Source organism: Halorubrum saccharovorum DSM 1137, assembly GCF_000337915.1.
Classification (GTDB): domain Archaea; phylum Halobacteriota; class Halobacteria; order Halobacteriales; family Haloferacaceae; genus Halorubrum; species Halorubrum saccharovorum.
In genome coordinates this window covers 173,015-228,517 of record NZ_AOJE01000070.1, presented here as the reverse complement: position 1 = coordinate 228,517, position 55,503 = coordinate 173,015, and the positions used below count along the sequence as shown (strand labels likewise).

The window sequence follows — 55,503 nt, the reverse complement described above, 5'->3', positions numbered from 1 at the left end:
CGGACGTGTTCGGCCATCCGGAGGACCACGCCTGAGATGGCCGTATGGAACGGCCGCGGAGTTCCGAGCGATCTGGCGGTGATCGCTCGGGACATCGGATCGCTCCTCCTGATGGAGGCCGGACTGATGACCGTCTCGGTCGCCGTCGCCCTCGCGTTCGGCGAGCTTCACGCGGCCCTCGGCTTCCTCGTCGCGGGCGGCGTGACGTCCCTCGTCGGCGGCCTCGCCAACCGACGGTTCGCCGACGCCCCGGAGCCGAAGATGAAACACGGCATGGTGATCGCCGCCGGGGGCTGGCTCATGGTCGCCGTCTTCGGCGCCCTCCCGCTGTTCCTCACGGCGTGGGTGACGCCGGCGGCGGTCATGGACGCCTTCGTCCCCGCCGCGGTGGACACGTCGTCGTGGGAACCGATCGGCGTCGGCGGGACCACGACCCTCTCCAGTCTTGCCTACTTCCGCGATCCGCTCCACGCCTTCTTCGAGAGCATGAGCGGCTGGACCGGGAGCGGGCTGACGATGGCGATCCACGAGCCGTCGCTGCCGCGGGCGGTGCAGTGGTGGCGGTCGTTCATTCAGTGGGTCGGCGGCGTCGGCGTCATCGTTCTCACCGTCTCCATCCTCTCGCGTCCGGGGAGCGGGAGCTACGCGCTCTACCGGAGCGAGGCCCGCGAGCGGAAGATCCACCCGAGCGTCGTCTCCACCGTTCGGACGGTCTGGAAGCTCGTCGTCGCGTACACTCTGTTGGCGTTCGCATTGCTGTTCGCTGCGATCCGCGCGAGTGAGAGCGCGTACGCCGAGTCGCTGTCGGTCGGCGAGACCGCGTGGCAGGCCCTCAACCACGCGATGACGGGGCTCACGACCGGCGGGTTCTCGGTCACGGACAACTCGATCGCGACGTACGGCTCGCCGCTGGTCGAGGCCGCGCTGCTGCCGATCATGATCCTCGGCGCGATCGCGTTCCCGATCCACTACGTGGTCCTTCGAGATCGGAACGTCCGCGAACTGATCGCGGACCTCCAGACCCGGTGGCTGTTCGCGCTGCTCGGGGCCGGCGTCCTCGTGCTCTCGGTACAGAACGTCGCGTCCGTCTCGACGACCGCCGACGCGTTTGCGACGGAATCGTTTCTCTCTGTTCCCGTGCCGCTGCTCGACGGCGCGCAGCTCGACGCGGTTCGTGACTCGACGTTCCAGTGGATCAGCGCCCTGACCTGTACCGGCTTCCAGTCGGCGCCGATCGGCCGCTGGCTCGCCGGTGCCAAGGTGCTAGTCGTCGGCGCGATGGTGCTCGGCGGCGCGGCCGGGTCCACCGTCGGCGGGATCAAGATCGTTCGCGGATACACCGTCGCGCGCGGCATCGCGTGGCAGTTCTCCCGGGTGTTCCTTCCAAAGAGCGCGGTCGTCACCGCGCGCATCGGCGACCGCACGCTGGACCGCGAGACGATGGAGCGGGAGTTCGGCGAGGCCGCGATCGTCACCCTGCTGTGGCTGGTCGCGCTCGTGGTCGGGAGTCTCGTCCTGGTCAACGTCGCCGGCCCGGAGTTCGGCTACGCCGACGCGCTGTTCGAGGTCGCGAGCGCACAGGGGAACGTCGGGCTCTCGTCGGGGATCACCGGGCCGTCGATGTCGCCGTTGGCCGAAGGGATGTTCGTCCTCAACATGTGGATCGGCCGGTTGGAGATCATCCCAGTCCTCGTGTTCGCTCGGGCCGCGCTGTACGGTCTGAACCCGTGAGACGGTGACCGCGTGCTGGGCTCAGTCGTCGCCTTCGGCGTCGGTGTTCACCCGACCGATAAACGACCAGTGGGTCTCGTGAGTCCCGTCGGGAAGGGTTTCGTCGGTGACGTGGTAGAGATACGGACCGTGGGGACAGTCGTCACAGCCCTCTTCACAGAAGTGCTGCTTCACGACTTCCGTGTACCCCTCGTGTTCGGTGACCCGGAGAATATCGTCACCGGGTTCCGGCTCGACCGGAAACTCGGTCGCCTCGTGTGACTGAAGCAGCTCTCGTGCGAAGACGAGCGCCTTGCGGAGTTGCTTCGGCGATAGGCCCTCCAAGTCGGCAACGACTCGATCGGACAGCCCCTCCGGCGGTTCCGGGCTCCGCGAAGAGTCGGTCATAGCCGCGCCTTCACTCCGAGAGTACTTAACAAGTCCGCGGATGATGGTTTCCCGGAAAAAACGGCTGTGGATCCGGACCTTTTAAAATGTAATGAATATTTATACGCGACCGACGGGTAGCGGACGGTATGTACGACGACGAGGAGCTCTCCGAGATCCGCGAGGCCCACGCCGAGTGGGAGGCGGAGACGCTCGATCCGACCCTCGACAGGCACGGCGAGCGACAGGATCGGTTCGCGACGGTGTCGAACCGCGAGGTCGATCGGCTGTACACTCCCGCTGACGTGGCCGATCTCGACTACGAGGACGACCTCGGCTTCCCGGGCGAGGAGCCGTACACGCGCGGCGTCTATCCGACGATGCATCGCGGGCGGACGTGGACGATGCGGCAGTTCGCGGGGTTCGGCACCGCCGAGGAGACGAACGAGCGGTTCCGCTACCTGATCGACGAGGGCCAGACCGGGCTCTCGACCGCCTTCGACATGCCCTCGCTGATGGGGCTCGACTCCGACGATCCGATGTCGCTCGGCGAGGTCGGCAAGGAGGGCGTCGCCGTCGACACGCTCCGCGACATGGAGGTGCTGTTCGACGGCATCGACGTTGGCGAGGTGTCCACCTCCTTCACGATCAACCCGAGCGCGCCCGTGATCTACGCGATGTACGTCGCCATCGCCGACCAGCAGGGCGTCCCCCGCGATGAGCTCCGGGGGACCCTCCAGAACGACATGCTCAAGGAGTTCATCGCGCAGAAGGAGTGGGTGATCCCGCCGGAGCCCTCCCTCGATCTCGTGACCGACACCATCGAGTTCGCGGTCGGGGAGACGCCGAAATTCAAGCCCATCTCGGTGTCGGGGTACCACATTCGCGAGGCCGGCTCGACGGCGGTCCAAGAACTCGCGTTCACCCTCGCCGACGGGTTCGCGTACGTCGAGGACTGCCTCGACCGCGGGCTCGCGGTCGACGACTTCGCCCCCCAGCTCTCCTTCTTCTTCAACTCGCACAACGCCATCTTCGAGGAGGTGGCGAAGTTCCGCGCCGCCCGTCGGATCTACGCGCGGATCATGGGCGAGTGGTACGGCGCCGAGGCCGACGCCTCGAAGCGGCTCAAGTTCCACACCCAGACCGCGGGGCAGTCGCTGACGGCCCAGCAACCCCTCAACAACGCCGTTCGGGTCACGATCCAGGCGCTGGCGGGCGTGCTCGGCGGCACCCAGAGCCTCCACACCAACTCCTTCGATGAGGCGCTCGCGCTCCCATCGGAGCGCGCCGTGCGGGTCGCGCTCCGCACCCAGCAGATCATCGCCGAGGAGTCGGGCGCCGCCGACATCGTCGACCCCCTCGGCGGCTCGTTCGCGGTGGAGGCGCTCACCGACGAGGTCGAGGCGGAGGCGACCGCGTACATCGAGGAGATCCGAGACATGGGCGACGGCTCGGTCCGCGACGGCGTCCTCCGCGGGATCGAGGAGGGGTACTTCCACCGCGAGATCCAGGAGGCCTCCTACGAGTACCAGGAGCGGGTCGACTCGGGCGAGGAGACCGTGGTCGGCGTCAACGCGTACCGAGTCGAGGAAGACGCGGAGACCGACCTGCTCCGCGTCGACGAGACGACCCGGGAGCGCCAGCTCGACCGGCTCGAATCGGTGAAGGCGGAGCGCGACGACGACGCGGTCGAGGCGGCGCTCGACGAGGTTCGCGCGGCGGTCGACGGCGACGAGAACGCCATGCCGGCGATCGTCGCGGCGGTGAAGGAGTACGCGACGATGGGCGAGATCATGGCGGTGTTCGAGGCGGAGCACGGGACCTACCGCGAGCGGATCGGGGTGGCCTGAGGAACCGGGAACGGAGGGACGACGAAACGGGCGGTCACGGGCGGACTCTCCGTACCCCGCGTCACGCCGAGTCGACCGCGCGAGCGGACTCCGCGCACCACGCGTTGCCCCGGCGACCCGCCCGCCGGAGATCGAGTTCGACGACCGACCCGGCGTCGAGCGACGACAGCTCGGCCTCCACGTCGGGGTCGTCGTACTCGACGACGTACAGCGTCCCGTTCCGCGGGTACTCACGGAGCGTGATCGCCCCGTGGTCGTTACACGCTTTCACGACCGTGTACTTGCCAGTCCGTTCCATCACGTGCGACGCTACGTAGTGACCCATGTTAACACTTGTGTGGGTGAGTGCCGAAGCTGCACACGGAACCCGCGAACGGTTCACTTTAATCGGCGCGTCGCCTCGCTCGGGTATGACGGAGACGGAGATTCCCGAGGACCACCCGCGTTACGCGTCGCTCGTGACGCGCCACCGGATCGAGGCGGGCGTCGAGAAGGGGATCACCTCGAAGCAGGGGCTCATCGCGCAGGGGCGCGGCGAGGCGTTCGACTACCTCCTCGGCGAACGGACGCTCCCGAGCGCGGACGCCGCCGCCCGCGCGGCGGCGGCGACGCTTCTCGACGCCGACCGCCCGGTGCTCTCGGTGAACGGCAACGTCGCGGCGCTCGCGCCCGCGGAGACGGTCGAACTCGCCGAGGCTGTCGACGCCGACGTGGAAGTGAACCTCTTCAACCACACCGACGAGCGCGTCCGCCGGATCGCCGACCACCTGCGCGAGCACGGCGCCGACGAGGTGAAGGGGCTCGCGGGCGACGGCGAGATCCCCGGACTGGACCACGCCCGCGGCGTCGTCGACGCCGACGGGATCGAGGCGGCCGACGTGGTTGTCGTCCCGCTGGAGGACGGCGACCGCGCCGAGGCGCTCGACGCGATGGGAAAAACGGAGATCGTGATCGACCTGANGACGGGATCGAGGCGGCCGACGTGGTTGTCGTCCCGCTGGAGGACGGCGACCGCGCCGAGGCGCTCGACGCGATGGGAAAAACGGAGATCGTGATCGACCTGAACCCCGGGAGCCGGTCGCCGCGCACCGCCGACGTACCGATCATCGACAACCTGATCCGGGCGGTGCCGAACGTCACGGCCCACGCCCGGGAGCTGGCCGACGCACCGCCGGCGTCGCGCCGAGACGCGATCGAGTCGTTCGACGCCGCCGAGGCGCTCGCCGAGGCGGAGGCCGCCATCCGCGAGGGATCGTTCCAGATGTCCGACGACACGTCCGCTCGCTGACGAATTTCGGGCAGTCGCCGTCGGAAGTTCAAAGGTCTCTGGCACCGTATCGCATGCATGGAACTCGACGAGACGGACCGGTCGATCCTCCGAATCCTACAGGAGGACGCTCGGACACCGTTCTCGGAGGTCGCGCGCCGCATCGATATGTCCAGCGCGACCGTCCACGACCGGGTGAACCGCATGGAAGAGGCGGGCGTCATCGAGGGGTATCACGCGTCGATCGACCCGAAGGCGGTGGGGTACGGCGTCAGCGCCTTCGTCGGTCTCCGCGTCGAACAGGGCCGCGAGGAGGACGCCTTGGAGCGGCTCCGCGAGATCGACGGCGTCCGCGAGATCCACCTGACCACCGGCGATTGGGACGTGATCCTCAAGGTCGTCGCGGCGGACACGGACAGCCTCCGCGACCTGATGTTCGAGCGCGTCGCGGAGATGGAGGGATTCTCTCGGTCGCAGACGATGATCATCCTCGGCACCGACTACGAGGCGGACGGGCCGGCGGTCTGAGCGTCCCTCCAAAACGGCGACGCGGCGACGCGGGACCGGAACCCTCAATTCGGGGACGACCCCAACGGGGAGCATGAGCACACGGGTCGAGGAGCGGTTCGGGCTGTCGCCGGAGCGCGCGTGGGCGGCGGTCGTCGGCGCCGTCGCGGTACTTCTCGCGGTCGGATCCGCGGTCTTCCCGCGGATCGTGTACGATCGGTTCCTCTGGCAGTACTTCTGGGGGCCGGTCGCGGCCGACGGACAAGGCGCGCAGTGCGCGGTCCGCGACGCGGGCGGGACCGAACTGCTCGGGAGCTCGTCGGCGTGTTCGGCGGCCGTCGAGGCCGGCGAGGTCGTCGCGTTCCCCGGCTACACCACGGTCTCGACCGTGAGCTACGTCGTCATCCTGCTGGCGATGCTGATCGGCGTGGTCTTCCTCCTCCGCCGGCTGGAGATCGGCACCGAACTGCGCTTCTTCTACGCGCTGTTCCCGTTCATGCTTCTCGGCGGCGCCCTCCGCACCGTCGAGGACTCGGGGGTCGCCGCGATGCGGGCGGGCGTAGAGCCGCTAATCCCGTTTCCGGTGAGCGCGGTGTTGATCAGTCCGTTCATCTACTTCACCGTCTTCGGCGTCACGCTCGCGTGCGTCCTCGCGGCGTACTCGCTCGCCGGCCGGGGCGTGGTCGACGACTACGCCAGGCCCCTGTTCGCGATGGGAGCCGTCGGGCTCGCGGTCGCGTTCGGCTACCTCTCGTACCTCTCGGCGGCGACCGACTACGTCCAGTTCTACCCGATCATCCTCGTGTTGACGCTGGGGATCGCGACCGTGGCGACCGCGGTCACGTGGAAGCTCGCGACCGCGTACGTACCCGAGGTCCGGCAGGGGACCGGCGTCGCGGGCATCGTCATCATCTGGGGGCACGCGGTCGACGGCGTCGCCAACGTGATCGGGCTCAACTGGATGCCGGCGCTGACGGGCACGGGGAATCTCGTCCCGAAACACGTCGTCAACGAGCTGATCGTCGACTGGACGGCGCGGCTGCTCCCGCAGTCGATCGTCTCGGTCACCGGCGACGCGTGGCCGTTCCTGCTGGTGAAGCTCGTCGCGGCGACGTTCGTCGTCTGGGTGTTCAACGGCGAGATGTTCGACGAGTCGCCGCGCTACACCCTGCTGTTGCTCATCACGGTGCTCGCGGTCGGCCTCGGCCCCGGAAGCCGGGACATGCTGCGCGCGACGTTCGGGATCTGAGGTGCGTCACATGCCCGGAGAGGTCACATTCCCGGAGAGGTCACATCCCCATGTCGGCGGCGGCCTCGGGGACGGGGAGGTCGGCGACGGCGACGCCCAGCAGTTCGGCGGCGTGATCGAGCGCCATGTCGAAGCCGTAGTACCGCTCTAACTCGTCGCCGGTCGGCCCCGGTCTGACCTTCAACATCGCGTAGCCGTCGACGTTCTGGGCGACCGTCGCTTCCTCCCCGCCGACCGCGAAGGTGAGGCGTCGCTCGCCGTCCGTCTCCTCGTAGCGCGCCGCGATCCCGTCCCCCTCGTCGCCCGTCGTGTCGCTCATGCGCACGGTACGCTCCGATCCCTGTCGTATCTGTCGGTCGGCTGTGCCGGGTCCGCCCGTCCGGATGGTAAGGTTAAGGGACGACACGGCCCTATCGACGACAATGAGTACCGAAGTGTCGCGGCGGCGGGCGTGGGTGATCGCCGCGCGGCCGCAGACGCTCCCCGCGGCGGCGGCGCCGGTGATCGTCGGCGTCGGGCTCGCGGTCCACGACGGGGCGTTCGCCCCGCTGCCCGCGCTCGCCGCGTTCGTCGGCGCGGCGCTGATCCAGGTCGGCACCAACTTCGCGAACGACTACTACGACGCCATTCAGGGCGCGGACACCGACGCCCGCGAGGGGTTCACCCGCGTGGTCGCCAGCGGCCTCATCGAGCCCGCAGAGGTGAAGCGGGCGATGTGGCTCACCTTCGCGGCCGCGATCCTCGTGGGGACGTACCTCGTGTACGTGGGCGGCGTCCCGATCCTCGCGATCGGACTCGCCTCGGTGGCCGCCGGGATCGCGTACACGGGCGGCCCCTACCCGCTCGGCTACCACGGGCTCGGGGACCTGTTCGTGTTCGTCTTCTTCGGCGTGATCGCCGTCGCTGGTACCTACTACGTGCAGGCCGCCGCGCTCGCGGGCGAGGCGTTCCCCCTGTGGCTCCCCGAGGGGACCGTCACTCTCGCGGCCGTCGTCGCGAGCCTCCCGATCGCAGCGCTGTCGACGAACATCCTCGTCGTCAACAACGTCCGCGACCTGGAGGAGGACGCGCAGACGGGCAAACGCACCCTCGCGGTCCGGTTCGGCTACCGGTTCTCCCGGGTCCAGTTCCTCGCGCTGCTCGCGCTCGCGTACCTCACGCCCCTGTGGTTCCTGGCCGAGGGGTACGGGCTCGCCGTACTCTTCCCCCTGCTCACCCTCCCGCTCGCGGTCGGCGTGGCCCGCACCGTGCTGACCGAGACCGCCGGCGACGCGCTCAACCCGGCCCTCGAATCGACCGGGAAGCTCCTCGCGGCGTACGCGGTCGCCTTCGCCGTCGGGCTCGCGGTCTGACCCGATGCAGCTCCGCCCCTTCTCGCTCGGACTGGCGACTCCACTCCGAACCGCGCGCGGCTCCATCGATCGGCGCGAGGGGTTCCTCGTCGCCGTCGACCCGGAATCCGACGGCGAGTCGGTCCCCGCGCCCGGACTCGGCGAGGCGACGCCGCTGCCCGGGTGGACCGAGTCGCGGTCAGCCTGCGAGGCGGCGCTCCGGGAGGTCGGAGACGGGAACGGCGGGAAAGAGCCCGCGACGCGGGCGCTCTCTCGGCTCGATCCCACCGAGACGCCGGCCGCGCGCCACGGCCTCGCGCTCGCGCTCGCCGACGCGACCGCCCGCGACGCCGACCGATCCCTTTCAGAGCACCTCGCCCGGACCGAGGGCCTCCCCGCGCCCGCCGAGGCGGTCCCGGTCAACGCGACGATCGGAGACGGCGATCCGGGAGCCACCGTCGACGCGGCCGAGACCGCGGTCGAGGCGGGGTTCGACTGCCTGAAGGTGAAGGTCGGCGCCCGCGGCCTCGACGCCGACGTCGAGCGCCTCCGGGCCGTTCGACGGGCGGTCGGCGACGACGTCTCGCTCCGGGCCGACGCCAACGGCGCGTGGGACCGGGAGACCGCCCGAGAGGCGGTCGAGCGACTCGCACCGCTCGGTCTCGCGTACCTCGAACAGCCGCTGCCGGCCGACGACCTCGACGGAGCGGCCGCGCTCCGGAGCGCCGCCGCCGACGCCGACAGCGGTCCGCGGGTCCCGATCGCCCTCGACGAGTCGCTCGCGAGCCGCGGGCTCGACGCGGTCCTCGACGCCGGCGCGGCCGACGCCGTCGTCCTGAAGCCGATGGCGATCGGCGGGCCGGACCGAACGCTGGCGGCGGCGAGGCGTGCGCGGGAGACCGGCGTCGAGCCGGTCGTCACCACCACGGTCGACGCGGTCGTCGCGCGCACCGCCGCGGTCCACGTCGCCGCGGCGATCCCAGACGTGGCCCCCTGCGGGCTCGCCACCGGGCCGCTGCTCGACGCGGACCTGGCACCGGACCCCTGCCCGGTCTCGGACGGCGCCGCGGCGGTGCCGAGCGGTCCCGGTCTCGCTGGCGACGCCTTCGACGGGCTGCCGTAGCTCGACGGGACGGGAGTGAGAACCCCTCCGCCCGACTCACTCGACGACCTCGACGACCTCGACCGTCCCCTCCATCCCGCGCGTCTGGTGCGGCGTGCAGACGTACTCGAAGACGCCGGGATCGGCGAACGCGTGCTCGAAGGTGTGTCCCCCCTCGCTGGTGAGTTCGGACTCGAAGGCGCCCCCTCTGTCGATCACGTTGTGAACGCCGCCCGCGCCCGTCCACTCCCAGACGACCGTCGTTCCGGCGTCGACGACGAGGTTCGCGGGCGCGAAGGCGAACCCGGCGTCGGCGCCGACGGCGACGGTCACTCGCCCCTCGCCCGTTCGGTCGATCGGCTTCGGATCGCCCTCCTCGTCGCCGCCCGGAACGACGGCACCGATACAGCCCGCGAGCGCCGCGGCGGCGACGGCGCCGGCCCCCGCAAGCGCCCCTCGCCGCGTTCGGTCGGTCATACCTGACCGACGTGGCGAGCGGTATAAACGCCCTCGCGAACGCCGACCGTAGCGAGGGAAGGGGCTTTTACCGCCACCGCCGAAGGAGGGTGTATGAGCGAGTGGACAGACGCGATCGTCGGCGAGCGCATGACCGTCGACAACCAGTTCAACGACCGGGTGTCGGCCTCGCGGTTCTCCAGCCAGGAGTGGGGGCTGATCATGACCGCGACCGAGTTCGAGATCGAGGACGCCGGCGATCCCGAAGACGCCCGGATCGTCGCCGACACCTCCAGCCTCCCCGCGATCATGCCGGAGCTGGAGAACGTCAGATCGCAGGTCGCGGCGATGGGCGGCGCCCCGGGCGGCGACGCCGGCGGCTCCAGCGGCTCCGGCGGCGGACTCGTCGACTCGATCAAGGGCGCGCTCGGACTCGGGGGCGGAGGCGGCGACAGCGGCCCCTCAGACGAGGAGATCGACGCCGCCGAGCGGCTCGTTCAGGAGTACGCGGACGAACTGCAGGCGCACTTGGAGGAGACCGGCAAGTGGGAGCGGGTGCGGGTCGCGTATCAGGAGTAACGCGTACGGACCGGGGCAGGGCCTCCGACGCGGTGGTGGAAAAGTCGGGAACGGTGAAGCGCCTTATTCGATGTCGCTACCGCGGAACAGCGTCAGCTCCTCGGCCTCGTAGATGTTGATGAGTTCGCTGACGATCTCGTCGTACTCCTCGTCGTCGAGCCGGAGCGCGTCCAACCGCTCGACCGTCTCCTCGTCGAGGTGGATCTGGGGCATGCGTAATCGTTGATCGACAGGGGAAATAAAAGCTCGCGGTCGTTGCGGTCGAATCCGGGACTCTGGCCCCCTCACTCGAGGCAACGTTCGTGCGCGGAATCCGGGGGTGCGCTGTCTTCGGAGAGGTACCGGCGAGCCAACTCCTCGACGTCGGCCTCGGTCTCGACGTCTCCCGGTAACAGGAGGCGACCGTTGAGGCGGACGACCGAGTCGTCCTCTGCGAGTAGTGTCAACACGTCCGAACTGTCGAGCGTCGGCCCGTCTATCCACATTCTGCCGGCCAGCTCGTCCTTAGAGCGATACGGGTCAAAGAACTGCTTCTGTTCGAGTCCGATCCGCGCCGAAAGCGACAGAACGGATCCGCGTTCGGCGCGGTGGGCGGTGGGAGACTCTGACACGAGTCGTGAAACCTGTTTCGAGAGGTTGCTGTCGGAGGCGATTTCGATGCCCTGATCGCCGACGATCCACGTCCGAGCCGCGCTCTCGACCCCAGACAAGCCGACGCTCGGTGCAATCGCGATCCCGGACGACAACAGGCCAATCAGCGATCGGAACGTCTCGGGCTCGATGGTGGCCTCGGTGAGAATCGACGCCAGTCCGCCGTTTTCCACGACCGAGACACCAAGCGCGGAATCGGTGACGCCCTCGAACACGGCGAGCGCCGGGGCCTCGTCGGGGCCGTCGAGCGAGACGGATCCGTCCGAAGCGACGATCCGACCGCCGTCGATCGGCAGGCCACAGTACGTGATGTCGACGGTCGGGTCGGAGAGAGCCGCCGCGACCGCGTCCGCGTCGGGGTCGTCTACCACTTCCCACGAAGCGATCCCGCCCGGTACCTCCGGGTCGGAGAGCGCGTGACGGAGGGTCGCCGCACGCGCCGCGGAATCGACCAAGACGACGACGCGGAGCTCGCCGCGTGCCGTCGTCGTTCTGGTAAGTCGGTTCTCGTAAGTGTCCGGTGTCAACACCGCCGTACCCGCCGGAACGACGGACTCGTCCGGCGACGGGACGCCGTCAGTGTCCGAATCGGCTCCTCCGGAGTTCATCCACGGCGACGTCGCGAGTGCAACCGGCGCGTCGTCGGTCGGATCCGCAGATCCTCGAACGCGAATCGGAGCGACTACGTGCGCGAGGTGGGGGAGGAGTTCGGCGGCTTCGGGGACCGGTCGGAGCACCGCTTCAGTCGGCCATTCGGGCGCGTACGGCGCGATCGTCTCGGGATCGACCTCTAAGTACTCCATCAGCCGCTCGCTCATCGACAGGTCGGCGAGGTTCGGCGGGTAGAAGCTCAGTTCCGGACCTACAAGCTCGTACTCGTTCCGGTCCGACTTGACGTACCCCTCCGTCCGCGCCAGCGTGTCGAGGAAGAACCACGTCCGGAGCAGCTCTTCGACGCGTTCCTCCAATGCGAACCCGTCGGTCGGCAGCGACTCGACGTACCCGGTGTCGAACCGGATCGCTGGCGCGTCGCCGACGACAACCCGTGCGCCGAGGTAGTACGCCAAGGTGGAGAGGCGGTACACGTCGGCGTACGTGGGGCGCACGACGACCTCGACGCCGGTGTCGGGGACGGCGAGCGGACTCGGCACGTCGAGCTCGTCGCCGACTCGGATCCGCGGCGGATATCCGCGGAGCGTCGGCCACGAGCGCTCGGGGGTGAACTCCTTGATCGACGATCCGAGCACCGACACCGCCTCGGCGAGACCGGTCGGATCGCCCGGGGCGGTGATCGTCGCCTCCGGCCGGGTATGCAGCGACCGCGCGCCGACCGTGACGGTGGTGGGACGGTCGAAGGTCAGCTCGATGCCCGCCGAATCGAGCATACCTGTCGCTGATATAGCCACGTCTTCGGCGCGTACGATCGCTTTCGTCACCCCGTTAATATCGAGGTAGTACGTCGCTCGGGGGAGGTCCATCGGATCGTCGAGCTGTGCGACGAACTCTCCGTTGGCGTCTCGAACGGTCACGACGGCGTGTACGAGGGTCGAGACGGTCTCCGCCTCGAAGCTGACGGCTCGATCGACGGGGACGTGAAACAGATCGGGAAGCGCCGGCTTCGGCTGCGGCTCTCGGTCGAAACGGAGGGGGAACTCCTCGCCCTCTAGCGCGTCGCGGATACACAGCGTCCGCCCGTCCGTCTCGAACTCGATCCGATCGCCGACCTCGTCGTCAATCACGACCTTCCGGTAATCCGACAGCAGATATGAGGTTGTCGGTCATTCCCGATTTCCTCCGTTTCCGGCGCTCTATAGCCATATACTCTCGACGCATGTTAACAAGTGTGGCAGCATCCTTATCAATCGGTGCGCCTGACACGCGGGCATGGACGAGCGGGTCGCGACCGCTCTCGGTGAGGCGTTTCCGGGTCGGCCCGTCGACGAGACGTTCGGGGTCGGCCCCTCATGGAACGGCGCCAACGAGACGGTCGGCGTCGCCTTCGCCGACGGGGAGCGCGCGTTCTGCAAGGTCGCGGTCGACGGCGACGGTACCCGGATCGCCCGCGAACTGGCCGTGCTCCGCTACCTCGACGCTGAGCGGTCGGTCTCGGGGCCGAGAGTGCTGGCCGGCGACGCGGACGCGTCCGTGCCGCACCTCGTCACTGCGCCGGCGCCGGGGCGCGAACTTCTCGGAGTCTGGGAGGAAGCGGGCGAGGCGAAAGAGGCGAAAGAGGCGAAAGAGGCGGAAGAGGAGGGCGAGAAGCGACGCGAGGCGCTCCTCCGACGCGTCGGGGCGACGCTCGCGACCGTCCACGCGGNGACGCGTCCGTGCCGCACCTCGTCACTGCGCCGGCGCCGGGGCGCGAACTTCTCGGAGTCTGGGAGGAAGCGGGCGAGGCGAAAGAGGCGAAAGAGGCGAAAGAGGCGAAAGAGGCGGAAGAGGAGGGCGAGAAGCGACGCGAGGCGCTCCTCCGACGCGTCGGGGCGACGCTCGCGACCGTCCACGCGGAACGGTTCGAGGCCCACGGGGAGGTCGTCGGGGGCGACGCCCGCGGCGGACTCGACCTCAACCGCGCGCCGTGGCCGGACGTGCTCCGCGCGACGGTCGAACGCACCCGCGAGATCGGCACCTCCGAGCGGCTGGCAGACCACTACGACGCCGTGTTCGACTGCGTCGAGGCGAACCGAGACCGGCTCAGCGGCGCCCCGGCCGCGCTGCTCCACGGCGACGTGGCGCGGCCGAACCTGTTCGTAGTCGACGGCGAACCGGCCGTCGGCACTGCTCCCGCCGGTATCGTTCCGATCGACTGGGAACTCGCGCACGTCGGCGACCCCGCGCGCGACCTCGTTCGCGCGGAGGACCAGCTCCTCAACGGGTTCGACAGCCGGGGGCCGGAGCGGTACGCAGAGGCCCTTTATGACGGATACCGCGACCGTGCCGGCGGACTCCCACCGGGATTCGCCGAGCGGCGTCCGGTGTACGAGGTCGTCCGGATGCTCGGACGCTCGGGGTTCATCGACCAGTGGGTGACACACCTCGAGGAGCCGCTGGAGTCGCTCGTCGAGCGTGCGGACGCCGAACTGCGCGCGCGGTTGGACGCGGCGTGAGACGGCGGTGAAAGGGCGCGTCCAGCGGCACGGATCGCCGGGACTCGGCCTCGGGAGGGGTTCGGTCTCCGGTCGGCGTTTTCACCGGGTTGGAAACCCCTCGACGTTATATGGTCAGTCGAGGCCCTACGTGCAGCCATGACCAACGGGATCCACGTCGAACTCGCCGTCTCTGCCTGTGAGGGCTGTCCCGTGGCCGCGCTGTCGTCGACCGCCGCGGTCGAGGAGTTCCGGGTCGACGCCGACGACGCCCGCGTCGAGTTCGTCGCCCCCGACCCGCCCGAGGACCCGCCGAGCGACCTCGACCTCGTCGAGTTCGCCGGCGAGGCGCACGGCCGCTACGAGATCACCTGCGAGCGTCCCGCGACCGACGGCGGCGTCGCGATGGACGCGCCGGAGGCCGACGCGGGCGCTGGTCCGTCGTCGCCCCCAGCCGCTGAGCCGTCCTCGTCGGCGGTCGCGGAGGGGGCTCCGGCGGCGACACCCGGGCCGTCTTCGCCCTCTGACGGCGACGTCGCCTGCGAGGGTTGCTCGTGCGCCGGGCTCCCGTCGGCGTTCGCGAACTTCCCGGTGTCGCCGCGCCGGACCGAGATGGAGGACGGCGAGCTGCTCGTCTCGTTCGTGCTGACGGGCCACGAGGAGCTCCAGGCCATCGTCGACGAGTGCGAGGCCGCCGGACTCAGGGTGGAGCTCCGCCGGCTGTGCGTCGACCGCGGCGACCGGAGCGCGGAGGACGGCTCCTGTCGCGACGTCGTTCCCGTCGACCTCGCCGGCGTCACGGACCGACAGGCGGAGATCGCGGCCGTCGCTGCCGAAAAGGGGTACTTCAACGGCGACGGCGCCTCCGCCGCGGAGATCGCCGCGGACCTCGACCTCGCGAAGTCAACGGTCTCGGAGCATCTCCGGACCGTGACGGACACGCTCTTCTCGCAGGCGTTCGGGGACGGCACTTAAACTCCCGAACAGTTCGCCGCCAGCTATCCGGGGGGTTCGACCGTAGTGATCGGTAGCGGGGTCGAACCAACCGGTTCGGCTCCGGTCACCCATGACTCAGTGGACACAGCTCGGACCGCGGGAACGCGAGCTCCTCGCCGTCCTGCGGCGCGCCGACGCCCCCCTCACGGCCCGCGACCTGCTCGACGCGGTCGATAGCCGCGGCGACGACGTCGCGTACACGACGGTCAAGCGGACCGTCGACCGGCTCGTCGAGAAGGGGTTCGTCGAGCGCGAGTCGGAGCGGTACCGCGGCGGAACGCGGCACCGCTACCGGTTCGACGTCGAGGCCGCACGCAAGCGGCTGGTTCCGGGGTTCGTCGACGAGCTCCGGACGGTGCTCGGCGAGCCGGCGGTCGAGCGGCTCGGTCGAACGGTCCGAACGGAACGCGACGGCGGCAACGAAGCCGACGCCACCACCCAACAATGACCACAGATCCGAACGCGAGCGACGAGCGGACGGCACGGACCGACGAACACCGCGACGAGCGGGCGGCGAAAGCGAATGCGAGCGACGCCGAGGCGGCGAGCCCGACCGGAGCGGGCTCGGAACCGGAGAGCGACGAGCCGGAGATCGTCGACGGGCGGACGATCGAACACCTGTTGACCGACCACGAGCGCGACATCGCCTCGACCGCGAAGGGGACCGACGCGACCGCGGCGAAGCGACCGACCCTCGATCTCCCGCGCTTGGAGCTCGGGCGGCGCGACTTCATGAAGGCCGGCGCCGCCGTCGGGGCCATGAGCGGCCTCGCCGGCTGTACGAGCATCCTCGCGGACGAGGACGGCGACGACTCGGGCGGCGCGGCCGCCGGCGGGGAACACTCGGTCGCGCCCGGCGAGCACGACGAGTACTACGGGTTCCTCTCCGGCGGCCACACCGGCGAGATCCGCGTCGTCGGACTCCCGTCGATGCGGGAGCTGATGCGGATCCCGGTGTTCCAGGCGGAGAGCGCGCGCGGCTACGGCCACGACGCCAAGACGAGCCGGATGCTCGAAGAGGAGGGCGACGGTCACGTGTGGGGCGACACCCACCACCCGCGCGTCTCCCAGACCGACAACGACTACGACGGGCGCTGGCTGTTCGTCAACGACAAGGCGAACGGCCGGATGGCCCGGGTCGACCTGGAGTACTTCGAGACCGACGCGATCACGAACGTCCCGAACTGTCAGGGCGTCCACGGGGCGTGTATGCAGCTTCCCGACACCCAGCTCGTCTTCGGCGTCGGCGAGTTCCGCGTGCCGATGCCGAACGACGGCCGCGACGTGCAGAGCCCCGACGAGTACGGCTCCGTCCTCACCGCCATCGATCCCGAGACGATGGACATCGAGTGGCAGGTCGAGGTCGACGGCAACATGGACAACGGGGACGGCGGCAAGGAGGGTCGCTGGTTCTTCGCGACCGGCTACAACAGCGAGGAGGGCGTCACGGAGTCCGAGATGGCCCGGTCGGACCGCGACTACGTGAAGGCGTTCGACATCCCCGCGATCTGGGACGCCGTCGAGAGCGGCGAGTACGAGGAGATCAGCGGCGTGCCCGTCGTCGACGGGACGATGGACAGCTCGCTCAACGAGGGCGACCGGCCGATCGTCCGGTACGTGGCGACGCCGAAGAGCCCGCACGGCGTCAGCGTGACGCCGGACGGAAACTACGCCATCGCCTCCGGGAAGCTGGACCCGACCTGTACGATCATCGACATCGAGGCGATCGCCGAGGTCGACGACCCGCAGGACTCGATCGTCGGCCGGCCCCGCGTCGGGATGGGGCCGCTCCACACGGCGTACGACGACCGGGGGCACGCGTACACGACCCTGTTCATCGACTCGCAGGTCGCCAAGTGGGACTACGAGGCCGCCGTCGAGGCCGAGGCGGGGTCCGAGGAGCCGATCGTCGAGAAGCACGACGTGCACTACAACCCCGGCCACCTCATCGCCGCGGAGTCGTACACGGCCTCGCCGCAGGGCGACTACCTCGTCTCGCTGAACAAGCTCTCGAAGGACCGGTTCCTCCCGGTCGGGCCGATCCACCCGGAGAACGACCAGATGTTCTACATCGGCGACGACGAGGCCGGCATGCAGCTGATCAAGGACAAGCCGTCGTACCCGGAGCCGCACGACGCCAGCATCGTCCACAAGGACAAGATCGAGCCGGCGAAGACGTGGGACACCGACGACTACGAGCTCGACTACGTCGCCGAGGGCGAGGAGTCCTTCGAGCGGGTCGACGACGGCACCGTCGAGATCGAGATGTGGGCGCGCCGCAACGAGTACGCCTTCCCCGAGGTGACGCTGCGAGAGGGCGACGAGGTCCGCCTCAAGATATCGAACATCGAGACCACGAGCGACGTGATCCACTCGATCGCGATCCCGGAGTACGACATCAACCTCGCGCTGGCGCCGCAGGACACTCGCGAGGTGACGTTCACGGCCGATCAGCCCGGCGTGTTCTGGGCGTACTGCGCGTACTTCTGTAGCGCGCTCCACCTGGAGATGCGCTCGCGGATCCTCGTCGAGCCGGAGGAGTAGCGGCGAATCGCCACGCGACCGAACCAACATACCACCCACCTCATCCCCCACGCCATGACGGCCTCACTCGACCGACTGACGGAGCTCAGGCGGGCGCTCCCGGTGACGGCGGCGGCGATGTTCGTCGTCGCCCTGCTGGTGCCCGTCTGGAAGATCGCCTTCGAAGCGCCCCAGTACCCCGACGGGCTGCTCGTCGAGCTGTACGCGTATCCGCGGCTCGGCGGCGACTACGCCGAGGTGCAGGCGCTGAACCACTACGTCGGGTTCTACTACCCGGACCCGGTGTTCGTGGACCCGAACTACGCGGTCCACCCGGACGCGATCGCGGCCCCGGAGTGGATCCTCGGGCCGGTCGTGTTCCTCGCGGTGGCCGCCGCGGGCGTGTTCGTCGCGCTCGCGCCGACCGACCGCAAGCTCCGGCTGGGGCTGCTCAGCCAGCTGATCGGGGCGACGGTGGCGTTCGTGGGGACCTTCGCGATCGTGCAGTACCGGCTGTACCAGGCGGGCCACGCGCTCGGCGAGGACGCGCCGGTCGTCGGAGTCGCCGAGTTCACTCCGCCGCTTCTGGGCGGCTACCAGATCGCCAACATCAGCGGTGTGGCGTGGTTCGGTCCCGGGGGCTACCTCGCAGGGCTCGGCTTCCTCCTCCTCCTCGTCGCGTTCCTGCTTCGCGACTCGCGGGTCACGATCGGGGAGACCGCCGAGGCGATCCGCGCCCGGCTCCCGGGCCGTCGAGGCGGCGGTAGCGACGGCGACGGCGACCCCGAGGACCTCGGCCCGGCCGCCGAATCACCCGGGCCGGAATCGGCCGGATCGATCGCCGGCGAATCGCCGACGGACGAACCGGCCCGAACCACCGGCGACACGCGCACGGGGGTGAACTGATGTCTCGGCTCCCGTCGATCGGCGGGCTCGTCTCGGCGCGCGCGGCCCTCGTCGCCGCCGCCGTCGTGTGCGCGGTCGTCCTCGTCGGCGTCGTCGCGGCGACCGGCGCGGGGGTCGCCGGGAGCCACGCGGCCGACGCCGGAAACGACGGCGAGCCCGTCGTCGACCCGCCGACGTACGATCCGGACCGGCCGACGGGCGCGGGGACCGCGACGGTCCTGCGCGACGGGAGCGACGGCGGGGGAGCCGACGGGAGCGACGGTGGCGCAGCCGACGGCGGCGCTGCGACGGTCGACGCCGAGACCTACGACGACCTCGCCACTGCGGTCGACGCAGCGGGACCGGGAGCCACGATCGAGCTCTCAGGCGTCTTCGAGCCCGCGGAGACGGTCGTCGTCGACGATCCGGAGCTGACGATCCGCGCGGGGTCGACCCACGGCGCCCTGATCGACGGGGGCGGCGAGGACACGACGATCGACGTTCGCGCTCCGGACGCGACGGTCGAGGGCCTCTGGATCGACGACACCGGCGAGGACCTCGAATCGCAGGACGCCGCGGTGTACGTCGCCGAGAACGCCACGGGGGCGACGCTCGCTGACCTGTACCTCACCGACGCCGCGTTCGGGGTCTGGGTCAACGGCGCCGACCGGGTGACGATCGCGGACTCGCGGATCGAGGGGACGCGGGCCCCGCGGTTCGCGAACCGAGGCAACGGGATCAACCTCTGGGAGACGAACGGCACCGAGGTCCGCGACACCGAGATCACCGACGTTCGCGACGGGATCTACTACTCGTGGGCCTCGAACGTCGAGGCGACGGGGAACACGATGTGGGACCTGCGGTACGGCGTCCACTACATGTACTCCGACGACAACCGCCTCGCGAACAACGTCGCCTTCGAGAACGACGTGGGATACGCGCTGATGGTCAGCGAGGACATCGAGCTGGTCAACAACACCGCGGTCGCGAACCGGGGGAAGAGCGGTCACGGGGTCCTGCTCAAGGAGATCGACCGCTCCGTGATCCGCGACAACCGCCTCGTCGCCAACGGAAACGGCGCGTTCCTCTACAACGCCCAGCACAACGAGGTTCGAGGGAACCTCCTGTACGCGAACGGCGTGGGGATCCATCACTCCGCGGGCACGGAGGGAACGCTGGTCGCCGGCAACAGCTTCGTGAACAACGACGAGCCGGTGTTGACGACGACACGCGATCTCGTCGCGTGGAACGGGACCGACCGCGGGAACTACTGGTCTGACGCCCGCGTCGCCGACACCGACGGCGACGGGATCAGCGACGCGCGACACCGCCCGGCGGGCGCGGCCGAGCGACTGGTCCAGGAGCACCCGGCCGCCGCCGTGTTCGCCGACAGCCCCGCGTTCGACGCGATCCGGCTGGTCGAGAGCCGGTTCCCGGCGGTCGAGAGCGCCGGGATCATCGACCACCGCCCGCTCGCGACCCCCGCCCACGACGTGGAGCCGTATCGCCCGTACGCGGCGGCCGTCGACGCGGCGGCCGAGTACGACGACGAGCCCGGAGACGACCACCACCAGTAACCATGCGCATCGACATCACCGACGTTCACAGACGCTACGGCGACGTGCCGGCGCTCGACGGAGTCGACTTCGCGGTCGAGTCCGGCGACGCGTACGGCCTCGTGGGAACTAACGGCGCCGGCAAGTCCACCCTGTTCGGACTGATCGCCGGCCACGACCGCCCCGACGAGGGAACGATTACGGTCGGCGAGCGCGACGTGGGGGAGCTGGGGTGGCGCATCCGCGAGGCGATCGGCGTCCTCCCGGAGGACCCCGGCTTCCCGCCGGGCGAGACGGGCCGCGAGACGCTGGCGTTTCACGCCGACGTCCGCGGGATCGGCGCGAGCCCCGAGGACGCGGCCGAGCGGATCGACGGCGCCGCGGCGACGGTCGGGCTCGCCGACGCGATCGACCGCCCCATCGACGGCTACTCGAAGGGGATGCGCCGCCGGTTGGGGCTCGCGGCGGCGCTGCTCGCGAACCCCGCCGTGCTCCTGCTCGACGAGCCGACCGCCGGGCTCGACCCGAACGGGGTCGCCGCGCTCCGGGACGTGCTGACCCGCGTCCGCGAGGAGACCGGCGTGACGGTCCTGATGGCGACCCACGCGCTTCGGGAGGCCGAGCGCGTCTGCGACCGCGTCGGCGTCCTCGACGACGGCCGGCTGGTCGCCGAGGGGACGCCAGAGGAGCTGGGCGCGGACCACGAGGACGGGCTCGAAGGCGCGTTCGTCTCGCTCACCGGAGGTGGTCGCGATGCCTGAAGGCGGAGCCGGCGAGCGCGCCGACGACGCGGGGCGGCCCGAGCCGACCACGGACGGCGGGATCGCCCTCGACGGGGCGGTCGCGGCCGGCGATGGCGGCGGCGCGACGGCCGAGGAGACCCCGCCCGCCGACGCGCTCGACGAGCCCGAGACCGCCGACGCGACCGACGCCGAGCGTATCTCCATCCCGCTCCCGCGGCCGGGCATCGCCGCGCGGATCGCGCGGCGGGAGACGCGGCTGACGACCCGCCGGGGGTGGACGGTCGGCCTGACCGTCGTCTTCGCGGCGTTCGGGCTCCTGCTGGCGACGTTCAGCGGCTCCGGGGTCGCGCCGACCGGCTACGAGCCGGTGGTCGCGAGCTACGTCGAACTGGCGACGTTCCTCGTCCCGCTGGCGGCGCTGGCGTTCGGCCACGGCGCGGTCGTCGGCGCGGCCGAGCGCGGGCGCCTCGGCGTCGTCCTGACGCTGCCGGTCTCGCGGGTCGAGACCGCGATCGGGGTGTTCGCCGGGCGCGCGGCCGTCCTCGGCTCCGCGGTCGTGCTCGGCTTCGGCGTCCCTGGCCTCCTGTTGCTCCGCGAGTACGGGCTCGCCGGCTGGCCGACGTTCGCGTGGTTCCTGTTCGCGACCGTCGCCGTCGCCGTCGCGCTGCTCGGGATCGGGGTGGCAATCTCCGCGCTCGCGCCGACCTCGACGATGGCGCTCGCGGGCGCGCTGCTCGTGTGGGCGTGGGTCGCGCTGGTCCACGACCTGCTCGCGATGGGCGTGCTCGCCGCGCTCGACGGCGCGCACGGGCTCGTCGCCGCCGCGGTCGCGGCCAACCCGGTCTCGACATACCGGCTGCTCGCGCTCGCGCCGACCGACGCCGGCGGCGCCGGACTCGCGGCCGCGCTTGAGGGTGGGCTGTCGGTCGGGGCGCTCGTCGGCGTCCTGCTCGGGTGGGTCGCGCTCGGCGTCGCCGTCGCCGCCGTCGCGATGCGCGCGAAGCGGATCTGAACCCGCTGCGGGTACGACGCCCGCGGTCAGTGCCGCTGGTACGACGCCCGCGGTCAGCGCTGTTGGTACGGCTCCCGCGGTCAGCGCCGCTGGTACGACGCCCGCGGTCGGCCGTGACGAGCCGGTTGACCGCATCGCCGCGCGCCCTATCGACACTCTTGTTGCTTCGGTCGGGCTTCGACTCGTATGGTACTGGTGCAGGCGCTGTCGTACACGGCGCTCGCGGTCGTGGCCGGCTTGGTCGGCGGCGTGATCGCCGTCTACAGCCCCCCGAGCCCACAGATGGAGAGCAATATCCAACACTTCGCGGCCGGGGTGGTCACCGCCGCGGTCACCGCTGAGCTACTGCCGGACGTCCACGGGCGAGCCCCGCAGATAGTCGTCCTCGGGTTCGCCATCGGGGTCGCGACGATGCTTGGGATCCACCGGCTGAGCAAGATCATCGATAAGCGCGATATCGGCGGACAGTACGCGAGTGCTTCCGGGCTCCTCATCATCGTCGGTATCGATATGACCATCGACGGGGTCCTGATCGGGGTCTCCTTCCTGGACAATCCCGATACCGGCGTGATCATCGCCGCGGCGCTGGCGATCGAGGTGCTCTTTCTCGGGGTCGCCGGCGTCGTCGCGCTGCCGCGGGAGATGAGCATGGCTCGGAAGCTCGCGGTCCCGGCGGTGTTCGGACTGCTACTCGCGTCGGGGGTGACAGTCAGTGTACTCGCACTGGGCGGCGTGACCGGGGCGCCGATCGCGGTCATCCTCGCTTTCGGCTCCGCTGCGCTGCTGTATCTCGTCACCGAGGAACTGCTTGTGAAGGCGGGGAAGGTCCCCGAAACGCCGGTGTCGACGACGCTGTTTTTCGTCGGGTTCCTCGCGATCTTCCTGCTCGATATGCTCCACTGAGGCAGAGAGCGGGCCGATTCGAACGCTACTCCCGTGAGAGCCGGCGGGTCTCATCGCTCCGGGGCGTCCGACGCCTCCGGAAGGCCTGCCGTCGACCGACGCCGACACCGATCGCCGGGGACGCCTCGCGTGTGAGTGGGTCCGTCCCGGCCGCCGCCGTGGTCGCGTGCGAACACGTTCGGAACAAACTACGCGGTGGTTGGGGCCCGATCGGTGCGTATGGAACTGGAAACGGTCGCGCTCGAACGGACGGACGCGCCGGCGGACCGGCCCGTCGAGACGCTCGACGTCAGGGATCTCGGGCCGCCGGAGCCGCTCCGACAGACGCTCGAACTGCTCGCCGATCTCCCCGACGAGACCGTGCTCGTCCAGCGAAACGACCGCGCGCCGCAGTTCCTCTACCCGAAGCTCGACGACCGCGGCTACGCCCGCGAGACGGTCGAGACCGACGATGCGGTCGTCACGGCGATCTGGACGGCGGACGTCGACGCGGACGCAGCCGACGGAACCAACGACGCGGACGTGACCGACGGAACCGGCGACGCGGACGCGGCCGACGGAACCGGCGACGCGGACGCGATCGAGCTGGAGTGAGCGCGACCGCTCGTCGCCTCTTTTATACTACGGACCGAACAGTTCGGTGGACCGCTTCGCGATCCGGGAATACTCGCCGAATGTATTCCCCCTACTCCCCTACGCCGGGTTGCAATGGCCCGACGCACACTCGACCGGCGGACGTTCGTTCAGACGACTGCTGCGGTCGGCACCACTGTCGCGCTGGCCGGCTGTGGCGGCGGCAGTGGCGGCGACGGTGGCGATGGGAGTAGCGACGGTTCGGACGGATCGGACGGCTCCGACGGATCGGACGGCTCCGACGGAAGCGACGGCTCCGACGGAAGCGACGGCGGCAGCGGCGGGAGCGAGTACCTGTCCGAGGAGCCGAACTACGACGGGTTCTTCGACAACGTGAGCAACTACGACGGCACCGTCGACATGCGGGATTCCGACGAGGTGACCGTCGACGTCGGCGCCAACGACGGGCTCTCCTTCGGGCCGGCCGCGGTGGCCGTCTCGACCGGCACGACGGTCGTCTGGGAGTGGACCGGCCAGGGCGGCGACCACAACGTCTCGGCCTCCGACGGAGCGTTCGAGAGCGACACCGTCGGCGAGGAGGGTCACACCTTCGAGCACACCTTCGAGGAGGCCGGTACCTACACCTACGTCTGCACGCCCCACGAGGCGGTCGGCATGAAGGGCGCCGTCTACGTGGAGTGAAGGGCGCCGTCTACGTGGAGTGAAAGGGCGCCGTCTAGTGGAGTGACGGACCGAACGCACGCTACGGCAGCGCAGGAACGCGACCGCATCCGGACGCACACTGACCGAAAAATGACGACCCCCGACCCCATCCGCTGATAACCCATGCCACAGGCACGCCTACTGGTCGATTTGCCCGACGGACCGTGGATAGCCGACGTTTCGCGCGCCTTCCCGGACGCCGGGTTCCGCGTGCTCACCGCGGTGCCGGACGAGAGCGCCGGCTTCGCGCTGCTCAGACTGACGGCTCGCGACGCCGACGCCGTGCTCGCGGCGATGCGAGACCACGAGGCGCTCTCGAAGGTGTCGGTGATGGCGCGGGGCGACGGGGTCGCGACCGTCCGGATCGAGACGAACGCCCCGCTGCTCCTGGTCGCCGCGAAGCGCTCGGGGCTCCCGATCGAGATGCCGCTCGACATCGAGAACGGCGTGGCCGAGGTCGACGTCACCGGCGAGCACGAGCGCGTCGCGGCGCTCGGTAAGCGGTTCGACGAACTGGGACTGGAGTACGAGGTCGAGCGCGTCCGCCAGCGCGTCGATCCGGTCCGGCTGCTGACGGACCGCCAGCAGGAGCTCCTGCTCACGGCCGTAGAGCTGGGGTACTACGACGTGCCGCGTCGGTCTACCCTGACCGAGGTCGCGGACCACCTCGGGATCGCGAAGTCGACGTGCAGCGAGACGCTTCAGCGGGTCGAGCGAACCGTGGTCCGCGAGTTCGTCGACGACCTCCCGAACCGACCGCTCGAAGACGATGCGGACGCGGCCGGCGCCGACACGGGCGCCGACGGCGGTGCGGATCTCGACGCCGAGAGCGACGCGGAACCGGCGACGAGCCCCCAGACCTACCACTCATGAGCGACACAGACAGCCACGACCACGACGAGACCGCCGAACCGATCACCGACGAGGTACACGACAACTCCTGGTCGGCGAACCTCGAGAAGCCGAAGTACGCGGACGACGCCGACCTGGCGGTCCGCGACGCGCTGGCCGCCATCGATCACACGACGGCGGGCAACCACGTCAACCTGGTCACGCACGGCGACCTCGGGCATCCCGAGGAGTTCCTCTACGACGCGATCGAACGGGAGTATGCCCTCGACCCCGAGTACGTCGAGCAGTGCGGCTGCGGCGGCCACGTCACCCGCGTACAGGTGGCCTGACCACCGATCGGGGGATGACCGGCGACCGACGGACAGGCCGCCGATCCCGGACGCGGGCCCCCGAGCGGTCACCGCCCGCCACCACGCTTATTTTGGCCGAGACGGAGATTCCGAGCAGTGACGTCCCCCTCGTCCCCGACCCTCCCGCTCGCGGACGGGGTCGCCGCGATCGGATCGTTCGCGGACCCGATCGTCGTCGACCCCGGTCCGTCGCTTCTAGCGGCCCTCGCGGCAGCCTACCGAGACGCCGCGCCCGCGGCGGTCGATCCCGACCTCGACGCGCTGCGCGCCGGCGCCCGGCCCGACCACGACCCCCTCTCGCCGGCCGCCGACCTCCCGACGCTCACGCTGCTGGCGCGGGATCGGGCCGTCGACGCGGTCGCGGACCCGTTTCACCCGGCCAGCCGGCTCGCGGCGCTCGTGGAGCCGGGGGTCTGGGACCTGCGAACGCTCACGGAGCCCCAGCCCAACGCCGTTCTCGCGGGGCGGTCCGACGGCTGCGTCCTCGTCGCGGCGGTAGACGAACACGGCGACGCCGGTGACGACGGGCCGTGGTGCCGGATCGGCAGCGATCCGACGCTCCGCGACCGCTACGACGCCCTCGCCGCGGAGGCGGAGCGAGAGCGAATTCGCACCCCCAGCCGTCATCGGCTGTACGGGGCGCTCCGAGAGCGGTGCGGGGGCGCGGTCGCGGACGAGGCCGTGCGGCTGATCGACGGGGACCAGCCCGGCTCCGCTCCCCTCGACCGCGGCGGGGCTCGGATCCGGACGTACGCCGCCGGCGCGCGCCGCGGCGCGCTCGATCGCGATCTGCGACGCGCCTGCGAGGACGCCGGGCTCGGGAGCGCGGCGACGTTCACCCGGATAAAACGGAAGTTCGTCGAGGCCGAGCTCCTCGGGACGGAGCCGGTCTCGCAGCCGGTGGGGCGCCCCCGACAGCGGCTCGTCGCGCGCGGCGCGCTGGCGGACGCGTCGTCGCTGGCGGCGGCTCTGTCGGCCCTCGAATCGCTTCGCGAAAGGGGGAAGGAAGGAGTCGACGGCGACGCCTAGTCGTCCTTCGTCTTGATGTCCGCGGAGAGCCCCTGCGCCATCTCGATCTCCTTGGAGTTGTTCAGCGTCCACGCGGTGCGGTCGGTGACCGCCTCGATGGCCTCTCGGGCCGAGGGGTAGCCGTTGCCGGACTTCTTGACGCCGCCGAAGGGGAGCTGGACCTCCGCGCCGATACAGGGGAGGTTGCCGTACGCTAACCCGAGCTCGGCGTGGTCGCGGTAGTAGTTGATCTGCCGGTAGTTCTCGGAGACGATGGCGCCGGCGAGCCCGTAGTCGGTGTCGTTCTGGATCTCGACCGCGCGCTCGATGTCGCCGTCGTACTCCAAGAGCGCGACGTGCGGCCCGAACACCTCCTCGTGGGTACATCGGAGGTCGGCGTCGGGGTCGGCCTCGTAGACGAACGGGCCGATCCAGTGGCCGTCCTCGTGGCCGTCGGGGACCTCGTCGGCGTCGAGTTCGGTCCGGTCGACGAGCACGTTCACGCCCTCGTCGCGCGCGAGCCGGTTGTACTCCGACACCTTCTCGAAGTGCTCGCGCTCGATGAGCGGCCCCATGAACGTGTCCTCCCGGAGGGGGTCGCCGACGGCGACCGACTCGGCGACCTCGACGAACCGCTCTTTGAACTCGTCGTACACGTCGGTGTGGACGATCAGGCGCTCGGAGGAGACGCAGCGCTGCCCGGTCGTCTTAAACGACGACATCACCGCGGAGTGGACCGCGGTGTCGAGGTCCGCCTCCTCGGTGACCACGATCGCGTTCTTGCCGCCCATCTCGCAGGCGGCGCGCTTGCCGGCGACGCCGCCGAGCTTGTCCTGGATGTGGTGGCCGACCTCGGCGGAGCCGGTGAAGAGGACGGTCTCGACGGCCTCGTGCTCGACGATCGCGTTGCCGGCGTCGCCGAACCCCTGGACCATGTTGAACACGCCGTCGGGAATCCCGGCGTCGTCGAACATCTCCGCGATGATCTGCGCGCACCACGGGGTCTGCTCGGCGGGCTTGAACACGACGGTGTTCCCCTCGACCAGCGCGATGGCCATGTGCCAGTAGGGGATCGCGACCGGGAAGTTCCACGGGGTGATACAGCCCGTGACGCCGCGGGGCGTCCGGCGCATGTACGCGTCCTTCGCGGGGATCTCGGAGGGGACGATGTCGCCCTTCGGGTGGCGGGCGTCGCCGGCGGCCCACTCGACCATGTGGGCGGCCTCGACCACGTCGGCTTTCCCCTCGGAGATCTCTTTCCCGCACTCCTTCGTGACTACCTGCCCGAGCTCGTCCGTCCGCTCGCGCAGCTCGTGGTACACGTCCCAGAGGTACTCCGCGCGCTGGATCCGGGAGAGCTCGCGCCACTCCTCGAACGCCGCGTCGGCGGCGTCGACCGCCGTCTCGACGTCTTCGGGCGTCCCGCGCTCGAACGCGCCGAGCGTCTCGCCGGTCGCCGGGTTCTCGCTCTCGAAGGTCTCCGAGCCCGTGCCCGAGACCCACTCGCCGTCGATGTAGTGTTGATACGGGTCCGACATGGGCGTTCGTTTCCGCCGCCACGTCCAAATATCCCACCCGACCATGGTCGGCAGAGTCTTTGTGATGCGGTGCCACAGAGAGGGTAGTAATGGCAATCAGCGACCCAGGGAGGAACGAGGAGTGGTCCGGCACGCGACTCACCCTCGATCTGTGGCACCCGAACTGCTGGGCGATCGAGGCGACGGGCCGGACCGACGGCGGCGTCCTCGCCCACGCGATCTACAACTCCCCGAAGGCGACCGGCGACGCGCCGAACTCGGTGAACGGACTGTTCACTGCCTTCGCGGACACGAACGAGGAGGTCGAGGAACTGCTCGACGCGATCCGCGCGTCCGACCGCGCGGGAGAGCTCCTCGAGCTGCAAGAGCGGTTCGGCCGCGCGCGAGACGCGCCCGGAAACGTCGTGCGCGAGTTCTTCCTGGAGTACGACCCCGCGGACATGCTGTGTCCGACCCTGCTCGAACACGGCTTCGTCCACAGCGCGCCGGTCCGGATCGAGGACGGCCGCGAGGAGTGGCAGGTGTGTTTCGTGGGCGAGCGCACGGATATCCGGGAGTCGCTCGACGCGGTCCAGGAGAGCGCGGGCGCGGAGGTGACCGTCCAGTCGATGTCGTCGTCGGGCCAGCCCGGACGGTCGCCCCGCGAACAGCGGCTCGACACGCTCACCACCACCCAGCGCGAGGTGTACGAACACGCCCGCGAGGCGGGGTACTACGAGTGGCCCCGAGAGGCGTCGACGCGCGAGCTGGCCGACGACCTCGACGTGTCGAAGACGACGCTGCTCGAACACCTCCGGAAGGCGGAGTCGAAGCTTCTGGACCCGTGACCGTCGATCGCCGATCGCCGCCTCGTTGAAATCCTCGGCGAACGCTTTTGGCTCGCGGTTCCCTTAGTTGAGAGACTCATGGGACTGTTCACCGAGATCGGGCGGCAGGTAGAGAAGTTCAAGCGGACCGCGGAGAACGCGGCCGACGGCGCCGAGACGTTCCGGTGTCCCGCGTGCGACGAGGAGTTCGATAGCGCACACGAACACTGTCCGGAGTGCGGAGCGGAGATAGTCGGGTCGACGGAGACGGAGGAGTAGTCGCCTCCGCCGTCTCGCCCGGTTTGCGACCGACCGCTCCGGACGGGCTGCAATATCCGATTTCGGCGGAGGTCGACCGCCGCTCTCCGATCGCCGATCGCTGACCGGGGCGCTCAGCGCCCGACGACCGCCCGCAGCGCGAACAGCGCGTTCGACTTGCGCTCCCGCACCCGCCGGTAGAAGTACGAGAACCACTTGGAGCCGTACGGGATGTACTGGTACACCTCCGCGTCGGTCTCGGGGTCGGCGGCGAGGTCGAACTGTTCCCCCTCGCGGACGCCCATCAGCATCTGGACCTCGTAGGGCGTCCCGTGTTCCGCGTGGAGGTCCTTCGCGTGCTCGATCATCGCGGGGTCGTGGCTGCCGACGGCGACCCCGTCGTCGAACGCCTCGAACATGTACGCGAGGCAGTCGCGGTACGCCTCGTCGACGCGGGACTTCTCCCGGTAGGCGATTTCCGCGGGCTCGTCGTACGCGCCCTTCACGAGCCGGACCTTGCCGGGGAGGTCGGCGAGCCGTTCGAGGTCCTCGCGCGTGCGCTTCAGGTTCGCTTGCACGCAGACGCCGACGTTGCCGTCGGTCGCGGTCGCGTGGCGCTCGAACGCGTCGAGCGTCACGTCGGTGGTGTCGTGGTCCTCCATGTCGATCCAGACGAAGGTCCCCGCGCTCCCCGCCTCGTCCGGCCCGGAGTCGTCGGCCGCCTCCACGATCCGCGCGAGGTTCTCTCGGAAGGCGTCGTCGCCGATGTCGAGCCCGATCTGGCTCGGCTTGACGGAGACGCAGGCGTCGAGCTCCCGGTCGGCGATCGCCTCGACGAGGTCGACGTACGCGTCGGCGTCGGCGTCGGCGGGAGGACGCTCCTCGTAGTGCTCGCCGAGGAGGTTCAGAATGCCGGACACGCCCCGGTCGTTGAGCGTTTCGACGTGCGCGAGCGCGGCCTCCGGCGTCTCGCCGGCGACGAAGTTGCTCGCGATAGGCGGGATCATACGATCATCGGGGCGCCCGACGGGGATATAAGGGCACCCGACCAATAATTCCACAGAATATATGAGAATATAACGTGCGTGGAGCTATCGCGCCGTGCGAGAGGAGCTATACGTCCCAACCGACCATGGACGGGTAGGGTTTCAGATGCCCGTACGTCCACGGAAACTACAGGTAACATATGTCACGAAATAGCATGGACCTGACCGACCGGAGAACGCTGCTGAAACTGACGGGCGGGGCGGGCGTCGCCGCGCTCTCGGGCTGTCTCAGCACGACCGACGACGGGGGGGACGGGTCCGACGGGAGCGACGGCGGAGACGGGTCCGACGGGGGCGACGGCGGAGACGGGTCTGACGGGAGCGACGGCGGAGACGGAACCGACGGCGACGACGGGAGCGACGGCGGCGACACCGGCCCGTACCAGATCGGGATGGTCGACTCGCTGACCGGGTCGCTGTCGGCGTTCGGCGAGCGGAACCAGCGCGGCGTCGACCTCGCCTTACAGCGGGTCAACGAGGTCGAGATCGACGGGCGCGAACTCGATCTGATCGTCGAGGACTCCGAGAGCGAGAACCAGGGCGGCATCGCGGCCGCCCAGAAGCTCGTCAACCAGGACGGGGTCCCGTTCCTCATCGGCGCGGTCGGCTCCGGCGTCTCGCTCGCGATCTACGAGAGCGTCGTGCAGGACACCGACGTGGTCCAGCTGAGCCAGAACTCCACGGGGCTCAACCTCACGGACTTCCCCGGCCTGCTCCGGATGTCGCCGTCGGGACGCAGCCAGTCGCTCGCGCTCTCGAACATCATCTCCGACGACGGCTACGACGAGGTGGCGATCACCTACGTCAACAACGACTACGGGCAGAGCCTCACCGACGCGTTCGTCAACGCCTGGGAGGGCGACATCGCGTACAACAACCCGCACGACCAGGAACAGCAGTCCTACTCGGGGGTCATCTCCGAGATGGACAGCTCCGGCGCAGACGCGTGGCTGTTCATCACCTACCAGGCGGAGTTCGCGACGATGGTCAACGAGGTGTACTCGTCGGGCTACGAGGCGCAGTTCTACGGCGCCGACTCCGTCTCCGGCGACAACGTGATCGAGAACACGCCGGAGGGGAGCATGGAGGGTATGAAGATCGTCGTCCCCTCCGCGCCGGTCGAGGAGGAGAACTACCAGTCGTTCGCGGACGCCTTCGAGTCGGAGTACGACCAACAGCCGACATCGTGGGCGGCGTACGCCTACGACTGCGTGATAAACGCCGCGCTCGCGATCCAGGCCGCGGACGAGTTCACCGGCTCGGCGCTCCGGGACACCGTCCGGCGCGTCTCCGGGCCCGACGGCGAGGAAGTGACCTCCTTCGAGGCCGCCAGCCAGATCCTCGCCGACGGCGGCGGTCCGGACGACGTCGACTACCAGGGCGTCAGCGGTCCCATCGACTTCGACGAGAACGGGGACCCGGTCGGCTTCCTTCAGGTCTTGGAGGTCCAGGACCACGCGTACGAAGGCATCGACTTCGTCGAAGGGTAATCGACACCGATGACCGTCCTCGGATACTTGGCTAACGGGCTGGTCTTCAGCAGCATCATCGTCCTCGGCAGCATCGGCCTGTCGCTGGTGTACAGCATCGCGGACTTCGCGAACTTCGCGCACGGCGACACGATGACTATCGGCGCGTACGCGGCGCTCGTGACGTTCGGCGCCGTCGGCGGGCTCGGCGGCGCGGTGTTGGGGCTTCCGTACGGCTTCTTCCTCGCCTTAGTCGTCGGGATCGCAGTCGCGGCGGTCGTCGCGGTCGGCACCGAGAAGCTCATCTACGAACCGCTCGACGTCGACTCGATCGGCCTGTTGATCACGTCGATCGGGATCGCCTTCATCTACCGCGCGGTGATCCAGATCCGGTTCGGCTCCGACTTTACCCGGTTCGGGATCCAGCCGCTGCGCCCGATCGAGTCCCTCGTGCCGTACGGCGTCCGCGTGACGCTGCACGACGTGGCGATCGTCGGCTCGGCAGTCGTGCTGGTCGGGGGGCTGCACGTCCTGTTGCAGTACACCGACCTCGGCCGGAAGATGCGCGCGATGGCCGACAACCCGGACCTCGCCCGGGTCAGCGGGATCCGAACGAAGCGGGTCAAGCTGTGGACGTGGGTCATCGGTGCCGGGCTCGCCGGCGCGGGCGGCGTGTTCCTCGGACTCTTCAACCAGCTCTCGCCGCGGATGGGGTTCAACCTCCTCCTGGTCATCTTCGCGGCGGTGATCCTCGGCGGGATCGGCTCCGTCTACGGCGCGATGGCAGGCGGCTTCCTCATCGGCATGATAAACCAGCTAACGCCGTTCTTCTCCAACGTGGTCGAAGCGCTCCCGATCTGGCCGGGGTGGCTCGCGGCGATCGTGCGGGGCCTGATCAGCATCGAGTACGCCAACGCGATCGCGTTCGTGATCATGGTCGTCGTGCTGTTGGTCCGGCCGAACGGGATCGCCGGGGAGGGGGCGACATGAGCCTCCTCGACGGCGCGAGGGGATCTCTGACGGAGCTGAGTCGCCCCGAGAGATGGGTGCTCGGCGTCAGCGCCGCGTTCGCGCTGTTCCTGCTCGCCGCGCTGCTCACCGGCGCGCTCGGGCCGACGTACTTCCTGTTCCTCGTCGGACTCGCCGGGATGTACGCGCTACTCTCGTTCGGACTGAACGCCCAGTGGGGGTTCACCGGGCTGATCAACTTCAGCGTCGCCGCGTTCTTCGGGATCGGCGCCTACGGCTCCGCGCTGATGACCGCCGACAGCTCGCCGATCGCGGGCGGGTTCAACCCGCTCGTCGGGCTCGTCGTGGCGCTCGTCGTCGCGTTCGTGCTGGCGCTGCTCATCGGGATCCCGACGCTCCGGCTCCGGGCCGACTACCTCGCGATCGCCTCGCTCGGACTGGCGGAGGTCGTCCGGCTGATCGTGCTCAACGAGCGCTGGCTGACGAACGGGAGCGCGGGGCTCCGCGGGATCCCGAGCTTCTTCCAGGGGTGGCCGGTGCTCTCGACGTTCCCGGAGGCGATGCCGGGGCTTCGGCTGGTGGTGATCCCCGGGTCGCCGATACTCCTTGAAACGTCGTTCTGGCAGTCGCTGCTGAACGTGATGCTCGTGCTCACGTTCGCCGGAGTGACGTACCTCGTCTTGCGCCGCGCGCACCGCTCCCCCTGGGGGCGAGTGCTGCGGACGATACGCTCGGACGAGGACCTCGCGAGGGCGCTGGGGAAGAACACCTACTCGTTCAAGATGCAGTCGTTCATCCTCGGCAGCCTGATCATGGCGCTGGCCGGCGTGTTCTACACCCACCTGAACCTCTACGTCGGGCCGGGCGATCTCGACCCGATCACGACGTTCTACGCGTGGGTCGCGGTGATCCTCGGCGGCAGCGGCTCCAACCGCGGGGCGCTGTTCGGTGGCATCGTCATCGTCACCATCCGCGAGGGGACGCGCTTCCTCAACGACGTGGCGCTGCCGATCGACCCCGCGCCGCTGCGGCTGCTGTTGATCGGGGTCGTGATCGTCGCGGTCATGCGCTACCGGCCACAGGGGATCCTCCCGCCGCAGCGGGAGCTGATCTGGCCGAGCGCCGTCGACGGGGGCGGAACCCCCGAGACGCCGGACAGCGGCGTCCGCGAACAGAAGGGGGGTGGTAGCAATGAGTGAGGGCGCGCTCCCCAAGCAGGACGCCGTCCTCCGCGTCGACGACCTCCAGAAGTCGTTCGGCGGCCTCGCCGCGACCGACCACGCGTCGTTCGCGGTCGAGCGCGGCACGATAACCGGGCTCATCGGCCCGAACGGCGCCGGGAAGTCGACCCTCTTTAACCTGATCTCCGGCTTCTACGAGCCGGACGGCGGCACCGTGGAAGTGAACGAGACCGACGTGACCGGGATGGAGCCGTATCAGGTGGCCGATCACGGGCTCATCCGGACGTTCCAGACGCCCCGGAAGCTGGAGGGGATGACGGTCCGCGAGGCGATGCTCGTCGGGCCGCGGAACCAGCCCGGCGAGTCCTTCGTCAAGCTGTTCGCGGCGCCCGGGACGGTCGCCGAGAGAGAGTCGACGAACCTCGCCGAGGCAGAGCGGATCTTGGAGGAGTTCGAGATCGACCACCTCGCGACCCAGCCCGCGACCGACATCTCCGGCGGGCAGATGAAGCTCGTCGAGCTCGCGCGCGCGATGCTCGCCGAGCCGGAGGTGTTACTGCTCGACGAGCCCGTCGCGGGGGTGAACCCGACGCTGGCGAAGAAGCTCAAAGACCAGATCCGGCGGCTCAACGAGCAGGGGACGACGTTCCTGCTGATCGAACACGACATGGAGTTCGTGATGGACCTGGCCGACCCGATCGTCGTCTTGGACCAGGGGAGCGTCCTGACGGAGGGCTCCCCGGAGGAGGTCCGGAGCGACGATCGCGTCATCGACGCGTACCTCGGAGGCGGCACATGAGCGACGACACCACCCGGCCCGCAGGGGCCACCGACGGATCCGGTCCCGTGCTCTCGCTGTCGGGCGTCGACAGCGGGTACGGCGAGGTGCAGGTGCTCGACGACCTCTCGATCCGGCTCGACCCGGGAGAGATCGTCTGTCTCGTCGGCCCGAACGGGGCCGGGAAGTCGACCGTCCTCAAGACGGCGTTCGGGATGTTGACGCCGTGGACGGGGACGGTCGAGTACCACGGCCGCGACATCGGCGGGATGGCGCCCGAGGAGATCGTCCGCGAGGGGATCGGCTACGTCCCCCAGACCGACAACGTGTTCGGCTCGTTGACGATCGACGAGAACCTCCGGATGGGCGGCGTCGCCCGCGACGGCGGCCTCGATGAGGTGATCGAGACGCTGTACGACCGGTTCCCGATCATCGACCGGAAGCGGACCGCGAAGGCCAAGACGCTCTCGGGCGGCCAGCGCCAAGTGCTGGCGTTCGCCCGGGCCCTCGTGATGGAGCCCGACGTGCTGCTCATCGACGAGCCGTCCGCCGGGCTCGCGCCCAACACGGCCGACGACGTGTTCGAGGACGTACAGGAGGTCAACGACATGGACACCGCGATCCTGATGGTCGAACAGAACGTGACGAAGGGACTCGGCATCTCCGACCGCGGGTACGTCCTCGATCAGGGGACGGTCCGGTTCGAGGGCACGCCGGAGGAACTGCTCAACGACGAGGAGGTCTCCCAGCTGTACCTCGGCGGCTGAGTCCCCTCCCGCGCTCGGCTTCGCTCTCCATCGCATGACACCGCCCCTCGGACGGTACGCGTTCGCGCTCGCGCCCCTCGTAGCCGCGGCGCTGTGGGGCGGCATGTACGTCGTCAGCAAGTGGGGGTTCGCGCTGGTCCCGCCGGTGACGCTCGGGTTCCTCCGGGTCGTCGTCGGCGCCGGCGCGCTCTGGCTCGTCGTCGCCGGTCGCGGCGATCCGGCGCCCTCTCGCGACGAGTGGCCGGCGTTCGTCGCGCTGGGCGGCTGGGTGACGCTGACGATAGCGACCCAGTTCGTCGGCACGGAGCTGACGAACGCCAGTCAGGGGTCGCTTCTGACGGTTCTCACCCCCGTGTTCACGGTGCTGCTCGGGGCGGCCGTGCTCGGCGAGCGCATCACGGCGACGAAGGCCGGCGGGATGACCGTCGCCGGCGTCGGGACCGCCGTCGTCCTCGCCGGCCAGTACGACGTGGGATCGATGGCCGCCGGAAACGCCGTCGGCGTGGCGCTCCTCCTGATCGGCAGCGCGGCGTGGGCCGGCTACACCGTCTGGGGGCTACCGGCGGTCAGGCGCCACGGCGCGCTGCGGGCGGCGACGTACTCCTCGCTGGCGAGCGTCCCGATGCTCGGCGTCCTCGCCGTCGGAGAGCTGTGGTACCTCGGTCTCTCGCCGGCCGACATCCCCCTCACCGCCGAGTCGGTCGCCGCCGTGTTATACCTCGGGCTGGGGGCGACGGCGGCCGCGTGGTTCCTCTGGTACAAGGGGTTGGAGTACGTGCCCGCGGGAACGGTCGCCGTCTTCTTCTTCGCACAGCCCGCGGTCGGGGCGGCGCTCGGCGCGGCGCTGCTCGGCGAGGCGCTCGGACCGGGGTTCCTCGTCGGCGGCGCGCTGATGACCGCTGGGATCTGGGCGGTGAGCCGAGAGCGCGCGGGAACGACCGACGAGGCGACGGACGCCGCCGCGGAGTGACGCGTGTCTCCCCCCATCCCGCCCCGTCTCACGTCGCCCGCTTCTCCAGTTCGCCGGTGAGCCCGGCGGCGTCGAACTCGTGGTCGGGCCGGATCGCGACGAAGTCGAGGAACCGGCGGGCGGCCAGAATCTCGTCGGTCGAGTAGCTGTCGAGCGCGGCGTCGACCGCCTCAGCCGCGCCGATCAGGGGTTCCAGCGCGGCGAGGGCGCTCGCGAGGTCGTACGACCGCGCCGACTCGCGGCCCTCCTCGCTCACGCTCGTCGCGTCGATGACGTAGAGTTCCCCGTCGCGCACCAGGACGTTCTCCGCTCGGAGGTCGCCGTGGGCGAGCCCGGCGTCGTGGATCGTCCGGAGCGTGGCGAACAGCGCCGGGGCGAGCGCGGCCACGTCCGCGGTGCCGAGCTCGTCGAGCGTCCGGAACTCGGGGAGGTACTCCAGCACCACGACGCCGAGGTGGCCGACCTCCAGCGCCTCGATCGGCTCCGGGGCGTTGACGCCGATCGCGCGGACCTTCCGGGTCGCCTCCAGCTCGTGGCGCGCCATCTCGTAGGGGGTCTCGTAGCGCTCGAAGAAGCCCTCGGTGCCCGCGGAGAAGGCGCCGAGGTTGCGTCCGGTGGTGAACAGCGCGTGGACGAGCGTGTTCTGTCGGGTGATCACCTTCACGAACAGGTCGTCGTCGACCACCATCGGCGTCGACAGCCAGTTGTCGGCGTCGAGGAAGCGCACCCGCATCTCGTCGCGGTCGTACCGGTCCGCCAGCTCGCGGACGACCCGCTCGATGTCGGGCCAGTCCACGTGACCGCGCACGATCCGGCGGAGCTCCATGGACGGTCTGAGGCGACCGCGGCTCATAAATGGTCACGTCGGAGCCCGAGAGACCGGGACGAAGAGGGCGACGCGTCGTCACACGCGATCGATAATGGTCGTTCGTGCCGTTTATATCGCCGCGTCGCAATTCTTGCCTATGGACTTCGAGCTACCCGCAGAACACCGGATGATCCGGGACACCGTTCGCGAGTTCTGCGAGGAGGAGATCCGGCCCATCGCCCAGGCGATCGAGGACGAACACCGGTTCCCCGAGGAGGTGTTCGCCGATCTCAACGACCTCGATATGATGGGCGTGCCGGTCTCCGAGGAGCACGGCGGGCTCGGCGGCGACCAGCTCATGTACGCGCTGGTCACCGAGGAGCTGGGCCGCGTCTCCGGCGGGATCGGGCTCTCGTACGCCGCCCACACCTCGCTGGGCGCGAAGCCGATCGAGCTGTTCGGCACGCCCGAGCAGAAGGAGGAGTGGCTCCGGCCGCTCGCCGAGGGCGGCGAACTCGGCGCGTGGGCGCTCACGGAGCCCGGCAGCGGCTCCGACGCCTCGGACATGGACACGACAGCCGAGTACGACGCCGACGCCGGCGAGTACGTGCTGAACGGGACGAAGCAGTTCATCACGAACGCGAGCGTCGCCAACAGCGTGCTGGTGAAGGCCGTCACCGACCCCGACGCCGGCTACGACGGCATCTCGACGTTCATCGTCGACCCCGACGACCGCGGGTTCGAGGTGACGACCGTCTGGGACAAGATGGGGCTCAACTGCTCGCCCACCTGCGAGATATCGCTCGACGACGTGCGGATCCCGGAAGACCGGCTGCTCGGCGCGGAGGGCGAGGGGTGGACGCAGACGATGAAGACGCTCGACGGCGGGCGGATCTCGATCGCCGCGCTCTCGGTCGGGCTCGCGCAGGGGGCCTACGAGGCGGCCAAGGAGTACGCCGGCGAGCGCGAGCAGTTCGGGAAGCCGATCGCGAAGTTCGACGCGATCCGCGACAAGGTGGTCCACATGCACCGCCAGACCGAGCGCGCCCGGCTGCTCACCCACAAGGCGGCGACGAGATACGACGCCGGCGAGTCCGTCACCCGCGAGTCGGCGCTGGCGAAGCTCGACGCCAGCGAGGCGGCCCGCGAGGTGGCCGAGGAGGCGGTCCAGACGCTCGGCGGCTACGGCTACACCACCGACTTCGCGCCGCAGCGCTTCTACCGCGACGCGAAGCTGATGGAGATCGGGGAGGGGACGAGCGAGATCCAACACGTCGTGTTGGGCCGCGAGCTCGGGCTGTAAGGAGGTCGCGAAGCGATCGGTCCGGCGACGCGGACCGGCGTTCGCGTCACAGGTTCCGCTCGATGTACCGGTTTACCGACCGCACCCGATCGGGCTCGAAGGTCCAGAGCCCGCGCCAGACTCGGGGTTCGACTTCGACCGCGAGCAGGCTCACGCCGTTTTCGATCCCTCGTTTGAGATCGGTTCCGGGGTCGGCGTCGAGCGACTGGGGCCCCTCCGGCGGGCGGTACACCACGAACCAGCTGTCGGTGAAGTCCCGCGTGTCGCCGCCGTGGATCACGGCGTCGAGGTCGCGCGGGAGGTCGTCAGGCACCCCGTAGAGGTGCGTGTCGACGCCCGCCTCGGTCACGCGCTCGTACACCCGGCGCGTGCCGACCTCGTCGTCGAGGCGCGAGAGCCGCTGGAACGACGACCGGAGCGTGCCGTCGCCGGCCATCCAGGCGGCACGCTCGATGAACCGCGAGATGGTGATTAAGAGGAGCTTCTGTCGGTTCGACTCGGGGTACCCGCGCAAGGAGAACGTCGTGTCGGCGAGCCCCCCGATCACGGAGGGGAGGTCGATGTCGTCGAGCGTCCGGCTCCCGGTGACGTACAGGTCCGAGTTCACGAACAGCACCGCGTCGCCGAGCTCGCCGAGCGTCGACCCCGCGACCACCTCGTCGCCCTCGACGAGCAGCGCGAGGTTCTCTAACTCCTCGGGGTCGTCGCCGTCGAAGGGCACGTCCTCGTGCTCTCGGAGGGCGTCGACATCGATCACCGGGCCGGTGCCGTCGGGGTTCGGCGCTCCGTAGCTTCCGTCGCCCCGCCCCGCACACTCCCCGTTCCGGTCGACGATCCGGTCCGTGGTGAACTCCCGGGTGGCGAGTCCGCCGCGGGAGTCGGACCGGTTCGTGTCGGTGCCGCGGTCCCGGTCGACGCGCGGGCACTCACCCGATCGTGCCGTTTCGTCGACCACGTTCACCGCCCCCTCCCCGAACGTGTCCACGAGCATGTTCATGACGGGGTCCGGGTCGCTGCGGTTGACGACGACGATGGATCGGTCGGCGCCGTCGAACCGATCGAGGAACTGTGCGAGCGTCACGTGCTCGAAGTGGTCGAGTTCCGATGATAAACGTTCCCTCGCGGTTATCCGGCGTGAAAACCGGGCGATCGGTGCGGTCCGTCCGCTCGCTTTCGGGCGGTCCTACGCGCCGACAGTCTCTTCGAGAAGCTGGAGCGGGTGCTCGACCTCGTAGCCGGTGCCGTGCTCCATCTGCATCGCGCAGGTCGGGCACTCTGTCATCCCCACGTCGCCCTCGGCGTCCTCCATGTGATCGAACATCTCCGCGCCGATCTCCATCGACTTCTCGTACTTCTCCTCCTTCCAGCCGTAGGTGCCGGAGATGCCCGAACAGGAGTCGCCGACGTCCTCCATCTGCACGCCGTCGACGTCGCGGAACGTCTCGACGGCCTGCCGGGAGAGCCCCTGATTGCGGGCGTGACACGGCGCGTGGTAGGCGAACGCCTGCTCGTCGGCGAGCTCGGTCCCCGCCAACTCGCCCTCCAGGTCCTCGTTGATCCGGAGGTACTCGAGCGCCTCGTAGGTGTGCTCGGAGACGTCCTCGATCCCGTGGATGTCGAACAGCTCGGGGTACTCCTGGCGCAGCGACAGCGAACAGGAGGTACAGGAGGCGATCACGTCGGCGCCCTCGCCGATCGCCTCCACGAGGTTCTCGACGTTCGTCTCCGCGTGCCGACGCGCGTCCTTCAGCATCCCATTCGCGAACATCGGGGTGCCGGAGCACTTCTGTGGCGGGACCATGACCTCGTAGCCGAAGTGCTCGTACACGCGGACCATGGCCTTGCCGACCTCCGGCGTGTTGTAGTTGGAGTAGCAGCCGTGGAAGTAGGCGACGCGCTTGTCGGGGTTCTCCACCTGCGCGCCGCCGCGGGCCTTCCACCACTCGCGGAACGTCTGGGTGGCGAAGTCGGGGAACTCGCGGTCGCCCGCGATCCCGAGCACCTTCTCGCCGAGCTTCATGGCGCCGGGAATCTTCGTCGCGGCGTTCGCCAGCCGCGGCACCTTGCTCGCGATGGACGCGAAGAAGCGGTAGTTCGAGAGGATCCGGTTCCGGACGTACTCCCGCGAGAGCTTCTCCATCTGCTCTTCGACGAACTGGCCGCGCGCCTCGTTGTGCATCTGCGAGAGCGGCACCGAGGAGGGGCAGGCGTCGTCACAGCGCATGCAGTTCGAGCAGGAGGTGATCGACTCGTCGATGTCGTGGTCGTCCTTGCGCTTGAGCCGCCACTGCTCCGGGCCCTGAAACTTCGGGCCCGGGAACTCCTCGTCGACCTCGGCAACCGGACAGGAGGTGTCACAGCTCGTGCACTTGTAACAGGAGTCGGCGCCGTCCCGGAGGTCGAGGTCGCCGCCCGGGAACACGTCGACCGGGTCGTACGCGTCCGGGTCGAGGTCCGTCGAGTCGCTCCCGCCGGTCGCGCTCTCGACGCCGCCGTCGGTTGCGGCGCGGTCCGCGGTCGGGTCGGCAGCGAGGTCGCTGTCGGCCCCTTCTACCGCGCCGTCGTCGGGGACGAAGATCGACGGCTGTTCGTCGCGTCCCGCCTCGGGAACGCCGGGGGTGGCCGCGGGCTCGCCCTCATCGCGGTCGTCACCGTCCATCTCGTTCGCCCCGTTCGCCTCGTTAGCGTCCTCGTCGTCGGTGTGTCGTGTCATTTGGTTGCCTCCGTCGCCGCCTGCCGTCCCGCCACGATCCCGGTCGCGAGCGACACCCCGCTCGCGGACTTCTCCCGCGCCGCGTCCGCGCCGCCGACGATCCCGCCGGCCGCGAAGACGTTCTCGTACGCCGCGTCGCCGTCCGCGTCCAGCGCGCGCCCGTCCTCGCCGATCCGGACGCCGAAGCGCGCGTACGGCTGGTCGCCGAACGCGTCGTCGACGAACCACTCGTAGCGGTCCGCCGGCTGCTCGACGTGGAGCCCGAAGACGGGCTCGCTGACGCCCTCGCGGTCCGAGTCGAGCCCCTTCCCGACGAGCCCGCCGGTCGCGAGCACGAAGGCGTCGGCGCCGTACGGCGTCTCGCGGCCCTTCCGGTCGACCGCGACCGTCTCGACCGCCCCGTCCGCCTCGGTCTCGACACCGACGACCGGGTTGCCGGTCTCGAACCGGACGCCCTCGTCGTCGAGCGCGTCGTACAGCCGGTCCTCCAGCCTGAGTCCCGGGAGGCTCGGCGGCCCCATCGGGATCTCGAAGACGTCCGCGCCGAGGCGGTCGGCCAGTTCGGCGCGCACCGCGTCGCCGCGGTCGTCGCCGAGGAACGCCGGGAAGCCGACGCGCTCGACGCGCTCGACGCCGCCCGCCTCGTCGACGGCGTCGTGGAGGTGCGGCGCGACCGCCTTCGCCAGCGCCTCGCGGGCGGGGACGCCGTCGATCGCCTCGTCGTGGTCGAGCGCCTTCGCGATCCGGGTGACCTTCGTGTCCGCCCGGAAGGCCTCGGCGAACTCCACCTCGGCGCCGGCGACGTCGAAGGGGACGCCGGCGGCCTCCAAGCGCCCGGCGAACGCCCGCGCGTCGTACTCGGTGAGCGACCGGAAGCCGACGATCAGGGCGGGTCGGTCGTCGCTCGCGAGCCCCGCCTCGGCGGCGGCGGGATAGCGCGCGGTCGGCTTCACGCTCCCGCCGAACGTCGGGAGGAGCGCGTTGTTGTCGGTGTGGCTCCCGCGGTACGCGTCGCCCGCGAGGTCGTCGAACAGGTCGAGCCCCTCCCGCAGCGCGTCGGCGCCGACGGTCCGGTAGGGGTGGCTCTCGGGGAGCCGGTCGACCGCCTCGAAGGGGTCGGCCAGCGGGCCCTCCGGGTCGGGCCACTCGTCGCGGTCGAGTTCGCGGCCAGCCGTCGGCGGGCCCTCGCGGAGCGGCTTCGCGGGCTCGGTGGCCGGGACGTAGCCGAGCGCGTCGATCAGCCCGGAGGCCTGCCGGAGCGTGCTCGCCTTGTGGGAGACGAGCCGTACGTCGGCGCCCTCGCGGGCCGCCGCGATCGCCGCGGTGATCGCCGCCATCCCGCCGCCGACGACGAGCACGTCGCTATCGATCGCCATCGGTCCCTCCATCCGTAGCGGCAGTCCCGGCATCGCCGCCCTCGCCGGCGTCGGACCCGGGTGCCCCGCCCTCGTCGCCCGCGTCGAACGCCCCGAAGTCGACCTCGCCGTCGAGGTTCGCCGGATCGCCGTCGCGGTTCATCGTCGTCGCGTGGAGCATGTGGTTCAGCATCGCCTGCGAGAGCTGGCGCCCCCACAGCGCGTGGCGCTGGCCCTTCCAGCGCTCCTGGTACAGCTCGTCTTCCGCGTCGCGGACGACCGGTTCGGGATACTCTTGCGCGAGCTCGGCGGCGATCCGGTGGGAGCAGAACCCGCCCTGACAGTTCCCCATCGAGGCGCGGGTGCGCAGGCGGACCGCGTTGAGGTCGCTGCCCGCGTCGCCGATGGCGTCCTGCACCTCGGCGCGAGTGACTCCCTCGCACTCGCAGACGACGGGGTTCGGATCCCACTCGTCGAGCACGTCGCCGGCTCGCGANCCGAGCCGCTGGCCCGAGCGCCGCGCGACGGGGGACCGGAGCCCGAACTCGTCCATCAGATCCTCCATGCGCGCCGGGTCCTCCGAGCCGGGGAGCGGCGCGTCGGCGGTGTCGCAGGTCGCGTCGCGACCGAGCGCGTCGCAGACGTGGTCGGAGATGGACTCGGCCATCATGCGGTAGGTGGTGAGCTTCCCCCCCACGATGGTGGTCATTCCGGGGAGGTCGTCGCGGTCGCCGTGGTCCAAGAGGAAGTAGTCGCGGGTGATGTCGGTCGGGTCCTCGGTGCCGGTCCCGGGGGGTTCATAGAGGGGTCTGACGCCCCAAAAGGAGCGGAGCGTCCGGGCGTCCTTCAGGGCGGGCACGAGCTCCGAGAGCGTCTCGATCACCAGGTCGACCTCCCACTCCTCCTCGGGGTAGTCCTCGGGGTCGGAGACCTCCTCGTCGGTCGTGCCGAGGATGCAGGCGGTCTCGTGGGGGACGATGATGTCGGCGTCGCCCTTCGGCCGGCAGCGGTTGATCACGGTGTCGACCTGCCGGGTGTTCATCACCGTCATCACGCCCTTCGAGGGGCGGACCTCCACGTCGACGCCGGCCATCTCGCCGACGTTGCCCGCCCACGCGCCGGTCGCGTTGACGACGTGGCGCGCGCGGATCTCCTCGGTCGCCCCCGGCTCGCGGTGGATGCGCTTTCCGGGGCCGGTCTCGTGTTCGACCTCGACGCCGACGACCTCGCCGCCCTCGACGAGCACGTCGGTCACCGGGGCGTGGGTCTCGATCCGCGCGCCGTGATCGCGGGCGTCGGCCGCGTTCGCGACGCAGAGCCGGAAGGGGTCGACCGCGGCGTCCGGCAGCGCGATCGCCTTCTCCACGTCGCGCGCGAGATACGGCTCGCGGCGCCGGGCCTCCTCGCCGTCGATCACCTCGACGGGGATGTCGCAGGCGCGACAGCCCTCCAGTTTCTCTTGAAAGTACTCCTCGGAGTCCTCCGGGCGCTTGACGAACAGCCCGCCGGTCTCCTCGACGCAGTGGCCCGCGATCTCGCGTAACACCTCGTTCTCCTCGATACACTCCCTCGCGCTCTTCTGGTCGGAGACCGCGTACCGCCCCCCGCTGTGTAAGAGCCCGTGCATCCGTCCCGTCGTCCCGTGCGTCAGGTTCCCCTTCTCGACGAGCACCGCGTCGAGCCCCCGCCGCGCGAGGTCCCTGACCACGCCGCACCCCGTCGATCCCCCGCCGACGACGACGACGTCCACCTGTTGGTCCATGTCGATCCGGTCGGACCCCGCCCACTTTACTTTACCTCCTCATCAGGGTCACCCATAACAATCAGGGACGTTCAAGTAGTACAATCGTTGTCGGCGACGGTTGATTTATATACTTACTTTTTCGATCGCCGAGAATACCGAATTTTAACAGGAAGATTATTATGGTAGTACATTATGTTCACGAGTGGCGTGGCAGCTTCCGTGAAGATATGTCGCGGCGACGGCGACACCGGCTCTCAGGTCGAGACGCGGACGGTGGCTCGACCGGTGACGGGGCGGACGCGGCGTCGCGGCCGACGACCCGGGGGACGAACTGTGCCCCCGGTCGGCGCTCGCAGGGCGATCGGCGTCGACGACGTCGTCGACGCCGCGAACGGACCAGCGCCACAGGAGGGATCCAATACATGACACAGTATGTCGGTGCGATAGACCAGGGGACGACCGGCACCCGATTCATGGTGTTCGACCATGCGGGGCAGGTCGTCGCGAACGCGTACGAACAGCACGAACAGATCTACCCCAACCCGGGCTGGGTCGAACACGACCCCATCGAGATCTGGGAGAACACCCAACAGGTCGTCCTCGACGGCCTCGCCGACGCGGGGCTGGAGGCGAATCAACTCGAAGCGATCGGGATCACGAACCAGCGCGAGACGACGATCGTCTGGGACAAAGACTCCGGAAGGCCGGTCCACAACGCGCTCGTGTGGCAGGACCGCCGGACCACGGACCGCGTCGAGGAGCTGCAAGAGGCTGACAAAGTCGAGGAGATCCGCGAGAAGACCGGCCTCGAGGCCGACGCGTACTTCTCCGCGACCAAGACCGAGTGGATCCTCGATAACGCCGAGCCGCTCAAGATGCAGAGCTCCCGAGGCGGCGACCTCCGCGACCGGGCCCGCGAGGGCGAGGTCGTCATGGGAACGATCGACTCGTGGCTCATCTACAACCTGACGGGGAACCACATCACGGACGTCACCAACGCCTCCCGGACGATGCTGTACAACATCCGGGACCTGGAGTGGGACGACGAGCTGCTGGAGGAGTTCGGCGTCCCGAAGGAGATGGTGCCCGAGGTACGCCCCTCCTCCGACGAGGACTACTACGGTCACACCGACGCCGACGGCTTCCTCGGCGAGGAGGTCCCGGTCGCCGGCGCCCTGGGCGACCAGCAGGCCGCGCTGTTCGGCCAGACCTGCTTCGACGAGGGGGACGCGAAGAACACCTACGGCACCGGCTCGTTCTACCTGATGAACACGGGCAACGAGGCCGTCGAGTCCGACCACGGACTGCTGACGACCATCGGCTTCCAGATGTCCGGCGAGCCCGTCCAGTACGCGCTCGAGGGATCGATCTTCATCACCGGCGCCGCCATCGAGTGGCTCGAAGACGTCGACCTGATCAACAATGCGGCACAGACCGCGGAGCTGGCGCGCTCGGTCGACTCGACCGACGGCGTCTACATGGTCCCGGCGTTCACCGGGCTCGGCGCGCCCCACTGGGACGGCCGCGCCCGCGGGACCATCGTCGGGATGACCCGCGGCACGAGCAAAGAACACATCGTCCGGGCGACGCTGGAGAGCATCGCTTACCAGACCCGGGACGTGGCCGAGGCCATGGAGGCAGACTCCGGCGTCGAGACGACTAGCCTCCGGGTCGACGGCGGCGCGGTGAAGAACAACTTCCTCTGTCAGCTCCAGTCGGACATCATCCAGACGGAGATCGCGCGTCCCGAGGTCGACGAGACCACCGCGCTGGGCTCGGCGTACGCCGCCGGGCTCGCGGTCGGCTACTGGGACACCGTCGACGAGCTGCGCGACAACTGGCAGGTCGACCGCGAGTTCACGCCCGAGAAGAGCCAGGAAGAGGTCGACAAGCTCTACGACCGCTGGGGCGACGCCGTCGAGAAGTCCCTCGACTGGGCACAGGAGGACGAGTAAATGAACGAGCTCCTGCTCCAGGTTCCGGTCATCGGGATGGAGGTCGAACAGTTCCTCCTGCTGTTCATCACCGCACTCGCCGGGGGGGCGTTCGGCGCCGCCCTCGGCGCGCTTCCGTCGTTCATCTTCACCGGGTTCGTCGTGTTCCTCGGCGAGGGGATCGGAGTTCTCCAGCGGCAGGTCGGCGCGATCGAGGGCATCCCCGCGGGCGAACTCGCGGCCGGCATCACCGGCGTCATCGGCTTCGGCGCGGTCACCGGTCCGCACATCGCGTTCGCGGGCGGCGTGGCCGCCTCCGCGTACGCCGGCAAGAAGTACCCCGACATGAACCCCGCCGAGGGCGGGTACCACTTCGGGAAGGACATCACGTACGCGTTCGGGACGAAGCCCGACATCCTCGCCGTGGGTGCGATCTTCGGGGTCGTCGGGATGCTGTTCACCCGGGTCGCCAACGGCGTCTTCATCAACGTGTTGGAGATGACGCCGCCGACCGACTTCATCGCGGTGTCGGTGTTCGCGACGGCGTTCCTCGCGCGCCCCGTCTTCGGCTACCCGATCGTCGGGAAGCCGGCGGGCGACGGGTACCTCGACATGTCGCCGTTCGAGCGCGGCGACGACCATCCGAAGGCCGACAGCGAGGGCGAGCACGCCGGGCGCCCGGCGACGGAACCGTGGCTCCCCCACCAGTACAAGTGGTCGGGCGTCACTACGATCGGCCTCGTCGGCGGGATCCTCGGCGGCTACATCTGGCTGCAGACGGGGAGCATCTTCATGGGCTACGGCATCTCCGCGATGAGCCTGCTGTTCCTGAACCTCGGCGTCGAGAAGATCCCGGTGACGCATCACATCACGCTCCTCGGCGCGGTCGGTGCGGTCGTCATCGACCCCGTCGCGGGCAGCGTCGTCGCGCTGCTGGCGGCCGGCGTGCTCGGGGCCCTCAGCGGCCTCGTGGGCGAGGTCACCCAGCGGCTGTTCTACTCCCACTCCGGGACCCACGTCGACCCGCCGGCGATGGCCATCGCGATCATGATGCTCGCCGTGGGCATCCTCGCCATCCTCGGCGTGCTGCCGAACGCCGGCTACCTCTAACGCCGCTCGCTGGGGTCGGTCCCGGATCGACCCCGCGGATCGCCCCGAACCGACTCGATCGCGCGGTGACCGCTGCGCGGTCGCAGCGCCCGCCGAGACACGCCACACGCAGAGCGACCGAGACCGCTGGACCAACCAATGAAACGTCACACGAGACCCGGGCGACACTCAGATCGAACCGGTAGCGACCGCGCTTCGGTCCGGTTTTATCGGAGCATCGAGGAGGGTCGCCCGTGAACATCGACGATCGGATCGAGCGGCGACTCGGCTACGACGTGGGAGCCGGCGTCCTCGTGGACCCCGACGCCGTCTCGCCGGTGTCGCACACCGAGTCGCCGATCGGTCGAGGGCCGGCGATCGAGCGGCTCCTCGACGTGTTCGAGCCGGCGTTCGCCGGGTCGATCCCGCCGAGCGCCTACGTTCACGGACCGAAGGGGAGCGGGAAGTCGGCGATCGTCTCCACGCTGTTTCAGCGGCTGGCGTCTCACAGCGGCCCGCGACGAGCGATCCAGACGTCGACGCGCGCGGTCGAACCGACACTGCCCGGGTTCGTCTACGTCGACGCGCGTCGGGCGCCGACGCGCTTCCGGCTCTACCACGCCGCGCTCGACGCGGTCAGCGACGACGCGGTCCCCGAACACGGGATCGGCACGGACGAGCTGACCGAGTCGCTGCGCGAGGCCGTCGATGTCCGGCCCGATCTGGTCGTCGCGGTCGACCACGTCAACGAGCCGGAGACGCCGACCGCGACGACCGTCGTCGAGTGGCTCACCGCCGTCAGCGACCGGGTCGTCCCGGTGTGTCTCGGCCGCGAGGACCCGGCGGAAATCGAGTGGGAGCCGAGCGAAGCGGTGGCGTTCGAACCGTACCGCCGGCACGTGCTCGTCGAGCTGCTGACGAGTCGGTGTTCGACCGGCCTCGGGCGCGACGCGCTCACCCACGACCAGATCCGAGAGATCAGCGAGTGGGCGGAGGGGGACGCGCACGACGCGCTCGCGGCCATCTCCGGCGCGGCCGTCACCGCGGAGCGCGCGGGCGCCTCGACGGTGCGGCCGGAGGATCTCGACGCCGGGATCGGGGCGGTTCCGCGTCCGGGCGTCGCGCTCGGACGAGTGCTCGCGCTCTCGGAAAGTCGGCGTCGGCTCCTCTACGAGCTCGTGAGCCTGTCCGACGACGACCGGGCGTCGGTGAGCGCGGCGACGGAGACGATCGCCTCGCGCGAGGCGGTCGACCTGTCCCCCTCGACGGTCCGCCGAGTGCTCTACGAACTCGCGGACGCGGGCCTGCTCGACCGGGTGACGGCCCGGCAGAGCGGCGGGAAGGGGCGTCCGCCGAGCCGTCTCGTCCCGCGGTTCCCGACGCTGGTGTTCCGGGAGCTGTTCGACCGCCCCTCGTGGTCGTTTTAAGCGGCCTCGACGCTACCTTCTCCCCGATCCGTCCGCGTCCGTACCTCCGCCCGCCCTCCTGGGTCGCGCCCGAACGCAAGACAGTTGCGCGTCGTCGCCTCACGTCCGGTATGGTTCCGCCTCTCGCGTTGGACATCGACGGAACGCTGACGACGGCGAGCGGCCGGATCGACGCGCGCGTCTTCGAGCTGTTACCGGACTGGGACGCACCGGTGGTGCTCGCGACCGGGAAGGCGTTTCCCTACCCGGTCGCGCTGGCGCACTTCCTCGGGCGCGCGGAGACCGTCATCGCCGAGAACGGCGGCGTCGTGCACGTCGACGGCGAGACGGCGGTCCTCGGCGACCCCGAGGCCCCGCGGGCCGTCGTCGAGGCGTTCCGCGAGCGCGGCGGCGACCTGGGGTGGGGCGCCCGCGACACGGTGAACCGCTGGCGCGAGACGGAGGTTGCGCTGTCGCTCGACGCCGACGAGACGCTGCTGCGCGAGGTCGCCGCGGCCGCGGGCGGCGACGTCGAGGTCGTCGACACCGGCTACGCGTACCACGTCAAATCGACCGGCGTGAGCAAGGGCCGCGGGCTCGAACGCGTCGGCGACGCCCTCGGCCTCGCTCCCGACGAGTTCGTCGCGGTCGGCGACAGCGAGAACGACGTGTCCACCTTCGCGGTCGCCGGGGAGTCGTACGCGGTCGCGAACGCCGACGTCGCCGCCCGGGACGCCGCAGACACCGTGTTGGCGGAGTCGTACATGGACGGCACCGCCAGCGTGCTCGAAGAGCTCCGAGCGCGGAGTGAGTGAGGGCGTCGGAGGAAGGGAACGGAGAGTAGACCGAAGCGAGCGTCAGTCGTCGCCGTGCGCGTCGACGATCACGACCTCGCCGTCCTCGACGGTGACGTTGATCAGCGTCTTCACGTTGTAGTCGGTGTCGTCGAGCTCGTTTTCGCCCGCCTTCTTGATCACGGCGACGACGTCGACGACGTCCGCGCCGACCTCGTTCGTCAGCGCGTCGATGATCGCCTTCATCGTGCCGCCCGTGGAGAGCACGTCGTCGAGGACGAGGACGCGGTCGCCCTCCTCCACGTCGTTGATGTACATCTCCGACTCGGAGTAGCCGGTCTCCTGGAACAGCGGGACCTCGCCGTCGAGGCCGTACTGGCGCTTGCGGATGACGACGAGCGGGATGTCGGTCATGAGAGAGAGCGCGGTGGAGATGTGGATCCCCATCGCCGCGGGGGTGACGATCTTGTCGACGTTCTCCAGCTCCGCCTTCCGGATGATCCGGATGACGATCTCCCGGAGGAGCTCCGGTTTGAGCATGGGTACGCCGTCGCTGATCGGGTGGACGAAGTACTGGTACTCGCCTTTCTCGATGATCGGCGCGTCGAGGAGCGACTGCCGCAACTGGTCCATGTCGCCGGTACTCGGGCGGATTAATAAAGCGTGGCGATCCCCCGGTTCCGTGGACACCGATCGCACGGGACGGGGGGACGCGAGCCGCGCCGTTCGCGGTCCGGACCGCCTACTCGAACTCCGGCTCCCGCTTCTCTAAGAACGCCGCCATCCCCTCGCGCTGGTCGTGGGTCCCGAACAGGCCGGACCACGCCCGGCGTTCCAGAGCGAGCCCGTCCGCCTGCGACCCGTCGCGGGCGGCGTCGAGCGCCTCCTTCGCCGCGCGGGTCGCGAACGCCGGCTTCGCGGCCAGCTCGCCCGCCAGCTCGTCGATCCGGTCGTCGAACGCGTCGTCCGGAACGACCTCGCCGACGAGCCCGACCTCCGCGGCTTCGCTCGCCTCGATCCGCTCGCCGAGGAAGACGAGTCGCTTCGCGGTCTCGTCGCCGACGAGGTCCGGGAGCCGCTGGGTCCCGCCCCAGCCGGGGATGATCCCGAGGTCGATCTCGGTCTGCCCGATCACGGCGCGCTCGGCGGCGACACGGAGGTCGCAGGCGAGCGCGAGTTCGCAGCCCCCGCCGAACGCGTAGCCGTCGATCGCCGCGACCGTCGGCGCCGGGAACGACTCGATCGCGTCCGCGACGCGGTGGCCCAGTTCGGCGTACGCCTGCGCCTCCGGCGTCGACAGCTCGGCCATGTAGGAGATGTCCGCACCGGCGACGAACGCCTCGTCGCCCGCGCCGGCGAGCACGAGCGCGCGGACCCCGGCCGCCTCGGCCTCCGCGAGCGCCTCCTCGACCGCTTCGAGCGTGTCGACGGTGAGAGCGTTGAGCTGCTCCGGCCGGTCGACGGTGACCGTCGCCACGCCGGTGTCGTCGTCGGTGTCGAGCGTGATCGTGTCCCAGGTCATACGGGCCCGTCTCGGGGCGGGGTGAAAACCGTTCGGCAGGCGGAACCCGAGCGAAGCCCTCAGATCTCCTCGCGGCTGTCGATCTCGCTGTAGATGAACCACGCGGTGGCGTACGCCCCGATGAACAGCAGGTATCCGACCACGAGTCCGACGAGCTGGCGGGAGCCGAGCCCGCCCGGCAGCGTCCGCGAGAGGATCGTCAGCGCGACGACGAAGACGACGAGCGAGAACAGCCCGGAGAGGGCGTACACACCGAGATCAGAGGTGAGTCGATCGCGCACGCTCACGTCAACGCGGCCCGGTGATAAACCACCACCGGTCGCGGCGAAGCGGCAGCCGGTTGCGCGGATCGTGACCCGCAGCCGGTTGCGCGGATTGCAACCCCTATATGCCCTCGGCCATACGGTCGCGTATGAACGGGAACCGGTTCGGTCGGCTTTTCCAGGTAACGACGTACGGCGAGAGCCACGGCGACGCGATGGGCGTGACGGTCTCGGGCGTGCCCGCGGGGGTCGAGCTCGACGAGGAGGCGATCCAGGCGCAGCTCGACCGGCGCAAGCCGGGTCAGTCGATGATCACGACCTCCCGGGGCGAGCCCGACGAGGTCGTCGTCAACTCCGGCGTGCAGGACGGCTACACCACCGGGACGCCGATCGGCATGGTGATCCAGAACAAGGACGCGCGCTCGGGGAAGTACGAGCCGTACGTCACGGCGCCGCGCCCCTCGCACGGCGACTACACCTACTCCGCGAAGTTCGGCACGCGAAACTGGGGCGGCGGCGGGCGCTCCTCCGCGCGGGAGACGGTGAACTGGGTCGCGGCCGGCGCGGTCGCCGAGCAGGTGCTCGACGCCTCCGACTACGACGTGGAGATCAAAGCCCACGTCAACCGCATCGGCGACGTGGAGGCCGACGACGTGAGCTTCGAACAGCTCCTCGCGAACAGCGAGGAGAACGACGTGCGCTGCGCCGATCCCGAGGCCGCCGCCGAGATGCAGGAGCTGATCGAACGGTACCAGGAGGAGGGCGACTCCATCGGCGGCTCCATCTACTTCGAGTGCCGCGGGGTCCCGCGCGGGCTCGGCGCCCCGCGCTTCGACGGCTTCCCCTCCCGGCTCGGACAGGCGATGTTCTCCATCCCGGCGACCACCGGCGTCGAGTTCGGACTGGGCAAAGACGCCGTGAACGTGACGGGCAGCGAGCGCAACGAGGACTGGACGTTCGACGACGGCGAGTCGTTCGACCACGTCGAGAGCGAAGAGGGTGACCCGGTCCCCGTCGGCAACGACCACGGCGGGCTCCAGGGCGGGATCACGACCGGCGAACCCATCTACGGCGAGGCGACGTGGCACGCGCCCACCTCGATCCCGAAGAAGCAGCGCTCCGCCGACTGGGAGACCGGCGAGGAGAAGGAGATACAGGTCGTCGGCCGCCACGACCCGGTGCTCCCGCCGCGGGCCGTCCCCGTTGTCGAGGCGATGCTGTACTGCACCGTCCTCGACTTCATGCTGCTCGCCGGGCGGATCAACCCCGACCGCGTCGACAACGATCCGGGGCAGTACGACACCGACTACCACCCGAGCAGCCCGGACAACGAGTAGCGACTCGTCCGGCCCTCGGGACCGTTCTCTCGGTTCGTTTTATTCCTCCGGCGACCACTCGCAGGCGTCGCCCGCTGTCAGATCGTTCTCGTCGACGTGCGCGGAGAGGCACGCGTAGTTACAGAAGAAGGCGGGCGAGCCGCAGCCGTCGTCGCAGTCGCGCACGCAGATCGGGTCGTGGTCGAAGATCCGCGAGCCGCAGTAGGCGCACGTCTCGTCGGCGTCGGGCGCGGAGGCGGTCGTGGACATGTTCGAGAGAAGGGCGCGCCGCGTTGAAAAGGCGTCGCGGTCTCGCGCGAGTCACACGACGATGACCGTGTCGACGACGACGAGCAGGACGAAGCCGACGAGGAACGCGCCGGTCGCGGCGTCGGCGTGGCCGTGACCGTGCGAGGAGGGAATCAGCTCGCGGAAGACGACCGCGAGCATCGCCCCGGCCGCGAACCCGGAGGCGACGGGGAAGAGCCCGGCCGCGAGCGCGACGAGCAGGAAGCCGAACACCGAGGCGACGACCTGGGGGACGACTCCCGAGAGGGTGGTGTACCAGAGCACTCGGAGGTTCGACATCCCGGTGTCCGCCATCGGCACCGCGAACGCGAATCCGTCGGGGACGTTCTGGAGGCCGATCACGATCGCCAACACCAGCGCGACCTCCTCCAGTCCGGAGGCGAACGCGACGCCGATCGCCAGCCCCTCCGGGGCGTTGTGGAGGGTGATCGCCCCGCCGATCAACAGCGCCTTCCGGAGCGTCACCTCTCGCTCCGCGGCCGCGTCGGCAGATTCGTCGGGATCGGGGGACGAGGTGGGATCAGCAGATCCGACGGGATCGGCGAACTCCGAGAGCTCGCGATTCGGTCTCTCGCTTTCGTCCGAGATCGGCATCGCCGCGGCGTCGTCGCCGGTCGCGCCCCCCTCGGGGAGCCACTCGCGGTACTGCGCGTGGAGGTGGGGGATGGCGTAGTTCCCGGCGAGCAGGCCGACGCCGCCGAGGAGCAGCCCCGCCATCACCGCCGAGAGCGTCCCCTCCTCCATTCCGGGGATGATCAGGCCGAAGACGCTGGCCGCGACCATCAGCCCGGCCGCGAGCCCCAGCGCGGCGTCGTAGACGCGGTGCGTGACGCGAGTGCGGAAGAACACCGGGAGCGCCCCGAGTCCCGTCGCGACGCCCGCGACGCCGCTCACCGTCACCACCCCGACGAGATCGGTCATGGAATCGGGTTCAGCGCCCGGGTTGTTAAACACCGCCGCACCGGCAGCGCGCCGTTCGGCTCACGCCTCGACGATTCCGCGGAGGTCGCGCCCGTAGACGCCGACGGCGACCGCGAGCGTCGCGAGCGCGCCGACCGGGAGCACGGCGAGCCATCCGGACGTGGTCCCGACGCCGAATCGGGTCGCGACGCCGACGGAGACCCACAGGCTCGCCGCCGCGGCGAGCGCGAGCAGGCCGCCGGTGACGCGCCGGTCCTCTCGACCGAGCGCGACCCCCGCCGTCGCGCTGGCCGTCGCGAGGAGGTAAAACCCGATCGCGAGCGGCCACGCTCGGATCGACGCCGGGAGCGCTCCGAACGGGCGCGGCTGTTCGAGGAAGTACGCCCACACCGGGTAGCCGCCGACGCCGAGGCCGGGCCCCGCCGTGTTGAGGAACCCCCAGAGGCTCACGACCGTGAGGTCGCCGCCGGGGATCACGGCCATCGGGACCGCGAGGAGGGCGACGACGAGGAGCCAGCCGACCCGACGGGAGACGCCGGCGACGCGGCCGTCGCGGCCGTCGCGGTCGTCGCGACCGTCGCGGCCGTCGCGGTCGTCGCGACCGTCGCGGTCGTCCGACTCCGATCGACGCGCGGTCGCCGTCTCGGATCCCGGTCCCTCGGACATATCGTCGCCTCGGCGGTCCGAGGGTAAGTATCGTCCGGAGCCGTCTCGAGTCCGGGAACGCGCAACGTTCTTTGAGTCGGCGGGCGCTTACTCCGGTATGCGAGTCACCGTCGTCGGAAGCGGCTACGTCGGAACGACTCTCGCGGCCTGCCTCGCGGACGCGGGTCACGACGTGACCGCCGTCGACATCGATCCGGACGTGGTCGCCGCGATCAACGACGGGCACGCGGCCATCCACGAGCCCGGGCTCGACGACCTCCTAGCCGAGCACGCGGGCGACCGGCTCCGCGCCACGACCGAGTACGAGAGCGTTCCGGACGCCGACGTGACGTTCCTCGCGATCGGCACCCCCTCGAACGAGGACGGGAGCATCGATCTGGGGGCGCTCAGCGCGGCCGCGGAGATGACCGGCGAGGCGCTGGCGGCGAGGGGGGAAGGCGCCGGCCCTTCGGTCGCGACCCCCGACGACCGCCACCTCGTCGTCGTCAAGAGCACGATCACGCCCCCGGGGGTCGGGCGGGTCCGCGAGGCCCTCCTCGAGGGTGCGGGCGACGCGGCCGACCGCGTCGAGCTCGCGACCAACCCGGAGTTCCTCCGCGAGGGGTCCGCCGTCGACGACTTCCAGCACCCGGACAAGCTCGTCTTCGGGACCGAGTCGGAGTGGGCCACGGAGCGGCTGGAGGAGCTGTACGAACCCCTGCTCGCCGCGACCGACTCGGACGCGCCGGTCATCCGGACCGACCCGGAGACGGCCGTGATGATCAAGTACGCCAACAACGCGTTCCTGGCGTCGAAGATCTCGCTGGCGAACGATCTGGGCAACGTCTGCAAACGGTTCGGGATCGACGCCTACGAGGTGATGGACGCGGTCGGCCTCGACGATCGGATCGGCGCGAAGTTCCTGCGTTCGGGGGTCGGCTGGGGCGGGAGTTGCCTGACTGGCGACCAACGGGTGCTGGCCAAAGACGACGAGGGGACGCGGTTCCTGACGTTCGAAGAATTCTTCGACCGATATGTGGACGAGGACGCGGCGCACGTCGATGACGTCGCCGTGCTGAGCTATGATAAGGAAGGGAACAGTACGTTCAAACCGGTCCTCGGCGCGACCCGCCGGGACTACGACGGCGAACTGCGTCGTATCCAGACCAAAATGAGCAAAGAGGTGACGGTGACGGAGGATCACCCGATGCTCGTCGTCGAGGGGAACGACCTTGTTGTTCGAGAAGCGGGATCGCTAACTGAAACGGATCAACTTCCCGTTCAAACCAATGTTAGCGTT

55 protein-coding genes and 4 pseudogenes (2 of these 59 only partly in view) are annotated in these 55,503 nt (G+C 69.8%); 40 read left to right on the top strand and 19 right to left on the bottom strand.

Translation table 11 applies throughout. From position 1 onward, the window contains the following. Both C471_RS15465 and C471_RS15460 read left to right on the top strand, forming a co-directional pair. Positions 1–35, top strand: the 3' portion of a protein-coding gene (locus C471_RS15465) for a potassium channel family protein (RefSeq protein ID WP_004050600.1). Its footprint begins 649 nt before the window's first position; the window shows 35 of its 684 coding nt (coding positions 650–684); its start codon lies beyond the left edge, outside the window; it ends in the stop codon at positions 33–35. Between the two features lies 1 nt (position 36). After that, positions 37–1,731 (top strand): potassium transporter TrkG, encoded by a 1,695-nt coding sequence (locus tag C471_RS15460; protein WP_004050599.1) that lies wholly within the window; start codon positions 37–39, stop codon positions 1,729–1,731. 21 nt (positions 1,732–1,752) lie between these two features. Here the strand turns inward: C471_RS15460 and C471_RS15455 are convergent, their stop codons facing one another. Then, positions 1,753–2,118 (bottom strand): hypothetical protein, encoded by a 366-nt coding sequence (locus C471_RS15455; protein WP_004050598.1) that lies wholly within the window; start codon positions 2,116–2,118, stop codon positions 1,753–1,755. A gap of 128 nt (positions 2,119–2,246) precedes the next feature. Here C471_RS15455 and C471_RS15450 point away from each other — a divergent pair, with 128 nt between their 5' ends. Beyond that, entirely contained in the window at positions 2,247–3,947 is a 1,701-nt protein-coding gene (locus C471_RS15450; protein ID WP_004050597.1) for an acyl-CoA mutase large subunit family protein, read from the top strand. A gap of 61 nt (positions 3,948–4,008) precedes the next feature. Here C471_RS15450 and C471_RS15445 read toward each other — a convergent pair whose 3' ends face one another. Next, positions 4,009–4,245 carry a hypothetical protein gene (locus tag C471_RS15445; RefSeq protein ID WP_004050596.1) on the bottom strand — a complete coding sequence of 79 codons (237 nt, stop codon included), beginning with the start codon at positions 4,243–4,245 and terminating at the stop codon, positions 4,009–4,011. A gap of 112 nt (positions 4,246–4,357) precedes the next feature. Here C471_RS15445 and C471_RS15440 point away from each other — a divergent pair. From C471_RS15440 to C471_RS15430, 4 genes and pseudogenes are all read left to right on the top strand, one after another. Next, positions 4,358–4,966 (top strand): annotated as a pseudogene (locus C471_RS15440) (phosphopantothenate/pantothenate synthetase); the annotation flags it as partial. Between the two features lie 32 nt (positions 4,967–4,998). After that, positions 4,999–5,235: pseudogene (locus tag C471_RS17260) on the top strand (phosphopantothenate/pantothenate synthetase family protein); the annotation flags it as partial. Between the two features lie 57 nt (positions 5,236–5,292). Then, a complete protein-coding gene (locus C471_RS15435; RefSeq protein WP_004050595.1) occupies positions 5,293–5,742 on the top strand; it encodes an Lrp/AsnC family transcriptional regulator in 450 nt (149 codons plus the stop codon). Positions 5,743–5,815: 73 nt separating this feature from the next. Beyond that, the gene (locus C471_RS15430; protein WP_004050594.1) at positions 5,816–6,970 is read left to right on the top strand and encodes a DUF63 family protein; all 1,155 of its coding nucleotides are present in this window, start codon (positions 5,816–5,818) and stop codon (positions 6,968–6,970) included. 40 nt (positions 6,971–7,010) lie between these two features. Here the strand turns inward: C471_RS15430 and C471_RS15425 are convergent, their stop codons facing one another. After that, complete coding sequence (locus C471_RS15425) at positions 7,011–7,289, bottom strand: DUF7111 family protein (RefSeq protein ID WP_004050592.1); 279 nt, start codon at positions 7,287–7,289, stop codon at positions 7,011–7,013. Positions 7,290–7,392: 103 nt separating this feature from the next. On the opposite strand from C471_RS15425, the gene C471_RS15420 reads away from it, so the two are divergent. Together C471_RS15420 and C471_RS15415 are read left to right on the top strand one after the other, a co-directional pair. After that, positions 7,393–8,322, top strand: coding sequence for a 1,4-dihydroxy-2-naphthoate polyprenyltransferase (locus C471_RS15420; RefSeq protein ID WP_004050590.1), 930 nt, complete (start codon positions 7,393–7,395; stop codon positions 8,320–8,322). A 4-nt stretch (positions 8,323–8,326) separates the two neighbouring features. Beyond that, complete coding sequence (locus C471_RS15415) at positions 8,327–9,424, top strand: mandelate racemase/muconate lactonizing enzyme family protein (protein ID WP_004050587.1); 1,098 nt, start codon at positions 8,327–8,329, stop codon at positions 9,422–9,424. Between the two features lie 36 nt (positions 9,425–9,460). Here the strand turns inward: C471_RS15415 and C471_RS15410 are convergent, their stop codons facing one another. After that, positions 9,461–9,880: a halocyanin domain-containing protein gene (locus C471_RS15410; protein WP_004050586.1), complete on the bottom strand. Its 420-nt coding sequence runs from the start codon at positions 9,878–9,880 to the stop codon at positions 9,461–9,463. 93 nt (positions 9,881–9,973) lie between these two features. Between C471_RS15410 and C471_RS15405 the strand changes: the two genes are divergently transcribed. Beyond that, positions 9,974–10,438, top strand: a complete 465-nt coding sequence (locus tag C471_RS15405; RefSeq protein ID WP_004050579.1) for a DUF5799 family protein — start codon at positions 9,974–9,976, stop codon at positions 10,436–10,438. Positions 10,439–10,501: 63 nt separating this feature from the next. On the opposite strand, the gene C471_RS17780 is transcribed toward C471_RS15405, so the two are convergent. Together C471_RS17780 and C471_RS15400 are read right to left on the bottom strand one after the other, a co-directional pair. Next, positions 10,502–10,651, bottom strand: a complete 150-nt coding sequence (locus tag C471_RS17780) for a DUF7557 family protein (protein WP_004050576.1) — start codon at positions 10,649–10,651, stop codon at positions 10,502–10,504. A gap of 71 nt (positions 10,652–10,722) precedes the next feature. Continuing rightward, positions 10,723–12,828 (bottom strand): hypothetical protein, encoded by a 2,106-nt coding sequence (locus C471_RS15400; protein ID WP_004050574.1) that lies wholly within the window; start codon positions 12,826–12,828, stop codon positions 10,723–10,725. A 145-nt stretch (positions 12,829–12,973) separates the two neighbouring features. Here C471_RS15400 and C471_RS18295 point away from each other — a divergent pair. The 15 genes and pseudogenes from C471_RS18295 to C471_RS15325 all read left to right on the top strand — a co-directional run. After that, positions 12,974–13,474: pseudogene (locus C471_RS18295) on the top strand (phosphotransferase); the annotation flags it as partial. After that, positions 13,408–14,196: pseudogene (locus tag C471_RS15390) on the top strand (phosphotransferase family protein); the annotation flags it as partial. The pseudogenes C471_RS18295 and C471_RS15390, both read left to right, overlap by 67 nt. A 138-nt stretch (positions 14,197–14,334) precedes the next feature. Beyond that, a complete protein-coding gene (locus C471_RS15385) occupies positions 14,335–15,150 on the top strand; it encodes a helix-turn-helix domain-containing protein (RefSeq protein WP_004050569.1) in 816 nt (271 codons plus the stop codon). 91 nt (positions 15,151–15,241) lie between these two features. Continuing rightward, positions 15,242–15,619, top strand: a complete 378-nt coding sequence (locus C471_RS15380; RefSeq protein WP_004050567.1) for a BlaI/MecI/CopY family transcriptional regulator — start codon at positions 15,242–15,244, stop codon at positions 15,617–15,619. Next, positions 15,616–17,715 carry a TAT-dependent nitrous-oxide reductase gene (gene nosZ, locus C471_RS15375; RefSeq protein ID WP_004050565.1) on the top strand — a complete coding sequence of 700 codons (2,100 nt, stop codon included), beginning with the start codon at positions 15,616–15,618 and terminating at the stop codon, positions 17,713–17,715. Before C471_RS15380 ends, nosZ begins: the two co-directional genes overlap by 4 nt. Positions 17,716–17,769: 54 nt before the next feature. Then, positions 17,770–18,600: a hypothetical protein gene (locus C471_RS15370; protein ID WP_004050563.1), complete on the top strand. Its 831-nt coding sequence runs from the start codon at positions 17,770–17,772 to the stop codon at positions 18,598–18,600. Beyond that, a complete protein-coding gene (gene nosD, locus C471_RS15365) occupies positions 18,600–20,156 on the top strand; it encodes a nitrous oxide reductase family maturation protein NosD (RefSeq protein ID WP_004050561.1) in 1,557 nt (518 codons plus the stop codon). The genes C471_RS15370 and nosD overlap by 1 nt, the downstream gene beginning before the upstream one ends. A 2-nt stretch (positions 20,157–20,158) precedes the next feature. Further along, positions 20,159–20,896, top strand: a complete 738-nt coding sequence (locus tag C471_RS15360) for an ABC transporter ATP-binding protein (protein WP_004050559.1) — start codon at positions 20,159–20,161, stop codon at positions 20,894–20,896. Then, a complete protein-coding gene (locus C471_RS15355) occupies positions 20,889–21,890 on the top strand; it encodes an ABC transporter permease (protein ID WP_049909481.1) in 1,002 nt (333 codons plus the stop codon). The genes C471_RS15360 and C471_RS15355 overlap by 8 nt, the downstream gene beginning before the upstream one ends. A gap of 186 nt (positions 21,891–22,076) precedes the next feature. Beyond that, complete coding sequence (locus C471_RS15350; protein ID WP_004050554.1) at positions 22,077–22,793, top strand: ZIP family metal transporter; 717 nt, start codon at positions 22,077–22,079, stop codon at positions 22,791–22,793. A gap of 219 nt (positions 22,794–23,012) precedes the next feature. After that, complete coding sequence (locus C471_RS15345) at positions 23,013–23,387, top strand: DUF2249 domain-containing protein (protein ID WP_004050552.1); 375 nt, start codon at positions 23,013–23,015, stop codon at positions 23,385–23,387. A 114-nt stretch (positions 23,388–23,501) separates the two neighbouring features. Next, positions 23,502–24,068, top strand: a complete 567-nt coding sequence (locus C471_RS15340) for a halocyanin domain-containing protein (RefSeq protein ID WP_004050550.1) — start codon at positions 23,502–23,504, stop codon at positions 24,066–24,068. 144 nt (positions 24,069–24,212) lie between these two features. Next, positions 24,213–24,962 (top strand): helix-turn-helix domain-containing protein, encoded by a 750-nt coding sequence (locus tag C471_RS15335; RefSeq protein WP_049909479.1) that lies wholly within the window; start codon positions 24,213–24,215, stop codon positions 24,960–24,962. Then, positions 24,959–25,270, top strand: a complete 312-nt coding sequence (locus C471_RS15330; RefSeq protein ID WP_004050547.1) for a CGCGG family putative rSAM-modified RiPP protein — start codon at positions 24,959–24,961, stop codon at positions 25,268–25,270. Before C471_RS15335 ends, C471_RS15330 begins: the two co-directional genes overlap by 4 nt. A gap of 117 nt (positions 25,271–25,387) precedes the next feature. Continuing rightward, positions 25,388–26,320 (top strand): transcriptional regulator TbsP domain-containing protein, encoded by a 933-nt coding sequence (locus C471_RS15325; RefSeq protein WP_004050545.1) that lies wholly within the window; start codon positions 25,388–25,390, stop codon positions 26,318–26,320. Here C471_RS15325 and C471_RS15320 read toward each other — a convergent pair. Then, positions 26,317–27,837, bottom strand: coding sequence for an aldehyde dehydrogenase family protein (locus C471_RS15320; protein WP_004050543.1), 1,521 nt, complete (start codon positions 27,835–27,837; stop codon positions 26,317–26,319). The genes C471_RS15325 and C471_RS15320 overlap by 4 nt on opposite strands. A gap of 89 nt (positions 27,838–27,926) precedes the next feature. Here C471_RS15320 and C471_RS15315 point away from each other — a divergent pair, with 89 nt between their 5' ends. Both C471_RS15315 and C471_RS15310 read left to right on the top strand, forming a co-directional pair. Further along, a complete protein-coding gene (locus C471_RS15315) occupies positions 27,927–28,664 on the top strand; it encodes a helix-turn-helix domain-containing protein (RefSeq protein ID WP_004050542.1) in 738 nt (245 codons plus the stop codon). 78 nt (positions 28,665–28,742) lie between these two features. Beyond that, positions 28,743–28,922, top strand: coding sequence for a zinc ribbon domain-containing protein (locus C471_RS15310; protein ID WP_004050540.1), 180 nt, complete (start codon positions 28,743–28,745; stop codon positions 28,920–28,922). Positions 28,923–29,035: 113 nt separating this feature from the next. On the opposite strand, the gene C471_RS15305 is transcribed toward C471_RS15310, so the two are convergent. Next, the gene (locus C471_RS15305) at positions 29,036–29,908 is read right to left on the bottom strand and encodes a proline dehydrogenase family protein (protein ID WP_004050538.1); all 873 of its coding nucleotides are present in this window, start codon (positions 29,906–29,908) and stop codon (positions 29,036–29,038) included. A 194-nt stretch (positions 29,909–30,102) separates the two neighbouring features. Between C471_RS15305 and C471_RS15300 the strand changes: the two genes are divergently transcribed. From C471_RS15300 to C471_RS15275, 6 genes are read left to right on the top strand one after another with little or no spacing between them, the layout of a single operon-like run. After that, on the top strand, positions 30,103–31,437 hold the full coding sequence (locus C471_RS15300; RefSeq protein WP_004050536.1) for an ABC transporter substrate-binding protein: 1,335 nt from the start codon (positions 30,103–30,105) through the stop codon (positions 31,435–31,437). 9 nt (positions 31,438–31,446) lie between these two features. Then, the gene (locus C471_RS15295; protein ID WP_004050534.1) at positions 31,447–32,406 is read left to right on the top strand and encodes a branched-chain amino acid ABC transporter permease; all 960 of its coding nucleotides are present in this window, start codon (positions 31,447–31,449) and stop codon (positions 32,404–32,406) included. Then, a complete protein-coding gene (locus C471_RS15290; protein ID WP_004050533.1) occupies positions 32,403–33,584 on the top strand; it encodes a branched-chain amino acid ABC transporter permease in 1,182 nt (393 codons plus the stop codon). The genes C471_RS15295 and C471_RS15290 overlap by 4 nt, the downstream gene beginning before the upstream one ends. After that, complete coding sequence (locus C471_RS15285; RefSeq protein ID WP_004050532.1) at positions 33,577–34,365, top strand: ABC transporter ATP-binding protein; 789 nt, start codon at positions 33,577–33,579, stop codon at positions 34,363–34,365. The genes C471_RS15290 and C471_RS15285 overlap by 8 nt, the downstream gene beginning before the upstream one ends. Then, on the top strand, positions 34,362–35,111 hold the full coding sequence (locus tag C471_RS15280) for an ABC transporter ATP-binding protein (protein WP_004050531.1): 750 nt from the start codon (positions 34,362–34,364) through the stop codon (positions 35,109–35,111). The genes C471_RS15285 and C471_RS15280 overlap by 4 nt, the downstream gene beginning before the upstream one ends. Positions 35,112–35,145: 34 nt before the next feature. Then, positions 35,146–36,081 (top strand): DMT family transporter, encoded by a 936-nt coding sequence (locus C471_RS15275; RefSeq protein WP_004050530.1) that lies wholly within the window; start codon positions 35,146–35,148, stop codon positions 36,079–36,081. Between the two features lie 28 nt (positions 36,082–36,109). Here C471_RS15275 and C471_RS15270 read toward each other — a convergent pair whose 3' ends face one another. Continuing rightward, on the bottom strand, positions 36,110–36,907 hold the full coding sequence (locus C471_RS15270) for an RIO1 family regulatory kinase/ATPase domain-containing protein (protein ID WP_004050529.1): 798 nt from the start codon (positions 36,905–36,907) through the stop codon (positions 36,110–36,112). Positions 36,908–37,046: 139 nt separating this feature from the next. Here C471_RS15270 and C471_RS15265 point away from each other — a divergent pair, with 139 nt between their 5' ends. Then, positions 37,047–38,192 (top strand): acyl-CoA dehydrogenase family protein, encoded by a 1,146-nt coding sequence (locus C471_RS15265; protein WP_004050528.1) that lies wholly within the window; start codon positions 37,047–37,049, stop codon positions 38,190–38,192. 46 nt (positions 38,193–38,238) lie between these two features. On the opposite strand, the gene C471_RS15260 is transcribed toward C471_RS15265, so the two are convergent. The 4 genes from C471_RS15260 to glpA all read right to left on the bottom strand — a co-directional run bounded on the left by C471_RS15260 (position 38,239) and on the right by glpA (position 44,022). Beyond that, positions 38,239–39,273, bottom strand: a complete 1,035-nt coding sequence (locus C471_RS15260; RefSeq protein ID WP_004050527.1) for a hypothetical protein — start codon at positions 39,271–39,273, stop codon at positions 38,239–38,241. 102 nt (positions 39,274–39,375) lie between these two features. Continuing rightward, positions 39,376–40,905, bottom strand: coding sequence for an anaerobic glycerol-3-phosphate dehydrogenase subunit C (locus C471_RS15255; RefSeq protein ID WP_004050526.1), 1,530 nt, complete (start codon positions 40,903–40,905; stop codon positions 39,376–39,378). Then, positions 40,902–42,281 (bottom strand): glycerol-3-phosphate dehydrogenase subunit GlpB, encoded by a 1,380-nt coding sequence (gene glpB, locus C471_RS15250; RefSeq protein WP_049909476.1) that lies wholly within the window; start codon positions 42,279–42,281, stop codon positions 40,902–40,904. The genes C471_RS15255 and glpB overlap by 4 nt, the downstream gene beginning before the upstream one ends. Beyond that, complete coding sequence (gene glpA, locus C471_RS15245) at positions 42,268–44,022, bottom strand: anaerobic glycerol-3-phosphate dehydrogenase subunit GlpA (protein ID WP_004050524.1); 1,755 nt, start codon at positions 44,020–44,022, stop codon at positions 42,268–42,270. Before glpA ends, glpB begins: the two co-directional genes overlap by 14 nt. A 404-nt stretch (positions 44,023–44,426) precedes the next feature. Between glpA and glpK the strand changes: the two genes are divergently transcribed. The 4 genes from glpK to C471_RS15225 all read left to right on the top strand — a co-directional run bounded on the left by glpK (position 44,427) and on the right by C471_RS15225 (position 49,248). Next, positions 44,427–45,959: a glycerol kinase GlpK gene (gene glpK / locus C471_RS15240; protein WP_049909474.1), complete on the top strand. Its 1,533-nt coding sequence runs from the start codon at positions 44,427–44,429 to the stop codon at positions 45,957–45,959. After that, the gene (locus C471_RS15235; protein ID WP_004050522.1) at positions 45,960–47,048 is read left to right on the top strand and encodes a hypothetical protein; all 1,089 of its coding nucleotides are present in this window, start codon (positions 45,960–45,962) and stop codon (positions 47,046–47,048) included. It abuts the gene before it with no gap. 233 nt (positions 47,049–47,281) lie between these two features. Beyond that, complete coding sequence (locus tag C471_RS15230; protein WP_004050520.1) at positions 47,282–48,454, top strand: Cdc6/Cdc18 family protein; 1,173 nt, start codon at positions 47,282–47,284, stop codon at positions 48,452–48,454. Between the two features lie 110 nt (positions 48,455–48,564). Then, positions 48,565–49,248, top strand: a complete 684-nt coding sequence (locus C471_RS15225) for an HAD-IIB family hydrolase (RefSeq protein ID WP_004050517.1) — start codon at positions 48,565–48,567, stop codon at positions 49,246–49,248. 42 nt (positions 49,249–49,290) lie between these two features. Here the strand turns inward: C471_RS15225 and hpt are convergent, their stop codons facing one another. The 3 genes from hpt to C471_RS15210 form a co-directional block, all read right to left on the bottom strand. Further along, positions 49,291–49,860, bottom strand: a complete 570-nt coding sequence (gene hpt / locus C471_RS15220; RefSeq protein ID WP_004050515.1) for a hypoxanthine/guanine phosphoribosyltransferase — start codon at positions 49,858–49,860, stop codon at positions 49,291–49,293. Between the two features lie 109 nt (positions 49,861–49,969). Continuing rightward, on the bottom strand, positions 49,970–50,749 hold the full coding sequence (locus tag C471_RS15215) for an enoyl-CoA hydratase/isomerase family protein (protein ID WP_004050513.1): 780 nt from the start codon (positions 50,747–50,749) through the stop codon (positions 49,970–49,972). A gap of 59 nt (positions 50,750–50,808) precedes the next feature. Further along, positions 50,809–51,030, bottom strand: coding sequence for a hypothetical protein (locus C471_RS15210; protein ID WP_049909473.1), 222 nt, complete (start codon positions 51,028–51,030; stop codon positions 50,809–50,811). Between the two features lie 131 nt (positions 51,031–51,161). On the opposite strand from C471_RS15210, the gene aroC reads away from it, so the two are divergent. Next, positions 51,162–52,349, top strand: coding sequence for a chorismate synthase (aroC, locus tag C471_RS15205; protein WP_004050509.1), 1,188 nt, complete (start codon positions 51,162–51,164; stop codon positions 52,347–52,349). Positions 52,350–52,388: 39 nt separating this feature from the next. Here the strand turns inward: aroC and C471_RS15200 are convergent, their stop codons facing one another. Genes C471_RS15200 through C471_RS15190 form a run of 3 tightly spaced genes read right to left on the bottom strand, consistent with a single transcriptional unit; the run spans position 52,389 to position 54,224 of the window. Continuing rightward, positions 52,389–52,598, bottom strand: a complete 210-nt coding sequence (locus tag C471_RS15200) for a hypothetical protein (protein ID WP_004050507.1) — start codon at positions 52,596–52,598, stop codon at positions 52,389–52,391. A 51-nt stretch (positions 52,599–52,649) separates the two neighbouring features. Continuing rightward, positions 52,650–53,558 carry a ZIP family metal transporter gene (locus C471_RS15195; RefSeq protein WP_004050505.1) on the bottom strand — a complete coding sequence of 303 codons (909 nt, stop codon included), beginning with the start codon at positions 53,556–53,558 and terminating at the stop codon, positions 52,650–52,652. 60 nt (positions 53,559–53,618) lie between these two features. After that, positions 53,619–54,224 (bottom strand): TIGR04206 family protein, encoded by a 606-nt coding sequence (locus C471_RS15190; protein ID WP_004050504.1) that lies wholly within the window; start codon positions 54,222–54,224, stop codon positions 53,619–53,621. A 97-nt stretch (positions 54,225–54,321) separates the two neighbouring features. Here C471_RS15190 and C471_RS15185 point away from each other — a divergent pair, with 97 nt between their 5' ends. Continuing rightward, positions 54,322–55,503 carry the beginning of a nucleotide sugar dehydrogenase gene (locus C471_RS15185; protein WP_004050503.1) on the top strand. The gene runs 1,569 nt beyond the window's last position, so 1,182 of the gene's 2,751 nt are visible here — the first part of the coding sequence; it begins with the start codon at positions 54,322–54,324; the stop codon falls past the right edge of the window.

Bases quoted from the DNA above. Each gene is read 5' to 3' on its own strand.
- C471_RS15460 (WP_004050599.1), top strand. From the start codon at position 37: ATGGCCGTATGGAACGGCCGCGGAGTTCCGAGCGATCTGGCGGTGATC.
- C471_RS15455 (WP_004050598.1), bottom strand. From the start codon at position 2,118: ATGACCGACTCTTCGCGGAGCCCGGAACCGCCGGAGGGGCTGTCCGAT.
- C471_RS15450 (WP_004050597.1), top strand. From the start codon at position 2,247: ATGTACGACGACGAGGAGCTCTCCGAGATCCGCGAGGCCCACGCCGAG.
- C471_RS15445 (WP_004050596.1), bottom strand. From the start codon at position 4,245: ATGGAACGGACTGGCAAGTACACGGTCGTGAAAGCGTGTAACGACCAC.
- C471_RS15435 (WP_004050595.1), top strand. From the start codon at position 5,293: ATGGAACTCGACGAGACGGACCGGTCGATCCTCCGAATCCTACAGGAG.
- C471_RS15430 (WP_004050594.1), top strand. From the start codon at position 5,816: ATGAGCACACGGGTCGAGGAGCGGTTCGGGCTGTCGCCGGAGCGCGCG.
- C471_RS15425 (WP_004050592.1), bottom strand. From the start codon at position 7,289: ATGAGCGACACGACGGGCGACGAGGGGGACGGGATCGCGGCGCGCTAC.
- C471_RS15420 (WP_004050590.1), top strand. From the start codon at position 7,393: ATGAGTACCGAAGTGTCGCGGCGGCGGGCGTGGGTGATCGCCGCGCGG.
- C471_RS15415 (WP_004050587.1), top strand. From the start codon at position 8,327: ATGCAGCTCCGCCCCTTCTCGCTCGGACTGGCGACTCCACTCCGAACC.
- C471_RS15410 (WP_004050586.1), bottom strand. From the start codon at position 9,880: ATGACCGACCGAACGCGGCGAGGGGCGCTTGCGGGGGCCGGCGCCGTC.
- C471_RS15405 (WP_004050579.1), top strand. From the start codon at position 9,974: ATGAGCGAGTGGACAGACGCGATCGTCGGCGAGCGCATGACCGTCGAC.
- C471_RS17780 (WP_004050576.1), bottom strand. From the start codon at position 10,651: ATGCCCCAGATCCACCTCGACGAGGAGACGGTCGAGCGGTTGGACGCG.
- C471_RS15385 (WP_004050569.1), top strand. From the start codon at position 14,335: ATGACCAACGGGATCCACGTCGAACTCGCCGTCTCTGCCTGTGAGGGC.
- C471_RS15380 (WP_004050567.1), top strand. From the start codon at position 15,242: ATGACTCAGTGGACACAGCTCGGACCGCGGGAACGCGAGCTCCTCGCC.
- nosZ (WP_004050565.1), top strand. From the start codon at position 15,616: ATGACCACAGATCCGAACGCGAGCGACGAGCGGACGGCACGGACCGAC.
- C471_RS15370 (WP_004050563.1), top strand. From the start codon at position 17,770: ATGACGGCCTCACTCGACCGACTGACGGAGCTCAGGCGGGCGCTCCCG.
- nosD (WP_004050561.1), top strand. From the start codon at position 18,600: ATGTCTCGGCTCCCGTCGATCGGCGGGCTCGTCTCGGCGCGCGCGGCC.
- C471_RS15360 (WP_004050559.1), top strand. From the start codon at position 20,159: ATGCGCATCGACATCACCGACGTTCACAGACGCTACGGCGACGTGCCG.
- C471_RS15355 (WP_049909481.1), top strand. From the start codon at position 20,889: ATGCCTGAAGGCGGAGCCGGCGAGCGCGCCGACGACGCGGGGCGGCCC.
- C471_RS15350 (WP_004050554.1), top strand. From the start codon at position 22,077: ATGGTACTGGTGCAGGCGCTGTCGTACACGGCGCTCGCGGTCGTGGCC.
- C471_RS15345 (WP_004050552.1), top strand. From the start codon at position 23,013: ATGGAACTGGAAACGGTCGCGCTCGAACGGACGGACGCGCCGGCGGAC.
- C471_RS15340 (WP_004050550.1), top strand. From the start codon at position 23,502: ATGGCCCGACGCACACTCGACCGGCGGACGTTCGTTCAGACGACTGCT.
- C471_RS15335 (WP_049909479.1), top strand. From the start codon at position 24,213: ATGCCACAGGCACGCCTACTGGTCGATTTGCCCGACGGACCGTGGATA.
- C471_RS15330 (WP_004050547.1), top strand. From the start codon at position 24,959: ATGAGCGACACAGACAGCCACGACCACGACGAGACCGCCGAACCGATC.
- C471_RS15320 (WP_004050543.1), bottom strand. From the start codon at position 27,837: ATGTCGGACCCGTATCAACACTACATCGACGGCGAGTGGGTCTCGGGC.
- C471_RS15315 (WP_004050542.1), top strand. From the start codon at position 27,927: ATGGCAATCAGCGACCCAGGGAGGAACGAGGAGTGGTCCGGCACGCGA.
- C471_RS15310 (WP_004050540.1), top strand. From the start codon at position 28,743: ATGGGACTGTTCACCGAGATCGGGCGGCAGGTAGAGAAGTTCAAGCGG.
- C471_RS15305 (WP_004050538.1), bottom strand. From the start codon at position 29,908: ATGATCCCGCCTATCGCGAGCAACTTCGTCGCCGGCGAGACGCCGGAG.
- C471_RS15300 (WP_004050536.1), top strand. From the start codon at position 30,103: ATGGACCTGACCGACCGGAGAACGCTGCTGAAACTGACGGGCGGGGCG.
- C471_RS15295 (WP_004050534.1), top strand. From the start codon at position 31,447: ATGACCGTCCTCGGATACTTGGCTAACGGGCTGGTCTTCAGCAGCATC.
- C471_RS15290 (WP_004050533.1), top strand. From the start codon at position 32,403: ATGAGCCTCCTCGACGGCGCGAGGGGATCTCTGACGGAGCTGAGTCGC.
- C471_RS15285 (WP_004050532.1), top strand. From the start codon at position 33,577: ATGAGTGAGGGCGCGCTCCCCAAGCAGGACGCCGTCCTCCGCGTCGAC.
- C471_RS15280 (WP_004050531.1), top strand. From the start codon at position 34,362: ATGAGCGACGACACCACCCGGCCCGCAGGGGCCACCGACGGATCCGGT.
- C471_RS15275 (WP_004050530.1), top strand. From the start codon at position 35,146: ATGACACCGCCCCTCGGACGGTACGCGTTCGCGCTCGCGCCCCTCGTA.
- C471_RS15270 (WP_004050529.1), bottom strand. From the start codon at position 36,907: ATGGAGCTCCGCCGGATCGTGCGCGGTCACGTGGACTGGCCCGACATC.
- C471_RS15265 (WP_004050528.1), top strand. From the start codon at position 37,047: ATGGACTTCGAGCTACCCGCAGAACACCGGATGATCCGGGACACCGTT.
- C471_RS15255 (WP_004050526.1), bottom strand. From the start codon at position 40,905: ATGACACGACACACCGACGACGAGGACGCTAACGAGGCGAACGGGGCG.
- glpB (WP_049909476.1), bottom strand. From the start codon at position 42,281: ATGGCGATCGATAGCGACGTGCTCGTCGTCGGCGGCGGGATGGCGGCG.
- glpK (WP_049909474.1), top strand. From the start codon at position 44,427: ATGACACAGTATGTCGGTGCGATAGACCAGGGGACGACCGGCACCCGA.
- C471_RS15235 (WP_004050522.1), top strand. From the start codon at position 45,960: ATGAACGAGCTCCTGCTCCAGGTTCCGGTCATCGGGATGGAGGTCGAA.
- C471_RS15225 (WP_004050517.1), top strand. From the start codon at position 48,565: ATGGTTCCGCCTCTCGCGTTGGACATCGACGGAACGCTGACGACGGCG.
- hpt (WP_004050515.1), bottom strand. From the start codon at position 49,860: ATGGACCAGTTGCGGCAGTCGCTCCTCGACGCGCCGATCATCGAGAAA.
- C471_RS15215 (WP_004050513.1), bottom strand. From the start codon at position 50,749: ATGACCTGGGACACGATCACGCTCGACACCGACGACGACACCGGCGTG.
- aroC (WP_004050509.1), top strand. From the start codon at position 51,162: ATGAACGGGAACCGGTTCGGTCGGCTTTTCCAGGTAACGACGTACGGC.
- C471_RS15200 (WP_004050507.1), bottom strand. From the start codon at position 52,598: ATGTCCACGACCGCCTCCGCGCCCGACGCCGACGAGACGTGCGCCTAC.
- C471_RS15195 (WP_004050505.1), bottom strand. From the start codon at position 53,558: ATGACCGATCTCGTCGGGGTGGTGACGGTGAGCGGCGTCGCGGGCGTC.
- C471_RS15190 (WP_004050504.1), bottom strand. From the start codon at position 54,224: ATGTCCGAGGGACCGGGATCCGAGACGGCGACCGCGCGTCGATCGGAG.